Source organism: Enterococcus sp. DIV1368d (assembly GCF_050542975.1).
Lineage (GTDB): Bacteria > Bacillota > Bacilli > Lactobacillales > Enterococcaceae > Enterococcus_D > Enterococcus_D casseliflavus.
Genome location: NZ_CP172939.1, coordinates 1,440,684 through 1,498,354 on the forward strand (window position 1 = coordinate 1,440,684; position 57,671 = coordinate 1,498,354).

A 57,671-nucleotide genomic window follows, 5' to 3' on the forward strand; every position below is an offset into this window, starting at 1 on the left:
AGCTTGTCAAAGAAGGGCGCGTCGAAAAAAGCGACTCGCGGCCTGTTCGCTACTGGGCGGCAGGGGTCGATCCCAGCAGTAGGGAAAAGTATGTGCCAAGCTACAAAGAAAGTCGCCCGCAAAGAGAAAAAGCCTTCCCTCAACGGGTACAAGGAAAACCCTCTGACCGAGATATTTTTGCGACGATCATCGGTGCCAACGGAAGTATGAAAAATGCCGTTGAGCAGGCGAAAGCAGCGATCTTGTATCCGCCAAAAGGGCTAAACTGCTTGATCACAGGGCCTACTGGTTCTGGGAAAACCTACTTTGCCCATGCAATGTTTCAGTTTGCCAAAAGCAATCAAGTAATTGCCGATGACAAAGAATTGATCGTCTTTAACTGTGCAGACTATGCAAATAACCCAGAGCTTTTGATGAGCCATTTGTTTGGTTATGTACGGGGGGCCTTTACGGGTGCCGATCAAGAGAAGATCGGTATTATTGATCAAGCGGATGAGAGTATGTTGTTTCTCGATGAGATCCATCGATTACCGCCAGAAGGGCAAGAAATGATTTTTTACTTTATGGACCATGGAACGTTTAGTCGTTTAGGGGAAACGGGCAAAAATCATCAAGCGAATGTCCGAATCGTTGGAGCGACTACCGAAGACCCCAACTCAACGCTATTAGATACCTTTACCCGACGCATTCCTATCAATATTCAACTGCCCTTCTTTGAGAAACGACCCGCATCAGAAAAAGTCGATCTCGTTCGGGTGTTAGTCGGGCAAGAGGCGTCCCGTATTCAGCGGACGATCACCTTGACAGAAGATGTAGTCAAAGCGTTGATCGGCAGTGTCAGTTTTGGGAATATCGGTCAATTGAAATCCAATGTCCAGCTCGTCTGTGCTCGGGGCTTTTTGAATCATATGCAACAAGATGAGATTGAGATCGATTTGATCGATTTGCCAGAAGGAATTCGTTCGGGATTGATCGTTTTGGGGAATCGCCGCAATGAGCTGGCGGAGCTTTCTAAAATCCTTGAACCGAAGATCAGCATTCAACCGAATCAAAACTTAAACAATATTCAATCAGATTCCTATGAATTGCCTTACAATCTCTACGACATCATCGGGGATAAAGCAGCCTTATTAAAAGCAGATGGTTTGGATCAAGAAGCAATCAATCATTTTATTTCAACCGATATCAATGTTCATTTGAAATCTTTTTATAAAGATCACGGCTTCTCTTTTAATTCTGTCAATAAACTAAGTGAATTTGTCGATCAGAAAGTGATCAGTGTAACAAATCAAATTTATGAGATGGTTCGGAAACGGTTAAATTACGATTTCCAGCAAAACTTTATTTACGCGATGAGTTTGCATATCAGTTCTTTTTTGAAAAAGATCCATTTGGGAGAAGAACGGCAAACCAACGACAACATTCGTCAAATGGTGGCGGATTACCCCCAAGAGTTCGAAGTTGCCAAAGAAGTCCGCGACTTCATCGGCGACAGCTTTCACGTGGCGATTCCTGAAAGTGAATCCTATTACTTGGCAGTTCTATTGGTTTCACTGCGTACGACACATTCCTCTGGGAAAATTGGTGTCGTTGTGGCAGCTCACGGCAACAGTACGGCTAGTAGTATGGTACAAGTAGTCAAGCAGCTGTTGGAAGTCGATCAAGTGACAGCGGTGGACATGCCATTAGATATGCCACCGGCTGTGGCGTTGAAAAAAATCGTGGATAGTGTACGAGCAGTCAATGACGGCAGTGGGGTGATCCTCTTAGTCGATATGGGGTCCTTAGCGACCTTTAATAATGAAATCCAGCGAGAAACGGGTGTGGCTGTTCGAACAGTCGATATGGTGACTACCTCCATCGTCCTTGAGACGGTCCGTAAAGCATCAGTGATCGGCACAGACCTCGATCAGCTCTATGATTCATTACGGAAGTTCCGCGGATACGGAGCGGTCACTGTGGAAGAACCAGTGACACAAAACCACCACCCTAAAGCGATTCTAGCGGTCTGCGCTTCGGGAAAAGGGACAGCGGAGCGCATCAAAGAATTGATCCAAAGCTCATTGTCAAAACGCCAAAATCAAAATGTTGACGTAGTGACCTTATCGGTGGCGGATCTGAGAACGGACTTGGATCAGATTCAACAGCGCTACCGGCTGATTGCTGCAACGGGGATCATTGATCCGCATATCGATGCACCGTTTATTTCATTAGAACGTTTTATCGACCAAGATGTTGATCTTTTGTTGGATGATATCTTATTGGAAAACGATTTGAGTTTTGAAGATGAAGTGCAGCTAGATGATCGGCAGGCAAAGGAAATCTGTGTTCGGTATTTAGAGGAAAACTTTACCTATATCAATGCGAAAAAAGTGGTAGAGCCGTTGTGGAAATTTGGCGAAGAGATCATTCACGATTTGGATTTGGTAGGGGCGCAGCAAGGCTTTCAGATCAATTTTGTGATGCATGGCGCAGGTATGCTAGAGCGGATCTTACTGCGGCAGCCATTGACTGTTTCTGAAATTGATTTAGCAGCGATGGAGGAGAATCCTCTTTACGGCCAATTGCATGTGCATGTCCAATCGTTTTCGCGCTTGATGAATATCGAAGTGCCTAAGACAGAAGAGTATTACCTGCTGGAGCTGATCAAAAACCATCACGAAAAAGAAATGTATTTTTAAATCCTGCAAATAATACAGATACACTAAAAAAGATACAGTATTTTTTAGTGTATCTTTTTTAGTGTATTGTCCGAATGCTGATTCTTAAGGTTTTTTCAAGAATAGTGTATCGAAAAAACTTGGCACGCTTCTTGCTTCTATATAAGTGGATACAGGAGGTGATTGAAAAAAGAACAGATCCTCAATATGAAAAGCGGATCGATGGATGTAGGAGGCTTGCACAATGGGAATGGATATACGTCTTGCCCGAATCGACGATCGGTTGATTCATGGTCAGGTCGCCACAGCTTGGTCGAAAATGACTGGTATCAATCGAATCATCGTGGTCAGTGATGAGGTCGCAAATGACCAATTACGGAAGTTTCTCTTGAAAGAAGCTGCTCCACCAGGAATCAAATCCAATGTGGTGACAGTAGCAAAAATGCTTGAGGTGGCGCATAACACATTATTTAATACGCAAAAAGTCATGTTATTATTTACCAACCCTCAAGATGTCGTGACTCTGGTCAAAGGAGGCATTGACATTCGTTCCGTCAATATCGGCGGCATGAGCTTTTCAATGGGAAAACGGATGATCACTAATTTCGTGTCAGTCAATGATCAAGATCTTGCTTCGCTGCTTTATTTGCAAAATCAAGGCATAGAAGTAGAGATACGCAAAGTTCCAGCTGATCGTAAAATCTTTTTGAAGGATATTTTGGAAAAAGAAGGTAGTCACCCTTAATTTTTTCGATGTTGTTTTTTCTTTCGTATTCGTGTCACATTTTTCAATTTTGATATAGGAGGTAAAAAGATGGTAGGAATTATCCTAGCAAGTCATGGAGAATTTGCTAACGGCATTTTGCAATCTGGTTCAATGATCTTCGGCGAACAAGAAAATGTTAAAGCTGTTACATTGATGCCAAGTGAAGGTCCAGATGACATCAAGGCAAAAATGCAAGAAGCAATTGCTACATTTGACGATCAAGAAGAAGTATTATTCTTAGTTGATCTTTGGGGTGGTACTCCTTTCAACCAAGCAAACAGCTTGTTTGAAGATCACAAAGACAAATGGGCAATCGTTGCTGGTATGAATTTACCAATGGTGATCGAAGCCTATGCTTCACGTTTTTCAATGAACACTGCGCATGAAATCGCTGCGCACATCGTTGAAACAGCTAAAGAAGGGGTTAAGGTCAAACCAGAAGAGCTTGAACCAGAAGAAGCGACAGCACCAAAAGCTGTGCAAGACGATCAACCTAAAGGATCACTTCCTCCGGGAACTGTTCTAGGCGATGGCAAAATCAAAATCGTGCTTGCGCGTGTGGATTCTCGTTTGCTACATGGTCAAGTCGCTACAGCTTGGACAAAATCAGTCAATCCATCTCGGATCATCGTTGTTTCTGATGCAGTGGCAAAAGATGATTTGCGTAAAAAACTGATCGAACAAGCAGCTCCTCCAGGAGTAAAAGCGAACGTCATTCCAGTGGACAAAATGATCGAAGTTTCTAAAGACCCTCGTTTCGGGAATACGAAAGCTTTACTATTATTTGAAAACCCACAAGATGTATTGCGTGCAGTTGAAGGCGGCGTTGACATCACTGAAGTGAACGTTGGTTCAATGGCTCACTCTGTTGGGAAAGTTGTTGTAAGTAAAGTATTGTCGATGGGTACGGACGATGTGAAGACATTTGAAGATCTAAAAGGACGCGGCATCAAATTTGATGTGCGTAAAGTGCCAAATGACTCTCGAGACAACATGGACGAAATCTTACGCAAAGCCAAAAATGAATTGGCGAATAAATAGAAACGTATTCAACTAAATAGGAGGTCTATCATGACTATTATATCTATGGTATTAGTAGTACTCGTTGCCTTTTTAGCTGGTATGGAAGGAATCTTGGATGAATTCCAATTCCATCAACCGCTAGTCGCGTGTACTTTGATCGGTTTAGTGACCGGTAATTTGGAAGCATGTATCATTTTGGGCGGATCATTACAAATGATCGCACTTGGATGGGCAAATATCGGTGCCGCTGTTGCACCTGATGCTGCATTGGCGTCTGTTGCATCTGCAATTATTTTAGTTTTAGGTGGACAAGGAACTGCTGGTGTTGATACAGCGATTGCCGTTGCGATCCCTCTAGCTGTTGCTGGTTTGTTCTTGACAATGATCGTTCGTACATTGGCTGTGCCAATCGTTCACTTTATGGATGCGGCTGCTGAAGAAGGCAACATTCGTAAAATCGAAATGTGGCATGTGATCGCTGTATGTATGCAAGGGGTTCGTATTGCGATTCCTGCAGCTGCATTGTTGGCAATTCCTGCTGCAACTGTTCAAAACTTCTTAGAATCAATGCCTGCATGGTTAACTGATGGTATGGCTATCGGTGGTGGTATGGTCGTTGCCGTTGGTTATGCAATGGTTATCAACATGATGGCAACTCGCGAAGTATGGCCATTCTTCATTATCGGTTTCGTTATCGCAGCTATTTCTCAATTGACATTGATCGCTATCGGTGCTTTGGCAGTAGCAATCGCATTGATCTACTTGAACCTAACTAAAATGGGCGGATCATCAAATGGAGGCGGCGGCAGCAACACTGGCGACCCTCTAGGCGATATCTTGAATGACTATTAGAATCGAAGGAGGAGAAAAAAATGGCAGAAAAAATTCAATTAAATAAAAAAGATCGTTTAGCCGTAGCATGGCGCTCTACCTTCATTCAAGGTTCATGGAACTATGAACGTATGCAAAATGGTGGTTGGGCATTCTCAATGATTCCAGCAATCAAAAAATTATACAAAACAAAAGAAGACCGTGCCGCTGCATTGAAGCGTCACTTAGAATTCTTTAACACTCACCCATATATCGCATCGCCAATCTTAGGGGTAACTTTAGCGCTAGAAGAAGAACGTGCCAATGGCGCGCCTGTCGATGACGTAGCGATCCAAGGGGTAAAAGTTGGGATGATGGGTCCTTTAGCCGGTGTCGGTGACCCTGTGTTCTGGTTTACTGTACGTCCGATGTTAGGTGCTCTAGGTGCTTCTCTTGCTTTAGCTGGAAACATCTTAGGTCCAATCATCTTCTTCGTTGCATGGAACATCATCCGTTGGGCATTTATGTGGTACACACAAGAATTCGGCTACCGTGCTGGTTCAAAAATCACTGATGACCTTTCAGGCGGATTGTTGCAAGATGTAACAAAAGGTGCTTCAATTTTAGGGATGTTCGTATTAGGGTCACTCGTTCAGCGTTGGGTATCGATCTCATTTGCGCCAGTTGTCTCAAGCGTACCGCTTGATGAAGGTGCTTATGTCGATTGGGCGAACTTGCCTTCTGGCTCTGCTGGTTTGCAACAAGCCTTCCAACAAGTTGCTGAAGGCCGTGCGTTGACTGATACAAAAGTAACAACATTGCAAAACAACTTGGATCAATTGATTCCTGGTCTAGCTGCACTATTGCTTACTTTATTATGTATGTGGTTATTGAAGAAAAAAGTTTCTCCAATCATCATTATTATCGGTCTATTCTTAGTCGGTATCGGTGGACACTTGATCGGATTGTTATAATCTTTTCAACGAAAGGTGCTTGGGGCAACCCAAGTACCTTTTTATTTATTCGCCAAACCTGCTGCAAAGACGTATAATAAGATAATAAGACGATATAGAATGGAGTAAGCGCAAATGGTACAATCTCTTAATACAAAAGTGGATTTGACGATCGATGCTACGTCTTTTTTAGGGATCAATGAGTACGGCAAAATCATGATCGGCGATAAAGCCTTTGAGTTTTACAATGACCGTGACAAACGCAAGTTTATTCAGATCCCATGGGAAGATGTCGACTATGTGATCGCTTCGGTCATGTTCAAAGGACGTTGGATACCACGCTATGCGATCCGCACCAAAAAGAATGGCACGTATACCTTCTCCTCAAAAGAACCAAAAAAAGTCTTGCGAGCGATTCGTGAATACGTCGATCCAGACCATATGGTGCATTCATTAGGCTTTTTTGATGTATTAAAACGAGCCTTCACTCGCAGAAAATAACAAGAGAGCATATATTTTTCCAATTGATTCTCAATATGGTACCCTTTTTATAAGAAAGTTTAGGAGGGGTTAGTATGCACTTTTTATGGACATTGATCGTTGGAGCGGTCATCGGTTCAATCGGTGGTGCCATTGCAGGCGAAAAACGCGGTTGTATTTTTGATATCGTTGCAGGACTTGTAGGCGCATCGATTGGTCAAGGACTTTTTGGCACTTGGGGACCGCAAGTAGCAGGAATGGCTATTGTGCCAGCGATTATCGGCGCGGTCATTTTCGTGGCAGTCGTATCGTTCTTTTTGGGACGTAAAAGATAATCTAGTAAAACGGAGTAAAAATGATCTAAATATACTCCAAATTGCATGAAAGACTAAACCTGATTTCAACCAGTCATACATTGGTATGTCTGCTGCTTGAAATCAGTTTTTTTTGTTGTCCAAATTTTCTTAATTACAGGAGAATGATTATTTGTAAACATCTATGCGACTGTATATTAACTTTTTGAAATCTTCAAATGATTGACAATTACGAACTTCCTGAATTGTAGGCTGGTCGTTAAAAAGCGCAATCAGCGATTCATATAATTCACGAAACGTTTGTTTGTCTGCTTTATTGATCGCAATTAACAAAACTAAATAAACCGTGTGTTTCCCCCAGCGGATTCCTGTCTTGGAAATAGTAACAGCGATACTAGTTTTTATTGCATCCATCTGTACTGAATGAGGAATGGCAATATTTTGAAAAGCAGTCGCAGCAGCTTCTTCTCTTCGATAGACTTGTTTTTCAAAAGCAGGATCGACATATCCCTTTTCTTCCAAACGTCTGCAAAGAAGTGAAAGAACTTGATTTTTGTTTTTCATGCTTGATTTTGCCACAAATAAATCGCTCTCGAAAAACTCGTCAAAATGTTCTCTTAATTTCTGGTTTTTATAATTATTTTGGTTTTTTAGAATGGCTTCTTGAATCAGATCATACTGTTCATGAAGGTTAAATGGAGAGATATGAACGATGGTATCGCTTTTGATCCTGGTGACTGGAATCGTACTGATGATCATATAGTGTCGACAGTCGGATACCTCTGATTTAAGTGATTGCAAAGCTTCCTCAGATTGAATACTGTGGACGATGTTTATTTGGTTGCCAAAATCAAGTAATAACGTATTCAAAAGATTAGTACGCAATGAATGATAATCAGGGCACAGCAAAATAACCGGGATCTTCGATTTGTTTTTATTTTGGCGTTCGATTTCAGCACCGATATGCATAGCGATAAAAGCAGTTTCGTCTTCATTGATAATTACTTCGTAGGATTCCATTAAATCCAAGCTAATATATATAGCCATGTCAAAAATTATCGGGCTATTCAACTTGATATAGTCAGCCATTGGATTGTTGGTGAAACGCTGATTTCTTGATCGAAAAAGCAGTCCTTTGATATGGAGTGAAAACGGTATGGTGAAATCTTCACTTGAAAGATCGATCATATACATTGTGTTGATATCTTGCACATAGCGATTAGTCAAAGAAAGAATTTCCGTTCCAATCAGCTCAGTCACTTCTTGTTTTGTCGTGGACAATGAATAATTGGCGTTTGCTCGAAATAAAATTGACAGTTCTGCTAATTCATAAGGATTTAAATGAATATCAAATTTTTTTTCTATAGAAAGATATAAATCATCCAGTAAGTTTTGTTCTTGTTCAGTTATTGTTGGCAGTAAATATTCATTAGAGCGTAATGGGTTACCTTGATATTTCCGAGTAATCATGATCACAAGATGGAATAGCAGATTTGAGAGAGCAAAATCGTTTAAATAGTAATTATGATTTTTAAAGACATCTTTAATAATACTGTATAAAGCATCGGTATCAAAGTCAGGAAAACAATGTTTAATTTGTGTAATGTCCGTAAAACTGTTGCCTGATTCTTCGCTTATGACATAGCGAATAAGTTTTCGTTTGTCCTTTTCATCGCCAATAATCTGTAAACAATCATTGTTAGATGTAAATTTAACATTGTAGGTTTTGTACATTGTGTTCATTTTTGTCAGTAATGATTTAAGTGTCGAATAGCTGATGCAAAGTGATTCACATAAATCAAATAAATGTAGTTCAGTTGAGGAATGAAAAATTAGCTGCTTAATTATATAAAAGGATCGATCTTCATTGGATTGGGGAATCTGTTGATTAGTTTGCGCTAATAAACTTGGAATAAGCGAATGATTGCTGAGTAGATAACCGTTTCTTGAAGAGATGATAATTTTACTTTCAAAGAGTGTATTTAGTTGAGATACATAATTTTTAATTGATCTTGTTGAAATATTTAGAGCATTTGCTAACTCAATACTGGTTACAATTCGGTTTTCATTGCTGAGGTATTTCAGCAATTCTTGCTGTTTTTCATTAATCATGATGCTCCCGTTCCTTTCTTCATTTAATTCTAACTATAGTTAGAATTGGAAAGCTGCGTCAAGCGTACTTTTGCCCCTTAATGGGAAAATGCTTAGAAGATTCCTTGCCCTTTAAAGTGAAAAAGTTCGGTTGAAGGTCGTAGTACATATTTCCTATAGTGGAGCTATCAAGAAGGAGGAAAAAATATGACTAATTTAAAAATACTTCTATGTTGTGGAGCTGGAATGTCGAGCGGATTTCTTGCTAGTAACGCCCGTAAGACTGCAAAGAAAAGAAAATTATCCTTAAATGTAGAGGCAAGGAGTTATACAGAAGTGAATGATTATTTATCATCTATTGACATTTTGATGATTGGCCCGCATTACGCAAGTGAATTATCAAAATATGAAGCATTGGCATCCCCCTACAATGTTCCTGTTGTGGTAATCCCGCAAGATGTATACGCGCAGTTAAATGGAGAAAAACTTCTGGATATTGCTCTTCATAAAATCAATGAGCGCAAGAGTTGATCGTTTCTAAAAGGCAAAATATCTGTTTTTACTGAAACTAAAAAAGGAAGTTATGAATATGAAAAAATTTATGAATTGGCTGACGAATTCGTTTGCCCCAACCATGAACACTTTTTTCTCAAAGCCTTGGCTGGCTGCTCTTTCAAGCAGTATGCAAAAAATCATTCCATTTATTTTAACCGGGTCACTTATCTATTTTTATAATGTGTTTGTATCGTTTTTTCCAGCATTACCTGATCTTTCTCCGATTTTGAATTTTAGCTTTGGACTGATTTCATTAATTGTCGCTTTCATGATGGCAAATCAGTGTATGGAGAAACTTAACCATCCGTTTTATATTACCAATGCGGGCATTACTTCAGTCTGCGTATTATTGATGGCGGTCATTCCACAAGAAGAAAATACAGATAGTTTATCTGCCTTTCTGGGAAACTTGGGACCATCTGGAATTGCTGTTGGGATGGTTATCGGTCTTTTTGTATCGCTCGTGTTCCATTTATGGGCTAAGGTTCGTTTCATGGAAGGGAGCAGTGTACCCGACTTTGTGACTGGTTGGATAAACACCATTGTGCCGAACGTTATTGCTCTAGGAATTACAATGGTTTTGGTGAATGTTCTTCATGTGAATCTCTTTGAAGTGATATTAGCTGCTTTTCAACCAGTTGCCTCAATAGGACAAACCTTACCTGGGTTTATATTAATCTGTTTTGTTCCGGCATTCTTCTATACGATGGGGATTTCAAGTTGGCTTTTTGGTGCAGTTACCACACCAATTTTTCTAGCAGGTATCCAAGAAAACATCGAGGCTGCTGCTGCAGGAGGAGTGGCTCAAAATATTGCAACAAGTGAAGCGGTTTTTACGCTAGCGTTTATCACAATGGGTGGTATGTGTGCAACATTAGGTCTGAATATCTTGATGTGCTTCTCAAAATCCAAGCAGCTGAGAACTTTAGGTCGTGTCTTTCTTGCCCCGTCAATTTTCAATATTAACGAACCAGTTATGTTTGGGGCTCCAGTGGTATTCAATCCGCTGTTGATGCTTCCAGCTTGGATAAACTCTATTGTCGGAGCGTTGTATGTTTGGTTTCTGATGAGCACTGGCTTACTCAACATCCCTTCTAAAATGATCCAAGTCGGACAAGTGCCTGCGCCGATCTCAAGTGTGATGGTAACAGAAGATTTACGAGCTGTGTTGTGGTGGGTACTCTTATTTATTTTATATTTGGTTATCTGGTATCCATTTTTTAAAGCTTATGAAAAAGAAAAGCTCATAGAAGAATCACAAGCAGTAGAACTAGAAATTTAGGGATTGGAGACGAGCAAGTTTATGGAAGAGCAATACGAAAATGAACTAATACCAATAGCTATGCAAATCATTATTCATGCCGGAGATGCTAGAAATCTATTAGTTGATGCAATGAAAATGGCAAAAATATTTGATTTTTCTGCTGCAGAAAAAAAGCTTTTTGAAGCTGAAAAAAAAATCGTGTTAGCACATAAAGCACAAACAGAAGTTATTCAAAAAGAAGCCAACGGACACTATTATGAGATATTTTTGCTGTTTGTTCATGCACAGGACACCTTAATGACAATTAATTCCGAAGTTAAGATGACAAAAGAGATGATTGATATTTTGAGAATAGTTGAAAGAGGGCAAAAAGAATGAAACAATTTCCAAATAATTTTTTATGGGGCGCAGCCACGAGTGCTTATCAAGTGGAAGGCGCGGCATTGTTAGATGGCAAAAAAGCATCTCAGCAAGATGTGATCAATGAAAAAAGCTTTGAAGAAAAGGGGTTTGCTTCTGCAGAGATCGCGAGTGATCATTATCATCATTACAAAGAAGATGTTGCATTGATGGCAGAAATGGGGTTTTCAACCTACCGATTTTCAATTTCTTGGTCTCGAGTTTTTCCTGATGGTGTTGGCGAAGTAAACGAAAAAGGAATTGAGTTTTATCGAAAATTGATTGATGAGCTTTTAACTTATGGAATAGAACCAATCGTTACACTGTATCACTATGATTTACCATGGGCTCTTTTCGAAAAGTATCAAGGGTGGCTGGATAGACGAATTGTTGCAGATTTTGAATATTATGCGAAGTTTGTTATCAACGAGTTTAAAGATAAAGTTAAGTATTGGACGACTATTAATGAGCAGAGCATTATCGTCCAGTATTGGACACAAAAATGTTATATCCCGAAAGAGCTTCAGTCACAAAATCAGTTGCGTTATCAAATCAACCATCATATGAACCTTGCACATGCGACGGCCTGTAAATTGGTGCATGATTTAGTGCCCGACGGATTAGTAGGAGCTGCTTTAGGGTATGCACCGATTTATCCTCTTACATCTAAACCAGAAGACGTATTGGCTGCTTTAAATGCCCATGACTTAAGAAATGCTTTCTACTTAGATATTTATTTCAAAGGCATTTATACAGAGTCGGCAATGACTTATCTCCAAGAAAATCACTTGGCACCAATTGTTGAGCCAGGGGATATGGACTTAATTAGAGAAGGATATTCAGATTTTCTTGCATTAAACTATTATGCAAGTGAATGTGCAAAAGCTTGTCCTAAGGAGTCAGGGAAAGCAATACGATACAGCGGCGTTAATCTTTCTGGAAAAAAAGGCGAGATTTCTGGTTTTGAAACACATCCTGGTTTTTACGAAATGTGTAAAAATCCCCATCTTGATACAACTGATTGGGATTGGGCGATTGATCCATTTGGATTAGAATATGCGTTCAGAGATATTTATACTCGTTATAATAAACCCTTGATGATTACAGAAAATGGCTTAGGAGCATTCGATGAACTTACTCCAGAAGGAAAAGTGCATGATGAGTACCGCATCTCCTATTTAAGAGACCATGTTAAAGCGATAAAGAGAGCAATGGAAAAAGGGGTTGAGGTCTGGGCTTACTGCCCTTGGTCAGCGTTGGATTTACTGTCCACAAGTAACGGAGTCAAAAAACGTTACGGTTTTATCTATGTTGATCGGACTGATGATGATCCGAAAGATTGCGCTCGTATCAAGAAAGACTCTTTTTATTGGTATCAAAAGGTTATCCAGTCTAATGGAGAAAATTTATGATTGTGAATCATTTAGGAGGAGAAGAATGACAAAAAAAAGTTTTCCAAAAAATTTTTTATGGGGCGGAGCAGTTGCAGCTTGCCAAATTGAAGGTGCTTTTGACAAAGATGGACGCGGTTTATCAACTTCTGATATTCATGCGTTTGATCCTGAATTAAATAGAAGCAACATAAAAAAAGAAGGCGGCGGGACATTAGCTGAGATAAAGTTTGCTGTAACAGATTGTACCAACTATTACCCTAAACGGTTGGGAATTGATTTTTACCACACGTATAAAAAAGATCTTGCCTTGTTGAAAGAGCTGGGATTAAAAGCATTTCGAACAAGTATCTCTTGGTCAAGAATTTTCCCTAATGGCGATGAAATGCGGCCAAATGAAGCTGGGTTAAAATTTTATGATGATCTGATAGCCGAAATTATCAGTTGCGGTATGGAACCAATTATAACAATGAGCCATTATGATATGCCGCTTCATCTGGTGACAGAATATGGTGGTTTTGCAAATCGTAAAGTAATCGATTTTTTCGTACGCTACGCAAAAGTATTACTAAGTCGATACAAAGGAAAAGTTAAATATTGGATTATCTGTAATCAAATCAATTTGGTACCAACCGTTCAGTTTGGTAGTTTAGGTATTTATGATGACCAATCTGATAATATGGAACAACTGATGTATCAGGCGGTACATCATCAGTTTGTAGCTGGAGCCAAAGTTATCGAATTAGGGCGAGAAATTGATCCAGATGCTAAACTAGGAACAATGGTCGCAGATGCAACATTTTATCCGGCTAGCTGCAAACCAGAGGATATAGTCTTAACGATGAAAAAAAACCGTATGCAGTACTATTTTACTGATGTCCAATTGCGAGGAACATATCCAGAATTTGCGTTGCGCTATTTTAAAGATCAAGGGTTTTCTATCGAGATGCATCCGGCAGATCTGCCATTACTAAAAGAGAATACGATGGATTTTCTAGCGATTTCTTACTATTATTCACGTATCGTCGACGCATCCAAAAATACGATGGCACCATTTGATGGTGAACAAAATCCATATTTGAAGCCCACTGCATGGGAATGGCGAGCAGATCCTTTAGGTTTTTACAATTGCTTATCTCAATACTGGGACCGCTATCAAGTTCCTCTCATGATTGCCGAAAACGGCTTAGGTGCAATCGATACAATCGAACAAGGCGGAACCATTCGAGATCAATATCGTATTGAGTATTTGAAACAACATATTGTACAACTAAAAGAATGTATCAAGGACGGTGTTGATATTCTTGCTTATTTGAGCTGGGGCCCTATAGATTTAGTCAGCTCTTCCACTGCAGAAATGAGCAAACGTTATGGGTATATTTATGTTGATTTAGATGATTATGGTAAAGGAACCAGGGAACGCATCAAAAAGAGCTCCTTTTATTGGTATCAAAAAGTAATTGAAAGCAATGGAGAAGAATTGTAGAGCAAAGACCGTCTAGTTTTCTAGATGGTCTTTTTGATAACTTGAGGTCCCAAGTTTCTGAAGGTTCATTTTTTAGAAAACTTTTCGCTTGCTTTCCGCTTTTTCTGGAAGTTTGTTATAATACTATCGTATAGAACAAGAAAGTAGGGAACGATACATGTTAAGAGTTGAAAAATTACGTGAAGCAATGAGAAAAGATTCGATTGATGGGTTCTTGATCACCAGCCCATACAATTTGCGTTACTTGACAAACTTTACTGGGACAACTGGTTTAGCAGTCATTACGTTGGACAAAGCTTTTTTTGTAACAGATTTCCGATATACAGAGCAAGCAGCGGCCCAAGCCCAAGGATTTGAGATCGTAAAAAATAGTGGACCGATTTTTGAAGAAGTTGCAACTATCTGCCAAAAGGAAGAAATCAATGTCTTAGCTTTTGAAGAAAGTTTCGTCAGCTTTGCCGAATACTCCGTCTTAGAAGACTTGATCGAGGAATCATCCCTTGCCCCTGTATCGGGTATGATCGAGGCTTTGCGGGAAGTCAAAGATGAGGAAGAGATCGCATTGATCCAACAAGCCTGCCATATCGCTGATCAAGGATTCGAACATATTTTGAAAATGGTCCGCCCAGGAATGACAGAAATCGAAGTGGCGAATCAGTTAGATTTCTTTATGCGTTCATTAGGTGCCACAAGCGTATCTTTTGAAACGATCGTTGCTAGTGGTCTGCGTTCAGCAATGCCCCATGGGGTTGCCAGTGAAAAAGTGATCGAACAAGGCGATCTGATCACGTTAGACTTTGGCTGTTACTATCAAGGCTATGTGTCTGATATGACTAGAACCTTTGCAGTAGGAGATCCTGGCGATAAATTGAAGGAAATCTATCAAATCGTACTTGAAGCGCAAGAAAAAGTCTTGGCCGCAGCAAAACCTGGAATGACCGGAATTGAACTAGATGCGATCGCTCGGGATCACATTGCTTCCTTTGGCTACGGAGATGCCTTTGGTCATTCAACAGGTCATGGGATTGGTTTAGAGATCCACGAAGGACCAAATGTATCCTTCCGCGCTGATAAAGCATTTGTTGTCGGAAACGTCATTACAGATGAACCAGGGATCTATCTTCCAGGAATTGGCGGCGTTCGTATCGAAGATGATCTTTTGATCACCGAAACTGGTAATAAAGTGTTGACACATTCACCGAAAGAATTGATCATTCTCTGATTCATCGACCTTGTTTTTCAGAAAATTCATTGAGAATAGTGGGTTATTATAGATTCTCAGTGCAGAAAATGATAAACTTAGAGCGAGAAGAAACACTGTGCCATGGATGTTATTGATTGAATCAAGCGTTGGTTTGCTTCAAACGGAAAAAACGAGCGGTTTTTTTACAAACAATACGGTACAGCTGTTTAGAATGGAGGCAAAAACGTATGAATGAAGATAAAAACCTTGTATTAAATGCAAGTCCTGAATTAGGCGAGATCGTCATCGCACCAGAAGTGATCGAGATCATTATTGGGATCGCTGCTTCTAAAGTGGAAGGTGTCTATGGGATGCGAGGAACACTGGCAAACAGTGTCACTGAATTATTAGGTCGCGCAGCTCATGGCAAAGGGGTCTACTTAACGATCGATGAAACAGGGATCAAAGTGGATATCTACTGCTATATTACTTATGGGATGTCAGTGCCTAAAGTGGCAATGGAGATCCAAGAACGGGTCAAACAGCAAGTCTTATTTATGACAGATGTGCAACTGGCTGAAGTAAATGTTCATGTTGTGGCAGTCGTGCCAGAAAAAGTAGATTTACCTGACATCGAAGAATTATTTGGAAACGACGAGGAAGAAAATGAGTAAAGAATTATCACGGCATGAAATACGGAAAATGGCGTTACAAGCTTTATTTCCACTAGACTTTAATAAAGATTTAACGAAACAAGATGCCATCATGCATGCCATCGAGTTGGAACACCATGAATTGATCGATGAAGAACAAGAGCATTTTGTGCCTGTTTATTTAGATCAATTAGTGGCAGGTGTCTGTCATTACAAAGAAGCCTTGGATGAAGTCATTCAAAATCATTTAAAAGCTGGTTGGAAAATCCAGCGTTTATCAAAAATGGACGTGACGATTTTACGAATTGCTTTGTATGAAATGATCTATGTGGATAATGTGCCGAATCGTGTGGCTTTGAATGAAGCGATCGAGTTAGCGAAAACTTTTAGTGATGATCAGTCCAGAAAGTTTGTCAACGGTATTTTATCGACAGTCAATCAAGAGCTAGAAACAAAAACCAACCAGGTAAGTGAGTAATTTTCAGCCCTAACACGATCGATCAAAAGAGATCAGCTTTTTTTCGATCGAGTCAGAAACCGAACGATTTATGAGCAACCGCCTTGTTTTGACGGTCCTGCTTGATCGTTCGGTTTTTTTGCACGCACTTTGTCGGTTTACCCTCGTTTTTTCCGAAAAAAGGGAGCCTTAGACGGTGTTTTTCTTTTCAGAAAATGCTATGATAGAAAACATGAAGAAGCATATCGACAAACGATTGGTGCGTTTCTTTTTACAAAATAAGTCCGTATAATCAGGTTGGAGGAGTTGTCAGAATGGGTACATTAATCAATGGAAAAGAATTGGCTGAAAAAATGCAAGCAGCGTTTCTTTCAGAGACAGCAACACTAAAAGAGCAGGGTGTGACACCGGGATTAGTTGTTTTGCTTGTTGGAGAAGACAAAGCAAGTCAGACTTATGTGAAAAATAAAGAACTAGCTGCGGCGAAAATCGGCATCAATTCCCGTGTTGCCCGCTACCCTGAATCCATTACTGAGGCAGAATTATTAGCAGAAATCGAACAGTTCAATAACGATGATGCCTTTCATGGAATTTTGGTTCAACTTCCTTTGCCAAAACATATCAATGAAGAAAAAGTACTGTTAGCCATCAAACCGGAAAAAGATGTCGACGGCTTTCATCCAATCAATTTAGGAAAATTATTCGCAGGTGTACCTGACCGAATTCCTTGTACCCCTTATGGCATCATGAAAATGTTTGCTGCGTATGGGATCGAATTGGAAGGGAAAAATGCCTTAGTGATCGGTCGCAGCAACATTGTCGGAAAACCAATGGCGCACTTACTCTTGGGGGCAAATGCCACCGTGACTATTGCTCATTCAAAAACCAAAAATCTGCCCGAGTTGGCAAAACAAGCGGACATTTTAGTCGTGGCGATCGGCCGCGGTCATTTTGTCACAAAAGACTTCGTAAAAGAAGGGGCTGTGGTGATTGATGTTGGGATGAATCGTGATGCCAACGGCAAGTTGATCGGCGATGTGAAATTTGATGAAGTCGAACCGATCGCTAGCTATATCACACCGGTACCTAGAGGTGTAGGTCCAATGACGATCACGATGTTGATGGCCCAAACGATCGAGGCAGCAAAGGAGACAATGAAAAACTAAATGGCGCAAGAATATTTAACGGTAACCGCATTAACAAAATATATCAAGCGTAAGTTTGACGTCGATCCGTATCTAGAGCGGGTTTATTTGACGGGGGAGATCTCCAATTTTCGTCGTCGCCCCAATCACCAATACTTTAGTTTGAAGGATGATGGTGCAAAAATTTCGACCGTCATGTTCAAAGGCGCTTTTGACAAGTTGCGCTTTCAACCAGAAGAGGGCATGAAAGTCATGGCGGTTGGGCGTATCACTCTGTATGAGGCAAGCGGAAATTACCAGATGGTGATCGATCATATGGAACCAGACGGTGTCGGCGCTCTTTATCAAGCCTATGAACAATTAAAGCAGAAATTGGCAGCAGAAGGTTTATTTTCTGCACCGAAGCAGTCCTTGCCGAAATACCCGAAACGCATCGCAGTTTTGACCAGTCCTAGTGGGGCGGTGATCAGAGATATCATCACGACGACACAGCGGCGTTACCCCATTGCTCAGATCGTTTTGTATCCAACCGTGGTACAAGGCAATAAAGCTGCGGATGATGTGGTGAAAAATATCCAACGAGTCGAAGCCGATGGGACCTTTGATACTATGATCATCGGACGTGGGGGTGGATCGATCGAGGACCTCTGGCCTTTCAATGAAGAACGAGTGGCAAGAGCCATTTTTGATGCAAAAACCCCCATTATTTCTTCAGTGGGGCATGAAACCGATACGACGATTGCCGATTTAGTGGCGGATGTACGGGCGGCAACTCCGACCGCCGCTGCCGAATTAGCGGTGCCAGTGCTGTCGGAGGAGATTTTGCGGATCGAAGAAAGACAAGCCCGATTAGAGCAAGCATTTATGCACCAGATCCAGTACAAACAAGAACGCTATCAGCGAGTGATTGGATCGTATGTTTTTCGACAACCAGAGCGCTTGTATGAGGCACAGTCCATCAAACTCGATCAGTTGCAGCAGCGGATGCAGCAAGGCTTGCAAACCTTGCTTTATGACAAGGATCGCCAGGCACAGCAATTGATTTCACGGTTGGCCCAGCAACAACCAAAAGCGCGATTACAAGCCAGCAATCAAGAGGTCAGCTATCTTTCTCAACGCTTAACGAAAGCCATGAAAGATATTTATGCGGCAAAAGAAAATCAATTTGCAAATGCAGTCCAATCCCTTGATTTGTTAAGCCCACTAAAAATCATGGGACGCGGCTACAGCTATACCACGAAAAATGAGCAGGTGATCAAATCGATTGATGCGATCGAGCCAGAAGATCAGCTGACGATTCATTACCAAGATGGCCAAGCGCTTGTTGAAGTTATTAGTACAGAAGGAGTTAATCATGGCAAATCCAACATTTGAAGAATCATTACAAGAATTAGAACAAATCGTAACCCGTTTGGAACAAGGTGATGTTCCATTGGAAGAAGCGTTAGATGCTTTTCAAAAAGGCATGGTTTTGAGCAAGCAATGCAAGGACACCTTGAGTAAAGCGGAAAAATCCTTAACAAAAATGATGACTGAATCCAATGAAGAAGTCCCCTTTGAAGAGGAAAGCCAATGAGTGCTTTGAAGGAATTTACGAAAGAACACGCCCCATTGATCGAAGAAGTTATGGAACGTTTTGTCAAAGAACACACTTCTGATCAACGACTATTTGAAAGCATGCAGTATTCGATCCAAGCTGGCGGCAAACGCATTCGCCCGCTTTTATTGGCAGCAACAGTCGCCGCTTTTCACAAACCCATCAATACCGCGGTGTACCAGTGTGCAGCAGCCCTAGAAATGGTGCATACGTATTCGCTGATCCATGATGATCTGCCTGCTATGGACAACGATGATCTGCGCCGAGGCAAACCCACCAACCATAAGGTTTTTGGTGAAGCTTTAGCGATTTTAGCTGGAGATGGTCTTTTGACGGCTGCGTTTCAATTAGTCGCTATGGCGGAAATCGAAGCCAATCAAAAAGTCTTGCTGCTGCAGCAGTTGAGTAAAGCAGCGGGCACGCAAGGGATGGTCGCCGGCCAAGCAGCTGATATTCAAGGGGAGAACCAAGCCCTTCGTCTTGAGGAGCTGATGTCGATCCATGAACGAAAGACTGGAGAATTGATCCGCTTTGCGGTGATTGCTGGTGGTGTCTTAGCCGACCAGACGGAAGAGGTTCTGCATGAATTGGATCGCTTTGCCCAGCATATTGGGTTAGCCTTTCAAATTCGCGACGATCTGTTAGATGCCACTAGTACGACCGAAGAGCTAGGCAAAGTTGTCCGCCGAGATGACGAGTTGGCGAAAAGTACCTACCCTGCTTTACTTGGCTTAGCAGGCGCGCAGCAAGCCTTGACTGAAGAATTGAGCAAAGCCAAAGAAATTCTGGCACAGTTAAGCCGATACGGTCAATTTACGCCAGATGTTTTGTTGGCATTTGTGGAACGATTTGAGATTCGAGGGAACGCATGAAGAAAGAACGAGTAGATGTTTTAGCAGTCCAGCAAGGCCTCTTTGAGACCCGCGAGCAAGCCAAACGAGGAGTGATGGCTGGATTGGTGTACAAAGAAAAAAACAATGAGCGCCTAGATAAGCCTGGAGAAAAAATTGCCGCAGATACACTGCTGCAGATCAAAGGGAAGAAGCTGCCTTATGTTTCTCGTGGTGGTCTCAAGTTAGAAAAAGCACTCAAAGTTTTTGATTTTGACGTAACCGATAAAATCATGTTAGATATCGGCGCTTCCACCGGTGGCTTTACTGATGCGGCGTTGCAAAATGGCGCCAAAAAAAGCTATGCACTGGATGTCGGTTACAATCAGTTAGCATGGAAGCTGCGGCAAGATGAGCGAGTGATCGTAATGGAACGGGTCAACTTCCGTTATGCAAAACCAACAGACTTCCTGGATGGTCTTCCTGAAGCCGCTACGATCGATGTTTCTTTTATTTCACTTAAACTGATCTTACCTCCCCTTTATGATATTTTGGTAGCGGATGGCGAAGTGATGGCGCTGATCAAACCACAATTTGAAGCGGGCAAAGAAGCGGTCGGAAAAAATGGGATCGTTCGTGACCCCAAAACCCATGAACGAGTGTTGGAGGAAGTACTGGCATTCGCTAAGAAAACAAACTTCGATGTATTAAACCTAAGTTTTTCACCAATCACTGGTGGCGAAGGGAATATCGAGTTTATCGTACATTTAAAGAAAAGCCTGCAAGAAGGCACCGCAGCAGGGATCGACATCCCGAAAGTTGTTGCATCAGCACATGAGACCTTTCATCAACCAAAATAAAGAATGGAAGAGAGTGGACATTTTACTTGTCGGCTCTCTTTCTTTCTTGCGCAAAATAGGATAAAATTAGTAGGAATTCATTCAGGAGGAACAAGAGATGAGAAAAAAAGAACGGCATCGCTTGATTACACGTTTGTTAAGTGAACAAGATATTCAGAAACAAGAAGATTTTGTCGAGTTGTTAAAAGATCGCGGCGTCTCAGTCACACAAGCAACCATATCAAGGGATATCAAGGAATTGAAGTTAGTGAAAGTTCCTTCCCAAAAAGGCGGCTATCGCTATAGTATTCCACAAGAGACAACGGAAGACGTGAGTGGTAAACTAGATAAAATCCTAAAAACGGCGTTTGTTTCTGTCGATCGAATGGACAAATTTGTGATCCTGCGCACACTGCCTGGCAATGCTTCGGCTTTGGCGAATTTGATCGATAAGCGTTATGCCAAAGAATTATTTGGCACGCTAAACGATGATGACAACGTCTTGATGATCACCAGAACAGAAGCAGATACCGAGAACCTATTCAAGGATTTCCAACGTTACGTATAAAAGAGGAGGCAAGGGATGCTTTTAGAATTGTCGATCCAAAATTTTGCGATTATCTCCAATCTGCACCTGTCTTTTCATGAGGGGATGACGGCTCTAACAGGTGAAACAGGTGCTGGGAAATCAATCATTATCGATGCGATGGGCTTACTAGCAGGTGGCAGAGGATCCAGTGACTATTTGCGTCAAGGCGCAGAAAAATGCCGTTTGGAAGGGATTTTTGAATGGCCGAATCAGCAGGAGTTCAAAGAGCTGACCGCGGATCTGGGTATTGATGAAGAGGAAGTTTTGATCGTACAACGAGATATCTCTCAATCGGGGAAAAATATTTGTCGTGTCAATGGTCGAACCGTTACCTTGTCGGTTTTGCGTCAAATTGGTTTATTCTTAGTCGATATCCAAGGACAAAATGAGCATCAGGAGCTACTGCAGCCAGAAAAACATTTGGCGTTGATGGATGGTTTTGGAGATGATGCCTTTAAAGCGGAACTTGCAAGTTACCGTCAAGCCTATCAAGCCTACCGCTCCTTAGAAAAGCATGTGCGGACCATCCAAGAAAATGAGCAGCTCTATGTCCAGCGAATGGACATGCTGCGTTTTCAACAAGAAGAGATCGCCCAAGCGGAATTGATGGAAAATGAAGAAGAGCAGCTGATCGATGAACGAGAAAAACTGACCAATTATCAAAAAATCGTGGATGCTCTAGGGCAAAGCTATGGCGCTCTATCCGCCGAAGAAGTAAATAGCCTAGATGGAGTCAGTGTGGCATTATCAGAGATCCAGTCGATCGCCCATCTTGATCCTGCGTATGAAAAAATCAGTGAAGCGATCCAAAGTGCGTATTACTTGTTGCAAGATGCAGCCACTGATATTTCGCGGCAAGTCGACAACCTTGAATTAGATGAAGGCCGACTGGAAGAAGTCATTTCACGACTAGAAACGATTCGTCAATTGAAGCGCAAATACGGGGAATCGATTCCTGTGATCCTTGCTTATTATGACGAGATCAGCAAAGAAATCAGCGAATCTGCCTATACAGAAGGTCAGTTGGAGCAATTAAAAGAAGAGCTTGCCCAAAAAGCTGAAGCAGTTTGGCAGCTGGCGGAAGCCTTGCACGTCAAACGACGTGAATTGGCTCATCGTTTAGAAAAAGAAATCGTTCAAGAGTTAAAAGAGCTGTATATGGAGCACGCGCAATTTGAAGTACGGTTTGCATCTGGCTCAAAACAATTAAGCAGCAGCGGCTTTGATACCGTGGAGTTTTATTTGACAACCAACCCCGGTGAAGGCATGAAACCGTTAGTACGAGTTGCTTCTGGAGGAGAGCTTTCCCGGATCTTATTAGCGCTTAAATCGATTTTCTCCCGTAAGCAAGGAATCACTAGTATTGTCTTTGATGAGGTGGATACTGGGGTCAGTGGCCGAGTAGCTCAGGCGATCGCCGAAAAAATCGCCAAGATCGCTGCGAATTCGCAAGTCTTGTGTATCACCCACTTGCCGCAAGTAGCGGCTGTGGCGGACAATCAATATTTTATCGAAAAAGCAATACAAGAAGGTCGGACAGAAACCCATGTCCGTAAATTATCAGAAGAAGAACGAGTGGCTGAGATCGCCCGTATGCTCTCAGGTGCAGAAATCACCGATTTAACAATCGAACATGCACGAGAACTATTGGCGCTGGCTCACCGATAAAAATTGGAAACACTTATAAAAAGATTCAGGAGATGATGGACCCGCAAGTTTCGTCTGCCATCCTTTCCTGATCTTCTTTTTTGCAGGAGGATATGATGAGAAAAAGAACAAAAGTTTTGATCGGTGTATTGATCACCGTTGTTATTTTAACTATTGCCGGTTGGGTCGGTTGGCAACAACTGCATTACCCAGCAGTGGATGCTGCAGTTACAGCTGCGAAGGAGGCAGATGAGGAGGGGAATGTCCTTTATTTTGCTGGAGATGAAGAAAAGCCATTGGTTATTTTCTATCCTGGTGCTCTTGTCGATGCGGAAAGCTATAGTGTATGGGCAGCAGGTTTAGCTGAAAAAGGCTATCCTGTCGCGATCGTTAAAATGCCCTTTAACATGGCTGTTTTAGCAGGCAATCGTGCAGAAGCGGTTTTGAAAGAAATTCCCCATGACTCCTATGTGATAGGTGGTCATTCATTAGGTGGCGTCATGGCAAGCCGTTTTGCAGCGAATCAGTTGGCCGCAAATGACAAGGATTTAAAAGGGGTCTTTTTCTTTGCAAGTTATCCCGATGAAAAAGGTTCGTTAGCTGGTCAATCGATTTCTGTGTTGTCACTATCAGGTAGTCAAGATCAAGTAGTAAATCAAGAAAATTGGCAAGCCGCCCGCAGCTTCCTACCAGATTCGACCATCTTCGAAACAATTGAAGGCGGCAATCATGCTGGCTTTGGTACCTATGGGTTACAAAAAGGAGAAGCAGCAGCGGATCTACCAAATGAAGCACAGCAAGAAGCCATCATTGAGCAGATGGCGGCATGGTTAAGTGAATTAGAATAAAAAAAAGACGGCAGAAGATGCATAGGAATGCTTCTTTCTGCCGTTTCGATTCAACAGACATTTTGGGGAAATGTTGATGAAATCGTGAAAACGCTGAACATAACAACATATTGTACTTGATTGGGGAAGCAAGATTAATAATTATGTTCTTTTTAAAATACGTTTCCTCTCACAGTATAGCACAGCATACCTTCTGGATGCACGTAATTTAATTAAGAAATCTTGTCATTTTATTTACAAAATAGTTATTTTGTAAAAGAAAAAAAGCGTTTTAAATAAAGGGACAGACTCAGCTCAAGAAAAAAAAGCAAATAATAATTTTCATTGATTTCAACTAATGGTAAAATGAAAATAATTGATTTTTATAATCAATGACTTTCGAAAGTACAAGGAGCGTTATGATGAAAAAATTAAAACTTCTAAGTCCTATCATCGGATTGGTTATTTTACTCTCAGGATGTGCCAGCTGGGCAGATCGAGGAGAATCGATCACAGCAGTCGGGTCTTCTGCCTTGCAGCCACTCGTAGAAACAGTTGCGGAAGAATTTCAAAACTCAAATCCGGGACGATTTATCAATGTCCAAGGAGGCGGGAGCGGCACTGGGTTAAGTCAAGTCCAAGCAGGTGCAGTCGATATTGGGAATTCTGATTTGTTTGCAGAAGAAAAACCGGGGATCGATGCCGATGCACTCGTTGACCATCGGGTGGCAACGGTGGGTATCACACCGATCGTCAACAAAGGCGTTGGGATCACGGATATTTCAACAGAGGACTTAAAAAATATCTTCTTAGGAAATATTACAAATTGGCGTGAAGTTGGCGGAAATGATCTGCCCATCGTTTTGTTGAATCGGGCGACTGGAAGCGGCACGAGAAGTACGTTTGAAAAATGGATCATGGATGGTGAAACAGCGATTCCTTCCCAAGAGCAAGATTCTAGTGGGATGGTCCGTTCGATCGTTTCAGATACACCAGGCGCCATCAGTTATGTTGCATTTTCTTATGTAACGGATGAAGTCAACGTCCTTTCGATCGATGGGGTTCAACCAACGATTGAAAATGTAACGACCAATGATTGGAAAGTTTGGGCTTACGAGCATATGTATACAAAAGGAGAACCAACGGGATTAACCGCTGAATTTCTAGAATACATGCTTTCTGATGAAGTACAAGAGCATATCGTCGGGGATCTGGGTTATATTCCAATTTCCATCATGCAGGTGGAAAGAGATTGGGAAGGCAACATCGTCGAGTAATCTTTACACAAAATTTACACAAGCTTTAACAGAAATTGATGTTGAACCGATAAACTAATGGTTATGAGTTTAGTTTGATTTTTGAGGAGGAACCCTCGTGGAAAATGTAAAAGAAGTGTTAACAAAAAAATCCAAGCGCGCAAGAATGGAACAAAGAGGAAAGCTGGTTAGCTTTCTATGTATTGCGTTGATTGTATTGGTTGTGATCTCCATTTTTTATTTCGTTGCTAGCCGTGGATTAGCGACATTCTTTGTAGACAAAGTCAATGTTTTCGACTTTTTGTTTGGTACGCAATGGAACCCAAGTGCTGTTGGTCCTGATGGCCAACCATTAGTAGGTGCTTTACCGATGATCCTTGGTTCGTTCTTTGTAACCTTCCTATCAGCGATCGTCGCAACACCTTTTGCGATCGGTGCAGCCGTCTTTATGGTGGAGATCTCCCCTCGTAACGGAGAGAAGATTTTACAGCCCGTCATCGAACTATTAGTCGGTATTCCTTCTGTAGTTTATGGTTTTATCGGTTTGTCTGTCATTGTACCAGCAGTCCGTTCTGTTTTTGGCGGTACGGGGTTTGGGATCTTGGCGGGGACCTTTGTCCTATTTATCATGATTTTGCCGACAGTGACCACGATGACTGTCGATGCGTTACGGGCAGTCCCTCGGCACTATCGTGAGGCATCCTTGGCTTTAGGTGCAACGCGCTGGCAAACGATCTATAAAGTTGTTTTACGAGCAGCTGTCCCAGGGATTTTAACGGCGGTTGTTTTCGGAATGGCTCGCGCATTTGGGGAAGCATTGGCGATCCAAATGGTTATCGGTAATGCGGCATTGATGCCGACGAGCTTAGTGACACCTGCATCAACATTGACATCGATCTTAACCATGGGTATTGGGAATACGATCATGGGAACAGTCCAAAACAACGTTCTATGGTCATTAGCATTGATTCTCTTATTGATGTCCTTACTATTTAACATTGTCATTCGCTTTATTGGGAAGAAAGGAGCATTGAAATAATGAATGCAAAACGTTCAGATAAAATTGCTACCGGCGTCTTGTATGCTGTTGCTGGAGTCATTGTTTTGATTTTGGCTTCCTTACTATTGTACATTTTGGTACGTGGTATTCCCCATATCAATTGGGAGTTTCTGACTTCTTCTTCAAAAGCGTATCAAGAAGGTGGCGGGATCGGCATCCAATTGTTCAATTCCCTATACTTGCTTTTAGTGACAATGATCATTAGTTTTCCGATTTCTTTAGGAGCGGGGATCTACTTATCAGAATATGCGAAGAAAAACTGGTTGACGGATATCATTCGGACATCGATCGAAATCTTGAGTTCACTGCCTTCTGTGGTTGTCGGTCTTTTTGGTTTCTTGGTCTTTGTTATCCAGTTTGGTTATGGCTTTTCGATCATTTCAGGTGCCTTGGCATTGACTTTCTTCAATTTGCCACTATTGACTAGAAATGTGGAAGAATCTCTACAAGCGATTCATTACACACAGCGTGAAGCGGGCTTGTCTTTAGGCTTATCCCGTTGGGAAACTGTTACACGCATCATTGTTCCAGAAGCAACACCAGGGATTTTGACTGGGGTCATTCTAAGTTCTGGTCGGATTTTTGGTGAAGCGGCAGCGCTGATCTATACTGCAGGACAAAGTGCACCGGCCCTTGATTTTACCAACTGGAATCCATTGAGTGTTTCCAGCCCAATCGGTCTTTTCCGACAAGCGGAGACGCTGGCAGTCCATATTTGGAAAATCAATACAGAAGGTACGATGCCTGATGGCGCTCAAGTTTCAGCCGGGGCTTCGGCGGTATTGATCATTGCCGTCTTGCTATTTAACTTTGGCGCCCGTGCAGCTGGCAAACGGTTGTACAAGAAAATGACGTCAGCATAAGGAGAATGACAGTATGAACGATTACAATTGGGACGATCGAAATATCATTACCTTCGATAAACCAGAAGATGTGGCGCTTTATACCACTGACTTGCATGTATGGTATGGATCAAATGAAGCCATCAAAGGCATTGATCTACAATTTGAAAAAAATAAAATCACCGCATTGATCGGACCTTCCGGTTGCGGAAAATCAACGTATCTGCGTTCTTTGAATCGAATGAATGACGGGATCGCAAACACGAGAGTCACAGGAAACATCATGTATAAAGGAGTCGACGTCAATACCAAAGAAGTCGATGTCTTCGAAATGCGTAAGCGTATCGGCATGGTTTTCCAACGACCAAATCCTTTCAGTAAATCGATCTATGACAATATCGCCTTTGCTTTGCGACGTCATGGAGAAAGAAACAAAAAGAAATTGGATGAAGCAGTCGAAACCAGCTTGAAACAAGCCGCACTTTGGGATCAAGTAAAGGACAGCTTAGATAAAAGTGCTTTGGCATTGTCCGGTGGACAGCAGCAACGTCTGTGTATCGCTCGAGCAATTGCGATGAAACCAGATATCTTGCTTCTAGATGAACCAGCTAGTGCCCTTGATCCAATCTCAACAGGGACAGTGGAAGAAACTCTTATCAACTTGAAAAACGACTATTCAATCATCATCGTGACCCATAATATGCAGCAAGCTGCTCGGATCAGCGATTATACTGCCTTTTTCTACTTAGGAAATGCGATCGAGTACGATGAGACCCGTAAGATATTTACTCGTCCAAAAATTAAAGCAACAGAAGATTACGTATCCGGTCATTTTGGCTGAGCCGATTCGATCAGTAAACGGAGGCAAAACAATGGCAGAAGAAATTATTACATCGAAAGATCTGCATTTATACTACGGAAAAAAAGAAGCATTGAAAGGGATCGACCTTTCCATCAAAAAAGGCGAGATCACTGCAATGATCGGACCTTCAGGTTGTGGGAAATCGACCTACTTGCGTTCTCTTAATCGAATGAATGATTTGATCCCTGGTGTGACAATTACAGGAAGTGTTGTCTATAAAGGGAAAGACATTTATAGTCCAAAGCAAGACATCGTTGATTTGCGCAAAGAAATCGGGATGGTTTTTCAACAACCGAATCCTTTTCCCTTTTCAATTTACGAAAATGTGATTTATGGGTTAAAATTAAAAGGAGTCACGGACAAGGCGATTCTTGATAAGACGGTAGAAGAAAGCCTGAAAGCAGCTTCTGTCTGGGAAGATGTCAAAGACAAACTTCACCAAAGTGCGCTTTCTTTATCAGGTGGACAACAGCAGCGGGTTTGTATCGCTCGGGTATTGGCTGTCGATCCAGAAATCATTTTGCTGGATGAACCAACCAGTGCGTTAGACCCCATTTCATCAGGGAAAATCGAGAATACCCTTCTAGCACTGAAAGAACGCTACACCATGATCATCGTGACCCACAACATGTCACAAGCTTCAAGAATCTCAGATAAAACCGCGTTCTTTTTGGACGGCAACTTGATCGAGTTCAATGACACGAAAAAAGTGTTCCTAAGTCCAAGCAAAAAAGAAACAGAAGATTATATCTCAGGAAGATTTGGTTAGGAGGAAAAGGGATGTTGCGTACACAATTTGAAGAAGAATTATTAAATTTACACAATCAATTTTATGAAATGGGGATGCTAGTCAGCAGTGCCATTCATAAATCTGTGCGAGCATATGTCAGACATGACAAAGAAATTGCGCAGGAAGTAATTGAAAATGATTTGGCGATCAACAATATGGAAGTTCGTTTAGAAAAAAAGAGCTTTGAGATGATTGCTTTGCAACAACCAGTAACGACCGATCTACGAATGATCATTACCGTGATGAAAGCCAGCTCTGACTTGGAGCGGATGGGGGATCATGCGGTATCCATCGCGAAGTCAACGATTCGGGTCAAAGGCGAAACGCGGATCGCCGAAATCGAAAAAGAAATCTCAGATATGTCGGATTACGTCAAAAAAATGGTTGATAATGTCTTAGTGGCGTATGTAAAAACCGATCAAGATGATGCCCGCATGATCGCTCAAATGGACGATCGGGTCAATGAATATTACAAAGACATTTATTACAAAACGATCGAGAGTATGAAAGAAAATCCAGAAACAGTTGTCAGCGGGACCGATTATTTATCCGTTGCTCAGTACCTAGAACGTATCGGTGACTACGTAACGAATATTTGTGAATGGATCGTGTATCTTGCTACTGGGAAAATCAGTGAATTGAATACAAACCGTACGGAAATGATTTAAGAAACCAGCTTGGGTTCTTGATCACATATCTCTTTTAAAAGAGATGGGACGGACCGTCGAAAGAAGTTGTCCTTTAAGGAGTAACTTCTCTCGGCGGTCTTTTTGATTTGGAAGAATCGCTTCAATCGATGACGTGAACAGGATAGGCAAATTAGAAAATGGCTCCTCCATAAAGATGGCCAATGGAAATCGATTCTATCGTCCCTGAAATTTACTAGTTGAGCCGTCTATGCTTTTCGTCGCCGACCTGCAGTGAAAGGAGCAATCACTCATTTACTCTAGCAGGCCTATTCCTTAAGAATTCTACTAGCTGAAACTTTTGTTTCTATTGGTTTTTCGTGGTACTGTTAATAATAGGAAGATCGTTTTGAGCCTAGTGTAATGAAGAAAAAGTGTCGGTTTTGCTTGCCAATCTGCAGATTGAGAAAAACTTGGTACTTAAGACCTATGACACTTTTGTAAAAACAAGGCATAATAGGTTCGTAAGCTAAACTTGCAATCACACATTTGCTGAAGGAGGCAATTTCCATGAACGAAAGAGAACGTATATTGGATCTAGTAAAAAAAGGTGTGCTTTCTACAGAAGAAGCCTTGGATTTACTAGAAGGTATGGCAAAAGCCAAAGACGAAAAACAAATTAACAAAGCTGCTGCTGAGGTAACCGCGGATAAGAATGCGACAAGCCCATTTGATGATACTGAAAACGACGATGAGATGTTCACGTTTGACAGCGAAGAAAAACTTCGTCAAAACGAAGCGCAAGACAAAGAAAATCTTGAAAAGATTCTCGATGGTTTAGCAACGGAAGCCAACCAAGCATCTGCTGAGTTGGACGAAATCAATGCTGAAATTCTTGGCGTCAAAGAAGAATTAAAAGAAGCACAAGAAACACTGATGCAATTGAACACCAAAGAAGAGTTGGATCAATTGTCAGAAGATGAATTGGCTACGCGTCACGAAACAGAAGCGACTATTACTGCCTTGGAAGAAACCTTAGATGGTTTATCTGAAGAAAAAGCAGAATTGGAAGCAAAATTAAAAAATATTCGCAAAGACCAATGGTCTCAAACAAAAGAAAAAATTTCTCAAAAATTAGATATTCCAGAGGATTGGAAAGAGCAAGCGACTGACACCTTCAACCAAGTAAGTGAAAAAATGGTCGATGCCAGCACACACTTCGGACACTTCTTGAAGAAAACGGTTCGGGCAGTGACAGAGTCAGTCAATGACAACATGGAATGGAAAGACATCAACTTGAAAGTTCCTGGTGTTGCAGCGACAAAATTTGAGCACACATTTAGCTATGATGAAACGGCAGCGACATTGATCGATGTGAAATTGGCAAACGGCAATGTTTCCTTCCAATTATGGGATGAACCAGGTGTCAAAGTAGATGCCAAAATCAAACTATATGGTAAAATGGATGCGGCGGAGCCTTTCGATGCTTTTGAAGCAAGAAGCCAAATCAATGTCGATGATGAACGCATCTCTTTCCAAATTCCCAACAAACGCATTCGTGCCGATCTCGTTTTCTACTTGCCAAAACGTACCTATGATCATGTGGCAGTGAAATTGTTGAACGGCAATGTTACATTCAATGAATTGGATGCGAAAGATGTCTATACAAAATCAACAAACGGCAATATCGATTTCCGCAAAGTAAACGCATCGATGTTAGAGATTGAAGGCGTGAATGGAACGATCACTGTTCAAGAGGGTGAGATTTTAGATGCCATTATTGAAACGGTGAACGGCGACGTTACGTTGACAGCAACGCCACAAAATACCGGTATTTCTTTAGTTAACGGCAACATCCGTGTGACCTACAAAGAAGAAACGGTCCAAAAATTAAACGCCAGCTCTGTAAATGGGAATGTCAAAGTAGCATTACCGACAGGAATCGGTTTTGAAGGGATCGCAAAAACAAGTTTAGGTAGCATCAACAATCGTTTAAGCGAGATGGAAGTTGTGCGTGAGAAAAAAGAACGCCTAAACCAACTATTGCAATTCCGTCGGGTTGCCGATAAAGTCGCTCAAATTGATCTATCTACAACAACAGGAAATGTCTTTATCAAAGATACAGACAAATAAGAATCGCTGGGTTTACACTCATTAAAGAAAAGAAGGAAGGTGTAGATAAATGAACAAAAAATTAACAAAATCAGCCAATAACGTTGTCATTACAGGTACTCTAGGGGGTCTGGCAGAATACTTGCGAATCGATCCAACCATCGTTCGCGTGATCTATGTCTTTCTATCTTTAGTGACTGCTGGGTTCCCTGGAATCACTTTATATATCATCATGGCGGTCTTGATTCCTTCAGGACGCAAGAGCACCTCAGGATATGGTCACGACAATCACTACTACAAACAAAACAAATACAATGAAGCAAATCGTCCCCGTAAAGAAGCGGAAAAGGTGGAGGATGAGGACTGGAGTGACTTCTAGTGTCTTATTTTCAACGGCTTATCATGAATACACTGACGTTTGTCACATTGGCGGTTCTATTACCAAATATGATCCACGTTCAAAGCATTATGACTGCAGTGATCGCCAGTTTCGTACTGTCGATCCTGAATGCTTTGATTAAACCAATTTTGATCGTCATTTCATTTCCATTGACTTTACTGACGCTTGGGTTTTTCACCTTTGTGATCAATGCGCTCATGCTGAATTTGACTTCATATTTTGTTGGGTCAGCCAACTTCGGCTTTTCCTCGTTTGGGGCTGCTTTATTAGTGGCACTGATCATGTCAGTGATCAATATGATCGTGACCGAACACCATATCGAAAAATATTCACGTTAAAAAGACGTTTCACGTTTTCTCCCACTAGCTATCAAGCTAGTGGAGAAACGGAAACGTCTTTTTTAGTTTAACTGTTCTTCTTTGATAGCAGCAAGGTACGTATCTACTGCCTGTAACGTCTCATCAAGCGCCCCTTTTTCAAAAGGTGAACGCAAATGAGCAAGAGACAGGATCTCAAGGAATGTTTTCGTGCCGCCGACTTCGCAGATGGCCAAATAATCTTGCCAAGCGGTTTCGTCTTTTGCCACGATGAATCGATACCAAAATTGGAACGCACACACTTGCGCCAATGTATAATCGATATAATAGAAAGGTGATTCAAAAATATGCCCTTGTCTAAACCAATACAAGCCACGATCAAGGTCTGGATATTCTGAATAATCCCGTTCTGGGCAATATTGGCGCTCTAATTCCCGCCAACGGGCTTTGCGCTGTGCTGGTGACCATTCGGGATGCTCATAAACATCTTGTTGGAAGTGATCCACTAAAACGCCATAAGGCAGAAATTGCAGGCTACTAGCAAGATGCGCAAATTTGTATTTTTCTGTTTCTTCTTCAAAAAAAGCATCCATCCATGGCCAGGCGATAAACTCCATCGACATTGAATGGATCTCGCAAGACTCATAATTGGGAAAGAGAATTTCCGGTTCTTTGATCCAACGAGAGCGAAAGGCTTGAAACGCGTGGCCAGCTTCGTGGGTCAAAACATCGACATCGCCAGAAGTGCCGTTAAAGTTGGCAAAGATAAATGGCGATTGATAGTCTTGGATAAACGTACAATAGCCGCCAGATTGTTTGCCTTTTTTGCTTAGTAGATCAAGTAGGTCATGCTCGACCATAAAATCAAAAAATTCGCCAGTTTCAGGGGATAGTTCCTGATACATCACACGGGCTTTTTCTACTAGTTCTTCAGGAGTTCCTTTAGGCTCTGCGTTACCACTAGGATAAACAAGCGGCAGGTCGGTAAAGGTTGCCTGAGTTAATTGATTACGCTGCGCCTGTCTTTGGTACAGTTTTTGGGTAATTGGGACGACTTTTTCTAAAATTTCCCGACGATAGGTCTCGATCATTGAACGATCATAGTCCCAACGATTCATTTGGGTATCCGCAAAGGCAACATAATTTTCAAAGCCGAGCTTGTGGGCGATCTCGGTACGAACCTTGACCATCTCGTCATAAATTTGATCAAAACGGTCTTCATTTTCCGTGAAGAAAGCCGTTTGTTTTTCAAACGCTTCTTTTCGAACACCGCGATCTTTGTTTTCGGTAAATGGTCGCAGTTGTGCGAGGGTATAGGTTTCTCCTTGGAAGTCGATTTGGGCAGAAGCGACCAATTTGCTGTAATCGGAAGCCAATTGGTTTTCTTTTTGAAATAATTCGATCAAGGCCTCATCAAAAAGCTTCACACGGCTTTCGGCAAATAAAAAAAGTGTTTCTGGATATTCGGCTTTTAATTCATCTAAGACAGGTGAAGCCAGGAGTGCTTGATAGAATTGAAAATCCAGAGCTTCAAAATGAGGCTGGTATTCATTCCAAAAAGTGTCTTCTGCTTCATAAAAGGCATCGTTGGTATCGATCGAATAGCGGATCGAAGCCAAGTTCATTGCAGTATCGATCGTTCCTCTTAGTTCGTTCAAAGCATCAAGGGCTTGCTTCGCCTCCGAGAAGGTATCGGCTGACTGAAGGTTTGCTAATGCTTTTTTGAATGTTTCTTGATAGACTGGAAAATCAGGGCGTTGATACTTGTATGCTGAAAATTTCATTAAAAATCCCTCCTTAGTAAAATAATAACACAAACGAAAAAGAATGAGGACTTCTATTGGCGAAGGTAGTAACTTTACTGATAGAATGATAAAATAGAACCAGAGTGTCGTTTAAAAGAAGCAGCGGCAAGAATCATTGAGAAAAGAGGGAAAACCTATGGCAGAAACCGTCAAAGTCAGCGAGCTGGCGGAGGCTTTAAATTTAGAGATAGTTGAAGGAACTGAAAACAGTTTAGAAAGAGAAATCATTACCGGCGATATTTCCCGACCTGGTTTGGAATTGACGGGTTATTTTAATTACTATTCCCATGATCGTCTGCAATTATTCGGCAGCAAAGAGATCACCTTTGCAGAACGAATGATGCCAGAAGAACGCTTGATGGTGATGCGCAAAATGTGTGCTGAGGATACCCCAGGGTTTATCGTTTCTCGCGGCTTGGAAGTACCAGCAGAAATGATTCAAGCCTGCAAAGAACACGAGATTACGATTCTACGTTCACCCATCTCAACGTCACGTCTGCAAGGAGAGCTGTCTAGTTTTCTCGATGGGCGTTTAGCAACAAGAACCAGTGTCCATGGGGTATTAGTGGATGTCTATGGTTTGGGCGTTTTGATCCAAGGCGATAGCGGAATTGGGAAAAGCGAAACAGCCTTAGAGTTGATCAAACGTGGGCATCGGTTGATCGCTGACGACCGTGTGGATGTGTATAAGCAAGATGAGTTGACTTTGGTAGGGGAACCGCCGAAAATCTTGCAGCACTTGATCGAGATCCGCGGGATCGGGATCATCGATGTCATGAATCTTTTTGGTGCCAGTGCCGTACGAGGGTATATGCAGGTTCAAGTAGCAGTGTATTTAGAAGCTTGGGCGAAAGACAAAAAGTATGACCGACTAGGAACCGATGATACGACGGTTGAAATTGGTGGCGTCGATGTACCACAAATCAAGATCCCCGTAAAAACTGGTCGAAATGTTGCGATCATTATCGAAGTCGCTGCCATGAATTTCCGAGCGAAAACGATGGGCTACGATGCAACGAAGACCTTTGAAAATCGATTGACGCAATTGATCGAAGAAAATTCTGGAAACTAGAGAGGATAAGATAGATGTTAGGTTTAGTAAATCGAGTCGCATTTGAACTATTTGGTTTGCCGATTTATTGGTATGCGATCATTATCGTATCAGGCGTGATCATTGCTATGTGGTTAAGCACGAGAGAGGCGGTTCGTGTCGGGCTCAAGCCAGATGATGTGACTGATTTTATGTTGATTGGATTGCCAGTATCGATCATTGGTGCGCGGCTTTATTATATTCTGTTTGACTTGCAATACTACATTGATGACCCAAGTCAAATTTTCAATATTCGCTCTGGTGGGATCGCCATCTACGGCGCATTGATCGCTGGGGGGATCTGGCTGTACTTTTTCTGTCAACGAAATTTTATTTCTCCCTGGACCTTCTTAGACATCGCCGCACCAAGTGTCTTATTGGCTCAAGGCATCGGGCGTTGGGGCAACTTTATGAACCATGAAGCATTTGGAGCAGAAGTCAGCCGCTCTTTTTTAGAAAGTTTGTATATACCGAAATTTATTATCGATAATATGTATATCGATGAAGCGTTTCGGCAGCCGACCTTTCTTTATGAATCGGTTTGGAACGTGATTGGATTTGTCGTTTTGATCTTCTTGCGTAAGAAAGCTGGGTTATTAAAAGAAGGCGAAGTCTTCTTAAGCTACTTGATTTGGTATGGATTCGGGCGCTTCTTTATTGAAGGAATGCGTACCGATAGTTTATACTTATTTGGTGGAATCCGTGTGTCACAGGCACTTTCCGCTTTATTGTTCTTTGGAGCGATCGCTTTAATGATCTGGCGCAGGAAAAAACAAGCGTTAAAGGATTACAACCGCAGCTTTGGTAAGAACCAAGCGATTATCTAAACAGTTATTTTATCGAAATTATGGTAAAATGATGAAGTGCATGAATTTGCGAAAAGGATAGAGGAGGTTTCCATAGTGAAACAGAAAATCGCCGTCTTAGGTCCCGGATCATGGGGGACTGCTTTGGCACAAGTCTTGTCTGAAAATGGACATGAAGTGACTATTTGGGGGAACAATCCCGCCCAAATCGATGAAATAAATACGTATCATACGAATCGGCATTATTTGCCAGATCTGAAGCTTCCTGAAAATATTCTAGGCTGTAAAGATTTAGAAGAGGCGATCCAAGGGGCAGATGCCGTCTTGTTTGTCGTACCAACTAAAGCGATTCGTGCCGTGGCACAAGAATTCACTAAGAAAACAACTGGCAAGCCAGTCATTATCCATGCCTCAAAAGGGTTAGAACAAGGCAGTCATAAACGAATCTCAGAAGTACTTGCCGAAGAGATCCAAGCTGATAAACGGCAAGAAATCGTTGTTTTGTCAGGACCATCTCATGCTGAAGAAGTCGCTGTCCATGATATCACGACGATCACGGCAGCTTCAGAAAATGAAGCGGCTGCTAAGTATGTACAAGAGCTATTTATGAATGATTACTTTAGAATCTACACGAATAACGATGTGATCGGTGTCGAAACTGGCGCCGCTTTGAAAAACATCATCGCCATTGGTGCCGGTGCTATCGCAGGACTTGGCTTTGGGGATGATGCGAAGGCAGCGATCATGACCCGTGGGTTAGCAGAAATCAGTCGTCTTGGTGTGGCAATGGGTGCCAATCCTTTAACCTTTATCGGATTGAGTGGGGTTGGCGATTTGATCGTCACTTGTACCAGTGTCCATTCACGGAATTGGCGTGCAGGAAACCTATTAGGAAAAGGCCATAGCTTAGATGAAGTATTAGACAATATGGGGATGATCGTTGAAGGAGTTTCAACCACAAAAGCTGCCCGCGAATTAGCAGAAGCTTTGTCGGTGGAAATGCCAATCACAGAAACGATTTATTCGGTCTTGTATGAAGGCAAAGACATCAAGCAAGCAGCGAAAGATATTATGCTGCGAGACGGCAAAGAAGAAAACGAATTTTCGGTAGATCAATCATTATGATTAAAGGAGCGAGTCACATGAATGTTAAAAAAGCAGTTATCCCAGCAGCTGGTCTAGGTACCCGATTTTTACCAGCTACAAAGGCAATGGCAAAAGAAATGTTGCCGATTGTTGACAAACCAACGATCCAGTTTATCGTGGAAGAAGCTTTACAATCGGGGATCGAAGATATTTTGATCGTAACAGGGAAAGCAAAGCGTCCAATCGAAGACCATTTCGATGCCAATTTAGAATTAGAGATGAATCTAAAAGAAAAAGGCAAGACGGAGCTTTTGAAATTAGTGGAAGAAACAACTGACGTAAATCTTCACTTCATTCGCCAATCTCATCCGAAAGGATTAGGCCATGCCGTATTACAGGCTCGGGCATTTGTCGGAAATGAACCGTTTGTAGTTATGCTAGGTGATGACTTGATGGAAGATCAAGTACCATTGACGAAACAGTTGATCGATAATTATGAAAAAACGCATGCATCAACGATCGCTGTCATGGATGTTCCTCATGAAGATACATCAAAATACGGGATCATTGATCCTGGTATGGAAGTTGAAAAAGGCTTGTTCAATGTCAAAAACTTTGTTGAAAAACCAGCGCCAGAAAATGCGCCAAGTGATTTAGCAATTATTGGTCGCTACTTGCTGACCCCTGAAATTTTTGATATTTTAGCCAATCAAGAACCAGGTGCTGGTGGCGAGATCCAATTGACGGATGCCATCGACACATTAAATAAAACCCAACGCGTGTTTGCTCATCAATTTAATGGCAAGCGTTACGATGTTGGAGACAAATTCGGTTTCTTAAAAACAAGTATCGAGTATGGTCTAGTGCACCCTGAAGTCAAAGACAGCTTGAAAGAGTATTTGATCGAGTTAGGAAAAGAACTAGCTCCGGCTCAAAAAGAAGTCAAAGAAGCACCGAAAGCGTCAAAAAAATAACAAAAACTCCTAAACAAGGCGATTTCTGATGAAATTGCTTTGTTTTTTTATTATTTCCTGTTGAAAGCGGATAATTTTCTTAAAAATGCAGTCTTTTATTTGTAGAAAGTGCAGTGAAATGCTATTCTTAATATAAGTAAATGGGGAAAGGAGCCATTCTATGTCAGGAGGAGAACTAGCTGCATTGATTGCTGCGATTGCATTTGTCGTATTGGTCATTTTCGTCGTTCGTTTGTTGATGCAAGTCAGCAAGACAATGACCAAAGTAGACAAAACGGTCGAAGAGGCAAACACAACCATCCGTGTCATTACCAAAGACGTTGATATTCTTTCAAAAGAGGTTGAAGGTCTTTTGGTAAAAACGAATGAGCTTTTACAAGATGTGAACGGAAAAGTCGCAACCATCGATCCTTTGTTCACAGCAGTTGCAGATCTAAGTACCAGTGTTTCAGAACTAAATGTTTCTGGAAAAAATTTAATTACGCGCGTGGGTAGTCTTGGCCGGACCACTGCCAAAGCAACGGTAGCTGGAAAAGTCGGTCAAACAGCCATGAAATTTTTCAAAGACAAAAATAACCAAAAATAAAAGGAGGACTTTCAATGAGTAAAAAAGGCGGATTTTTATTAGGAGCAATCATCGGAGGAACAGCGGCAGCAGCAGCAGCACTTTTGTTGGCGCCAGAATCTGGTAAAACATTAAGAAATAAATTAGCAAAACAAGCAGACGATTTATTAGATAAAGCATCTGATTATGGTGATTTAGCCAAAGAAAGAAGTACGGATCTTGTCGATATCGCTAAAGACAAAGCGGCAAAACTAAGCGAGCAAGCATCTGACTTCACCGGTTCTTTAACAGCGAAAGTCGATGACTTAAAAGAAACAGCAGCTGGTTCATCAGAAGAAACCGTTGAAGAGTTAAAGAAACAAGCAGGTGATCTATCAGAACGCTTCAAAAAATCAGCGAACGAGGTCAAAGAATCAGCGAAAGATGCCAAAGTAGACGCTGATGACACGGTGCAAGATATCATCATTGATGCAAAATCTTCTGCAGCGGATATGAAACAAACCGTCAAAGAAGGGGCACAAGAAGCAAAACCTGTCGTTGAAGAAGCCAAAAAAGACGGTCAAGCAGCCGCAGCTGAATTGAAAAAAGAAGCTGGAAAAGCAGCAGATGATGCCAAAAAAACAGCGAAAGCAGAAACAAAAGATGCCAAAGCTGACTTAGAAGATGCGAAAGAAGAATTAAAAGATACATTAGAAAAAAACAATCCTGAAGCATAAGTAAGGATACAAAAATTTGATTACTTCAAAAGATAAAAACGTTCGCCAGTTAAATCGGCGAACGTTTTTTGTGATTTTGGTAGTTATTCGTTTGATGCTTGGGCGATTTCCCAATCGCAAAGTTGATAGAGCCAATCCTGCAGTTGACTGAATGAAAAACCAATTTCCTCAGCGAGCTCCACATTGATCGAATAAGCAGGTGTACCATTATAAGGGCCTTGATCGCCTGTTTCTGAAAAGAGCGGGGAAAGACCAGTTTTTTTCGTTACGTATTGCAGCACTTCTTCTAAGGAAACTGTACCTTTTGACGCACCATTGATGGGTCCTGTGAACGAGCTAGTACCTAGAAACGCTAAAAATTTACCAGCTTCTTGGGCATCCACAAAGCCCATTTGATGCGTTAGATTATCGACAGCCATTGGCTTTTGCTTTATCAGATGGTCAATGTAAAAGGTAAAACGTTTTGTGTAATCATCTGCACCGATCACATAAGGAAAGCGGACAAAAACGGACGGGATCTGACTGTATTTTTGGGTCAGGATCTCTTCCACGGTTCGCTTGCCTTGTGCATAATCGACCTCCTCAGAGCTGACCAGTCTGAAGGGTTCTTTAGCAGGGTCAAAATCCGCTTCAATCAAATCGAAGTGTAATTCATGGTACGCAGACATTGAGCTAGTAACGATGTAGCGCTTCGGTGTGACATGACGCAGTAGAATCTCAATGTCGTTGGAAGTATAAGCAATATTGTCAAAAATGACCTCATAGGTTTCTTTTGTTAATGCCGTTTTGATACTTTCTTCGTCCGTGCGATCGAAGATGATTCTGTTGACTTGATCGCCAAAGGAATCTTTTGTGTTCCCTCGGGTAGCGATCGTCACGTCCAATCCTTGATCAATTAGTGATTGGACCAAATATTTACCGAAAAAACGCGTACCGCCTAAAACCAACACTTTTTTACTCATAAGAACACTCCTTTTCATGTAATGCCAACATGTTGCACCGTTTCATTAGGAAAATCAAGATAAGATCAATAATTCTTTTGCTGTCTTGGTAAAAGGTACACAGCCATCTGCTGTGACATACACACAGTCTTCAATGCGGACACCGACCTGATCTGGTAAATAAATGCCCGGTTCGATAGAGAAGCACATGCCTTCTTCGATCACTAAATCATTGCCAGTGATCAAAGAGGGGAACTCATGAACCGTGGTCCCGATGCCGTGACCTAGACGATGGTTGAAGTAGTCGCCATAGCCATAGCCAGTAATCACATCACGAGCAATCTTGTCTAATTCTCCAGCGGTAATCCCAGGTTTGACCGCTGCTTGCGCTGCTAGTTCTGCTTCAAGAACGATGTCATAAATTTTTCTTTGTAATGCAGTCGGTTCTTTATAGGCAACCGTTCTGGTTGCATCACTGCAATATCCTTTCCAAACGACCCCTAGGTCAAACAAGACGAGTTCATTGGCAGTCACTTTGCGGTCACCAGGTACGCCATGAGGACTTGCTGCATTGGCACCAGCTAACACCGTTGTATCGAAGGACATATGGGAAACCCCACGCTTTTTCAACTCGTACTCAATTTCTGCCACGATTGCCATTTCGCTGACGCCTTCTTTGATGGCAGCAAACCCAATCTCAAAAGCAACATCTGCCCAGTTGCCAGCTTCTAGCAAGGTGTCGATCTCAGCAGCCGTTTTAGTTAACTGCATTTTTTGAATGACCGGAGTCACATCTAAAGAAAAATCGGTCTGTGGCAAAAACCGTTTCAATGCTTCATAGCGCTCGACGGAAAGGTCATTTTTTTCTAGTGCCAAGGAAGAAACTTGGTAACGAGAGGTCAATTCCTGACAGATTTTCGCCCAAGGGTCTTCGCTATCGAGATAACCGATAATGTCAAAAGGCCAGCCGCTATTTTTTGCTTCTTCTACTTCCAGAGCTGGTGTGAAAAGAAAGGGATCTTTTCCAGGTGCGACAAACAAAGCAAGGACCCGTTCATGAGGTTCACTTTTAAAACCTGAAAAATAAGCGATTGTTGCTGGATTAGAAATATAGGCAACATCTGCGCCATTGGTTTTCAACCAGCCATTTAACTCATTGATTTTTTTATCATTCATTTGAAAAAACCTTCTTTCAAGTATTCTTTTTCTATTTTATCATGCTTTCGAAGAGAATAGGGGCGGGGAAAGTAGGAAATTGCTAAGTTTTCATGAAAACAAAATTAAAACGGTTGCAAATACGGAAAAAATTTGCTATCCTAACAAAGAAATGTAAATAAGATTTTCTGAAAATAGAATAAGGGAGATATATCATGGAAAAACAAACAATTACGATTTATGATGTTGCACGGGAAGCGAATGTATCGATGGCAACTGTTTCACGGGTAGTCAACGGAAATCCAAATGTAAAACCAGCAACTCGTAAGAAAGTGCTGGAAGTGATCGACCGCTTGGATTATCGTCCAAACGCAGTTGCTCGAGGGTTGGCAAGTAAAAAGACCACGACTGTTGGTGTCATCATTCCTGATGTCAGCAATATGTTCTTCTCATCACTTGCTCGTGGGATCGATGATGTAGCGACCATGTATAAATACAATATCATCTTAGCCAACTCTGATGGCGATACAATGAAAGAAGTCAACGTTTTGAACAACTTGTTAGCAAAACAAGTGGACGGCGTTATCTTCATGGGTCATCGCATCACGGATGAAATTCGCGGAGAATTCTCTCGCTCAAAAACACCAGTCGTTTTAGCTGGTTCGATCGATCCTGATGAACAAGTAGGAAGCGTCAATATCGATTACACAGCAGCTGCCAAAGATGCTGTTTCATTATTGGCGAAAAACAATCAAAAAATCGCTTTTGTCAGCGGTGCTTTGATCGATCCAATCAATGGCCAAAACCGCTTGAAAGGCTATAAAGAAGCCTTGAAAGAAAACAACCTTGACTATTCTGAAGGGTTGATCTTCGAATCACCATACAGCTTTAAAGAAGGCTTAGCCTTAGTTGATCGCATCATCAACAGTGGTGCAACAGCAGCTTATGTCACAGACGATGAGTTAGCCATCGGCGTCTTAGATGGTTTGTTAGACAAAGGTGTTAAAGTTCCTGAAGATTTCGAGATCATCACCAGCAACAATTCATTATTGGCTGAAGCAGCTCGTCCACGCTTATCAAGTGTGACGCAACCATTGTATGATATGGGTGCCGTTGCGATGCGTCTATTGACAAAAATGATGAACAAAGAAGATGTAGAACAAAAAACGATCGTCTTGCCTTACGGTATTTCAGAAAAAAGCTCTACGAAATAAGCAACGATTTGATCAAACGATAAGTGGAACAACGCCTTGTTGTTCCACTTTTTGCTTCAACGATCGTTCGTGTGAGGAGAAAATCTATGGATTTTCTCCTCACACTTTTTTTTTGCATAAAAAAACTGATCAGCACAAGGCTGATCAGTCATCATCATTGTTAGTATTTTGTTGATTATTGTCTTGCTGTTCCTCATCGTCATCCTCATCATTTGCCGTAGGTGTAACATTGTTGGATCCGTTATTCGATGATGTATTCGACGAACGATTGGTTGAACGGCTAGAAGATGCTTTTTTCCAATAGTCAGCATAGTTTGCATCTGAACCACCGAGTCCAAATTTGAAATCGACCGTATCTGGTCCGCCAGTGGCCCAATACGAAGTAACGGTACTGCTTGGATTGGTATAGGTTCGATTATCGACTCGCACGGTTCCTCCTGGTTGGGTACCAGTAAACTTGGAAACTTGAGCTTTTTTGACATCACTAGAAAGTTCAAACTTCTGATTCACACCAAAGACTTCTTGGTTTGTTTGATAAATACGATTGATCAAGTAAGCCATATAGTTGGCTGTCCGAGTTCCTGCAGCGCTATCGGTCCCTTTATTGTCATCTCGACCTGACCAGCTGCTGATGGTGATCGATGGGGTGGAGACGACTAGCCAAGAGTCCGACCAGTTGTTGGTGGAACCAGTTTTTCCGACCCAATCGGCATTTCCGAGGTTCCAATCCAATCCGCTGATAACCGATTTAAAGGAACTGGTTTTTTGCTCATCGATGACACTACGCATCATGTCGGTCATGATGGAAGCCGTCGCTTCTGAAAAGACTTGGACAGGTTTGGCTTCATGCTGGTAAAGCACTTCGCCTTCATTGTCTTTGATTGATTCGATGATATAGCCTTGCTGATAAACACCATTATTGGCAAATGTTTGGAAGCCATTCGTTTGATTCAAGACTGTGACATCTGTAACCCCTAACGGCGCTGATTCATACGCCCAGCTATTATCTTCGGGATAGCCCATTTTGCTTAAATAATTTGTGTAGGCATAAAAATGATCGCCTTCTTTTTCCCAAAGATCTTGGAAAATATTTGTCGCTGCGATATTACTGGAAACCTCCAATGATTCACGAATCGACATAAAAGTATTGGTTCCACGGTTTGTGGCATTGACGATCGGCTCACCGGCGTTTTCTCCTGTCCGCCATTTTGCGGCATAGTCAGAAACCATCGATTCAGAGCCCATTAAGCCACTTTCGATCGCCGGTCCGTAAACCAGCATGGGTTTGATACTTGAACCTGCTTGGCGTTTGGCATCAAAGGCATGGTTGAATTGATTGTCAGCATAGTTACGACCGCCAATAAAGCCTAGTACTTTCCCAGTGGCGTTGTCCATCATGACATTGCCGACTTCGATGGTGGAGTCACCCCAGTTGTCTAGCATATAGCCGTATTTGTCGACGGCATCTTGCATCGCATTATAAATATCTTTATCGATCGTTGATGTGACGGTATAGCCGCCATTAACAAGTTTTTGCTGCGCCAATTCGAAGTATTTTTGATAGGTTTCCTCTTTGGCGTATTCTTCGTCACTGACATCATCTTCATCTGCCAGCTGTTTGGCAATAATGTCTTTTGCTTCATTTAACACAGTGTAATAAAGGAAGCTTTGATCCGTTTGTTCAATGGCTTCTTGTTTTTTGAAGTCTTGTTTCAAGTCATAATTAAGCGCCTCTTCGTATTCTTCTTTCGTGATATCGTGGTTACGATACATACTGAAGAGCACGAAGTCTTTTCGTTCTAAGCCAGCGGTCAAGTTTTCCTTGATCTCACCCGTATTTGTATAAGGGCTGTAGACGATCGGGCTTTGTGGCAGACCCGCAATAAAGGCTGCTTGCGGTAAAGACAGGTCAGCTGCGTTGACGCCAAAAATTCCTTGCGCCGCTTCTTGCACACCTGCGATATTTTGCCCTTTATTGTTTCGACCAAAAGGGGAGATGTTTAAATACATAGTGACGATCTCATCTTTATCGAAAAATTTTTCCACTTCCATGGCTAATAAAATCTCATTGGCTTTGCGTTTAAAGGTCGTTTCACTGGAAAGGATTTGTTGTTTTACCAGCTGCTGGGTCAAAGTGGAACCCCCGCTGCCGCCAAAGCCTGTCGCTTCTGATAATAATGCCCGCACGACTGCTTTTGGTACGACCCCATTATGAATATTAAAATATTCATCCTCTGTTGCGATGATCGCTTTTTTCAAATAATCTGAAATTTGATCGGAATTAACCGACGTTCGCATTAGATCCGAGCGAATCGTTGCGATTTTGCTGCCATCAGCGTATGCGAGTTGAGAAGTCTCTGTGATGTCGGTCAATTCTTTTTGTAACTCATCTTTAGAAGGAGCTGCGGTATCTTCCACAAGAAAAGCAAAGTAGCCGGCACCGATCCCTAAGGCTAAAGAACCGCCTAGAACCAGCAAAGAAATAGCAACTAAGAACAAGGCATGTAAAACCCTAAGACTGATGTTGAAATAGAACCAGCCTCTATTTTTGTTTTCTGTATTCTTTTGATTTTTCGTTTTCTGGGACAAAAAGAGTCACCTCAATAAATTAGAATAGATTCCGTGTAATTATAGCAAAAAACAAGGCGCTTGGGTAGCACCCTATCTGTTATCGAAAGAAGTGTGCGAGAAAATGCCAGTTGGTGTTTGTATTGAACCAGCGATAATAAAGGAAAATGAACGGATTTGCCTAAAAGTTTCTTTTTTGGTAAAGGACTTTGAGAGAAAGACTTTTCATTGACCTCTTTTTCAGTTAAGATGAACAATGAAGCAATTATTAGGAGGAGAAAGAATGAGTACAGACTTTTTTGAAGAGCTAAAGCAACGCGGATTAGTTCATCAGACCACAGACGAAGCAGCCTTGACCAAACAATTAAATGAAGAGTCTGTGAAACTATATATCGGCTTTGATCCTACCGCAGATAGCCTGCATATTGGTCATTTATTGCCTATTTTGATGTTGCGCCGTTTCCAACAAAACGGACATGTGCCGATCGCATTAGTAGGCGGTGGTACAGGAATGATCGGTGACCCATCCTTTAAAGATCAAGAACGTCAATTAAACACACTAGATACCGTTTTAGAATGGTCACAAAGTATCAAGAGCCAATTATCTCGCTTCATTGATTTTGATGACCAAGAAAATCCTGCCATCATTGCCAATAACTATGAGTGGCTAGGGGAATTGAAACTGATTGATTTCTTGCGCGACACTGGGAAAAACTTTACCATCAATTACATGATGAGCAAAGAAAGTGTCAAACGTCGGATCGAAACTGGGATCTCCTACACGGAATTTGCATACCAGCTATTACAAGCCTATGACTTTTTGAATCTTTACGACAACCACGGTTGCTTGTTGCAATTAGGCGGTAGCGATCAATGGGGCAATATCACCTCTGGGATCGAATTATTACGTCGTGAGCGTGAAGTCCAAGGGTTCGGTTTGACTATGCCATTGATCACAAAAGCAGATGGAACGAAATTTGGGAAAACAGAAGGCAATGCGGTTTGGCTAGATGCCAAGAAAACGACGCCTTACGAGTTCTACCAATTCTGGATCAATACGGATGATCGTGATGCAGTCAAATTCTTGAAATATTTCACCTTCTTATCATTAGAAGAAATCGCTGCGATCGAAGCAGAATTTAACGCTGCACCAGAATCTCGAGCAGCACAAAAAGCCTTGGCAAAAGAAGTCACTACTTTGGTTCATGGGGCAGAGGCTTATGAACAAGCCGTACGTATCTCAGCAAGTTTATTCAGCGGCAATATCAAAGAATTGAACGCTGAAGAGATCGAACAAGGCTTCAAAGGGGTGCCAAGCCATCAGGTAACAGCAGATGATTCTTTGAACATCGTTGAAGTGTTGACGACTGCTAAAATCGAACCATCAAAACGTCAAGCAAGAGAAGACGTTCAAAATGGTGCCATCTACATCAATGGGGAACGCGTCCAAGACCTAACGTACGAGCTCCAAGCAAGTGATCGGATCGGTGGAAAATACGTCGTGATTCGTCGTGGCAAGAAAAAATATTTCTTATTAACATTTTAATCGCAAAAAGCGAACCGCCTTGTTGGTTCGCTTTTTTCAAATTTTTGTAGAGGAAGGGTTTTTGTTGGAATGGGAAATATAGTGTTGAATGCCACCGGTTTATTTGCCATGATCTTCTTAGGGTATTTTCTTAAGCGGCTAAATGTCCTTTCAAAAGCGGATGGCTCGATCTTATCCAAAATTATTTTGAATGTGACGTTACCGGCAGCAATCATTTTGAATTTAGCTTCAATGCAAGTACAAGTCAGTGCGCTTAGTTTGATTGTGATCGCGTTGATCATTACGATCGTTCAGATCCTCTTCGCATTTTTCTTGACCAAAAAAGAATCGAACACGCTGCAGCAGTTTGCGATGTACTGCGGTTCAGGCTTTAATATCGGCAATTTTGCGATTCCTTTTGCCCAAAGCTTTTATCCTTTAGGGATTCCGTTGATTTCGCTGTTTGATATGGGGAACAGTATCATGTTGGCAGGGGGAACGACGATTTTCATCGAATTCTTGATTGGAAAGCGGACGACGTTTGAACCAGGGAAAATCTTTTTGAATCTCCTGCGTTCGCCAACGTTTACTATTTATCTAGTGATGCTGATTATCCGCAGTGCGGATTGGAGGATTCCCGAAGCGGCATTGGCGCTTGTCCAACCAATCGGGATCGCAAATACGTTTTTGTCCATGTTTATGATTGGCTTATTTTTGGATTTCCGCTTACCGAAGCACACCACCCAAACCGTGATCAAAATTTTAAGCTTGCGGTACGGACTGGCATTCGTGCTGTTCGCAGCTTTCTATGTTTTACCAATCCCAGTTTTATTAAAGCCAGTTCTTTGTTTGTTAGTGTTTGCTCCAATTCCTTTATTCGGTGTCATTAATTCCGTGATTGCTGGAATGGAGGAAGAAGCGGTGGGGTTCGTTTCTTCCATTAGCTTTTTGATAAGTATGCCGCTAATGACGGGTGTTCTGATGTTATTTGGACTCGCTTGATAAAAAAAATACGGCAATGAGCAAAATAATCGCTTTACAAGGCGCTTTTATCGATAATAGAGAAGACTAGATTTAGGAGGAAAAGAAAAATGTTGATTGGTTCACACGTTTCAATGAGCGGCAAAAAAATGCTTTTAGGAGCAGCAGAAGAGGCAGCTAGCTATCAAGCTACTACGTTTATGATCTATACCGGAGCTCCGCAAAACACGCGGCGCAAACCGATCGAAGAGATGCAGATCGCAGCTGGACAAGATTTTATGACGGAAAAAGGAATTTCGAATATCGTCGTCCATGCCCCGTACATCATTAATTTAGGCAATACCATCAAACCAGAAAACTTTGGCTTTGCTGTTTCGTTCTTACAAGAAGAAATCCAACGAGCCCAAGCTTTAGGTGCAACTCAAATCACATTGCACCCCGGTGCCCATGTCGGTGCAGGACCAGAAGCTGGGATCAAGCAGATCATTAAAGGCTTGAACGAGGTCCTTGAAAAAAATCAAACTGCCCAGATCGCATTAGAAACAATGGCAGGTAAAGGCACCGAGATTGGTCGCAGCTTTGAAGAATTGGCAGCAATTATCGATGGTGTCACCTTAAATGAAAAATTATCCGTTACACTAGATACTTGTCACACGAACGATGCTGGCTACAATGTCAAAGAAGACTTTGACGGCGTGTTAAACGAGTTTGACAAAATCATCGGGTTGGATCGCTTGAAGGTCATCCATGTCAATGATTCAAAAAATCCACAGGGCAGCCACAAAGACCGACATGCGAATATTGGTTTTGGCACGATCGGCTTTGAAGCCTTGAATAAGATCGTTCATCATGAGCAATTATCAGCGTTACCGAAAATTTTGGAAACACCCTATGTTGGCGAAGACAAAAAGAATAAAAAAGCCCCTTATGGCTATGAAATCGCGATGCTGCGGGAAAAGACCTTTGATCCTGAGCTATTGACGAAAATCATGGCGGGTGCTTAAACGGTTCATTTAACCATGAGCCAGCTTATTATTGGAGGAAGAAAAATGGACTTTCAGTTGCTGATCGATGCCGCGAAGCAAAAACTGGGATTCAGACAGCTCTCTCAATTTGTAGAAGCAGGGAGTGTCGCGGCAGCTCTGGCTACTGCAGATGGACAGATTTATACAGGGATCTGTATCGATACCAGCTGTTCTATGGGTTTTTGCGCCGAACAGGCTGCGGCTGCGCAAATGATCACTGATGGTCAGCAGCGGGTGTTACAGATGGTTGCAATCAATTCGGTAGGTGAGCCGATCCCACCTTGTGGTCGTTGCCGTGAATTCATCAGCCAGCTGGATCCTGCCAACCATAACACGCAGGTCATGATCGCAGCAGGAAAAATCATGACGCTAGAAGAGCTGTTGCCTGTTGATTGGAAAGCATCAAAATAAAAAGAGTCCCCTTAGTGAAGCGACCCCCAAAAGTTAGACCAAAAAATCTAACTTTTGGGGGTCGTTATTTGTATGGCAAAATATCCTTTTGAATTAAAACTAAAAATCGTTAAAGAATATCTTAGTGGCGTGGGCGGATATCGGTATCTTGCCAACAAATACGGTATTTCAAGCAAGTCTCAAGTAAGTAATTGGGTGAATGCCTATCGTGAATACGGAGAGGAAGGTCTATTGAGAAAGCATCAAAATCAGAAATATTCTGTTCAATTTAAGTTAAATGCGCTAGAGTTATATCAAACAAGTGAGATGTCCTATCGAGAAGTTGCTAGCACTTTAGAAATGAACAACCCTGCGCTTATTGCCAATTGGATGCGTAATTTCAGAGAAGCAGGTATTGAGGGGCTCTCAAAAGAGAAAGGGCGACCACTTACTTTGACTAGAAAAAAAGAAAACAAAAAAGAAAATACAACAACTGAAGAACGCGAGCGTATCAAGGCATTAGAAAAGCAAGTCCGATCCCTTCAAATTGAGAATGCCTTTTTAAAAGAGTTGAGGAAGCTGCGAAAACAGGAAGCCCAGCAAAGACGCAAGAATCAATCGCACGAATCATCGCCAGCCTCCGAGGATCATTCAAACTAGTTGAGCTTCTTGAAACATTGAAATTTCCTAAAGCAACCTATATGTATTGGCAGAAACGGTTTGACAGACCAAACCCAGACCAAGAAATTGAAGAAAAAATGCTTGAAATTCGCAAAGAGCATAAAGACTATGGCTGTCTGCGACTAAAAAAAGAATTAGAGAATCAAGGGATTCATGTCAATAAAAAGAAGATTCAACGTCTGATAAAAAAACTAGGTATCGAAGTAAAGTCTTACACTAGAAAATCTCGACGGTACAATTCTTATCGTGGGAAGGTTGGTACTGTCGCCAAAAATCGTATTCATCGTCGGTTTTATACAAATATCTGTCACCAAAAAATTACAACTGATACCACAGAGTTTAAGTATTATGAAGTAGACACCACAGGTGTCGTTCGTCAGAAAAAGCTGTATTTAGATCCTTTCATGGATTTCTACAATAGTGAAATTCTATCTTATCGGATTTCTGAAAAACCAAACGCACTAGCCATAATGGAAGGATTAGAAGAAGCAATCCAGATGACAAATGATTGTCCATTTCGTAGAACCTTCCATTCAGATCAAGGATGGGCCTATCAAATGAATGCTTATAAGAATAAATTGAAGCAACATAAAATCTTCCAGAGTATGTCTCGTAAAGGGAATTGTTTAGATAACTCACCTATGGAAAACTTCTTTGGTTTATTAAAGCAAGAGATTTTTCATGGAGAAGTCTATCGGAGTTTAGATGAATTGAAAACAAAAATTGACCAATATATCTATTATTACAACCATAAACGCATCAAAAAGAAATTAAATTGGCGAAGTCCGGTTCAGTTTCGAGAAGCTGTAAAAACAGCTGTCTAACAGTTAATCTTATCGTACAAAAAAGGAGTGAATTTCTCCACTCCATAAAAGTCTAACTTTTTGGGGTCACTACATAGACCGCTGTGTTCTAAGGGGCTTCTTTATTTTATCGATCCCATGGACGAGCTACGTTTTTGGATAAAAAAACTCCTCAACAAGCAATAGCGCTTTGTTGAGGAGTTGATTGATAGCAATGATTAGAATTTTTTCGCAGCAGCTGCTACGCGTTCTAAACCTTCAGCAATGATTTCTGCTGTTTTAGAAGGATCTGCATTGTGGCCTTCAATGATTACTTCTTCTGTGATGTTCATGCCGAACATACCACCGAAAACTTTTTCCATAAAGGTTACAGCGTTTTCCATTGCGCTCATTTCGCCTGAGTAAACACCACCACGGGCATTCAATAGAACGATTTCTTTGTCTTTCAATAATTGGTTCATTGAACCATCTTCGTTATAAGAAAAAGTAAAGCCAGCTTGGAAGATATAGTCGATGAATGTGTGCAAGGCAGCAGGAATCGTTAAGTTCCACATTGGGAAAGCGAAAACGATGGTATCCGCTGCTGCGAATTTGTTCATCACGTCTTGACGGACAGTCATCAATTCTTGTTCTTCTTGGTTTAATTCTTGTTCTTGTGAAAGTTTGCCAAATGCTTCAAATAACGTTTGACCGATATAAGGCATTGGTTGTGCGTACACATCAAAGGTTACAACGTCCACATTGTTGGTATCAAGATTTTCAACGAACGTATCAAACATTTTTGCAGATACTCCATCAGGACGGTTATTGGCTTTAACAACTAAAATATTTTTCATTTTTTTCCACCTTTACTTTAAGTAAGTTTTAATCACAAAACGTAGTATACTATAAAATAATTTTGCTTACAATAAATAAGTACACTTTTTTTAAAAAAGCTGGAATTTTGCAGTTTTTTTCACGCAGTTTTGGTAAACTTTAGAGAAAACAGGAGGATTTCTATGAAAATATTCGTGGTCGAAGATGATAAATCGTTAGTCAAAATGATGGAAAATCAATTATCCCGCTATGCGTATCAAACCTTTGTTCCAGAAAATTTCGCTGCGGTTTTAGATGAATTCTTGATGATCCAACCTGATTTGGTTTTGTTGGATGTCAATCTACCTTATTATGATGGGTTTTATTGGTGCCAAAAAATCAGGGAACGTTCGTTGGTTCCAATTCTCTTCATCTCCGCCCGTGACGGCAATATGGATCAAGTGATGGCTCTAGAATATGGTGCGGATGATTATCTAGTCAAACCTTTTTCTTATGATTTGCTGCTGGCAAAAGTAAAAAGCCACATTCGTAGAGTCTACGGGGATTATGCACAGTCTGATCGGGCGAGAAGTTTGAAAGCTGGCGAATTGATCTACTATCCCGAAGCATTGAAGATGGTCTATCGTGAATCCAGTGAATGGCTGACTGTTCGAGAAGGAGAATTATTGACCCTGTTAATGTCGGCACACCCAGAGATGGTCAAACGGGAACGGATCTTAAATCTATTATGGGATGATGAGCGCTTCGTTGATGACAATACGCTTTCTGTCAATGTCGGCCGTTTGCGAAAAAAACTGGCGGCAATGGGCATCAATGATCCGATCCAAACGATTCGCGGAAAGGGCTACGCCTTATCAGTGATAGGTACGGAAGAATGAAAGCATATGCAAGTGTTCATTTACCTAAACTACTCGTTACGTTCCTAGCCATTTCATTGTTCGTTTTAGTGATTTGGTTGGATGGCTATCGAAATTACCTCGTAATTGGTTATGGTCTGCTTCTATTCGGGCTGTTCATTGTTCTTGTTTATTTGGTAGATTACCTTTCCAATACTGCGTTTTATCAGTATATCAAGCATGGAAGAGCGACACACCGAAGCAATGGCTACCTTTCCAAGCAATGGCGCAAGCAGTTCGATGCCCATGAACAGCAAGAGCAAGAGCGGCTGACAGAATTAGATCAGCACCATCAAAATCATATTCGTTTCATGAATATCTGGGTTCATCAAATGAAAACACCTGTCTCAGTTTTGGCGCTAATGGCTGAAAGTGAAGAAGTCGATAGCTATGATCTTTTGGCTGAAACAGATCGCTTAAAAAGTGGCTTGGCGACTGCGCTGAATTTTGTGCGCTTGGAAGATTTCACGGAGGACTTCGTTATCGAATCAGCCTCATTGTTGGAATTGTTAAAACACAGTATCGGTGACCAGAAGCGAAATTTTATTCGCAGTGAAGTCTATCCGAAGCTGATGAGTGAAGCAGATATCACGGTGACAACAGACAAAAAATGGCTAGGTATTTTGCTCTTTCAACTCATCAGCAACGCCATCAAGTACTCAAAGCCAGACAGTAAAGTCTATTTTGAGATCGATCCTTTTTCTAGAAGCTTAACGATCGCAGATGAAGGCTGCGGGATTGCAGCAGCGGATCTCCCCCGGGTTTTCCGCCCCTTTTATACAGGTCAGAATGGGCGGCAAACAGGAGAGGCAACTGGGATCGGTCTTTATTTAGTTGAAACGATCAGTACGCAATTAGATATCGATGTATCGCTTGCCTCTAAGGAGAATCAAGGCACGACGGTTACCTTAACATTTCGGAGGTGAAGGCTTTCTTACAATTTTGTAAGCTTTCTATCATGAAATCGATAACTGATTGCGGTGTCGCCTGCTAAACTGGTAGCAAAGGAGTGAAGATGATGGCTTTACTAGAATTGAAAAATGTATCGAAAACCTATACAGGGGAAGTGTCTGTTGAGGTTTTACAACAAATCGATCTCAAAGTGCCAGAAGGAGAATTTATCAGCATTATGGGTCCATCTGGCAGTGGCAAGACCACCATGCTGAATTTGGTGGCAACATTGGATAAACCGACTTCAGGTTCGGTGATCCTCAAGGGAGAGCAGCCACTAGAATTATCTAAGCAAAAACTCGCGGAGTTTCGTCGTCGGCAACTAGGCTTTGTTTTTCAAAACTACAATTTACTTTCGCCATTGAGCGTGCTTGAGAATGTGATTTTACCACTGACATTGGATCGGGTGGCAGTTCCTGAGATGAAAGAACGTTCGGAGCAGCTATTACGTGAACTTGGGATCTATGAGAAAAAAGACAAACGTATCTATCAGCTTTCCGGTGGAGAGCAGCAGCGAGTTGCGATTGCTAGAGCTTTGATCCATCAACCAGAATTGCTTTTAGCAGACGAACCGACGGGTAATCTTGATTCCAAGGCAGCACGAGATGTCATGGAAATACTAAGTCAGATGAACAAACAGCGAAAAGTCACCACTATGATGGTCACCCATGATCCGTATTCCGCCAGCTTTTCTGATCGGGTCGTTTTCATCAAAGACGGAAAGCTGTATAACGAAGTCTATCGTGGTGCTGATCAACAGCAATTTTATCAAAAAATTCTTGAAGTCCTAGCACATTTAGGAGGTCGCCGTCATGAATTTCAGACAGTTGATCATTCGTAATCTGCAGGGGAATTTTCGAACCTATGCAGCATACTTCGTCAGCAGCGCCTTTGCGGCGATGGTGTTTTATATCTTTAGTCTTTTGCTCTTTCATCCGCAATTGGAAGAAAACTTATCTAATAGCGATACACTTTCAAGCTTAGCTAAGGTTGGTCTATCCGTCGCACTCGTGGTGATCGCCTTACTGTCGCTGTTGTTTTTATGGTATACATTTGTGGTCTTTTTGAAACGACGCAAACGTGATCTGGCGATCTACTTGATTTTGGGGATCGAAGAAAAAGATCTGCGAAAGATTTTGTTTGTCGAAAATGCCCTTTTAGGAGCCGGCGCCACAGTGACCGGTATTGGGTTGGGGATTTTAGTGACGAAATTGTTGCTGCTGATTGCGCAAAATGTCATGTACTTAACAGAAGGACTGAAATTTATGGTTCCTATGGAAGGTTTAGGATTGACCTTTGGGATCTATGTCTTTATTTTCCTCTTGATCTCCTTTTTCAGTACTCGGGCCTTGCAAGGAGAACAGATCATCTCATTGATCAAGGAAAATGAAAAACCACGTCCTGAGCCAAAAAGTCATTGGGCATTGGCATTTTCAGGAATTGTGCTGTTACTAGTTGGCTATGGATCGGTCTTTTATTTTAGCTACCAAACCTACTCAATGCTGCCACTTATGCTAGGAGTCTTGTTGACTGTTGCAGGCACGATTTTGTCATTCCATCAGTTCAGCGTATTTCTGTTGAAACGATTAAAAAAACGCCCGACCTTCTTACGTGGGACTCGGATGCTGACTATCAGCGAATGGATCTTTCGCATGCGAGACAATGCGGCGATGTATAGTTTGATCGCTATTAGTACCTCCGTGGCATTCGTTGGGATTTCCGTGATGCTGGCGATCGGCAGTTCTTCTTTTTCTTCAATCCAAGGAATCAGTGTAGCCTATGTGTTTCCGTGGTCTGGGCCAGAAGACCTCGATCATTCTGAGGGGAAAATGAATGAAATTAAAACTGCCATAGAAGAAAAAGGGTACTCACCTGTAACGGATAGTGTTTCCTTACTATGGGCCTATGCGAATCTTGATGAATCTGCAGTTATGAATGATTCATTTTATACGACGAATGGCTTTTCAATTATGCGAGAAAGCGACTATCAGAAAATGATGAAACAAATCGGTGAGGAAGCTGATTCCGTTGCAGATAATCAAATAATGACACTTAGTGCTAATTATTCACGTCGAAAACAGCTTCTAGAAGTCCCTGAGAACGAACGCACAAGTATCTATCCACTTGAATTGGGTTCAGAAACCGGTATAAAAAAGGATATTACGATTGTCCACAGCCCCTCAATGCTTTCTCTGGATTACTTTGGATTGTCAGTTGTGACAGATAAGACCTTTGAGGAATGGCAAGCTCTCTTACAAGAATCTAACGATGATATAGAATCTGGTTTTATTTGGTTAGACTATCCAGAATGGGCTGAAACACCTGAATTGGTATCTGATTTCAATGGAAAGTTAGATAAAGAAAATGCCTTGATCGATCAGCAATACGAAGAACTCAGTCGGGAGTTTGAAGCCAAAGGTGACTATACAGATGAAGAGTGGTCAGAAGCGGCAAAAGACATTCCGATGCGTACGTCTTATACCTCGAAATACCAAGTTTTCCAAGAAAATCGTCAAGGAAATGGCATCATTTTAATGATCACGGTATTACTAGGTTCGGTTTTCTTTATTTTCTCCGCTTCGATTATCTATTTCCGTTTATTTGCAGATTTAGATAAAGATGGTGCGTATCATCGTTCCTTGCATATTTTAGGTGTGTCGCCCAAGGAGCGTCACAACGTTCTGAGACGCCAGCTGCAAGTGATGTACTTCTTGCCAACAGTCGTGGCAATGATCCATTTTGCGGTGGCAATGACCGCTTTGCGTATTTTAGTAGAATTGCCTGTTTGGCAATACTATGGTGTGATCGTTAGTCTCTTTTTGATTTTCCAAATCGTTTTTTACTTTGTTTGTCAGTACCGGTACTTCCAGCAAATTGATCGAATCGCCGATCCGACAGAGTGATTTATTTTTTAGCCAAATCCCTTTCAATCAACACGGATTGGGATTTGTTTTTTTTGTTTGCTGCATTGTTATTTTCTTTCACCAATGAAGCGTTTTAATTGTGTAAATCACCGAAAAGCAGATAAAATTAGGTAACACTGATTCTATTAGGCAGTCGCGGATACGCGGCAAGAATGTGGCAACTGGAAGTCTATTTTTCTTACCGTGAAACGAAAAGACAACTGTTAATGAAAATATTCATGTCGAGTACAGTAATTGCTGTGACCGATGGGTTTAGCTAAGCGATCACTTAAGGGAGGAAACCAATGATCAAACGTTTAGGAAAAGCATTTGCTGTCTTGCTGCTGTTGATTCCTGTTTTTGCTGGTATGCGGGTTGTTTATGGGGAAACCGATGTGGGTGCCAAGCTGATCACCAATGTATCGATCGTTAATAGCCACAACGAGGTCATCACAAGTATTGAAAAGGATGATTCCTTTAAAATAGATATGACCTGGAGTTTGGAGGACTTAGGTGATTTAAAAGCAGGTGACAAAGCGACCGTCACCTTGCCAGCTGAGATTGAAGGCGTCAATAATACGTATGCTTTATACGATGAAAATAACAACTTAGTGGTCAATGTTACCCAAGTTGGCAATCAGCTGACCTTTGTTTTCACGGAATTTGTCGAACAAAATACCAATGTACATGGGGACTTTTATTTTTGGACAAAGTTCAGTGATGACGTGATAGAAAACCAGATCAACAACATCAACTTTGAAACGGCAAATGGGACGCAATCGGTGCCTATTTTTATTCAAGCAGTGGATGATTCAGGGGAGGGTGCCTTACTCACCAAACAAGGACTGTATTTAGGTACGCAACAACCCAAACGGATCATTGATTGGCGAGTGTATATCAACTCGTTTGACACGGACCAAGTGAGGATCAAAGATGGAACGTTTATTGACTTTTTAGGTCCTCATCAGACACTAGTCAGTACGAGTGCTCGAGTGGTCTATGGACCCAGCGTTTCCAACCCAACGTATGTCGAGCAAGTACCGATCGTTTTAAATAGTGACGGCTCCTTTGAAATTCCTTTGCGGGATACAGAGGAACGGATCTACATTACCTACAAAACAGAAACGGATGGTTCATTGGAACAATATACCAATCGGGGCATCCTTGATGCTTTGGTCAATGATGTGCCAAGAACAAGCAGTATTACTGGCTATACGCCACGCTATGGTGGCGGTGGTGGCGGAACCGGTGAACCAGGAGAGTCCAGCAGCACGGAACCAAGTAGCGAAAGTAGTACAAGTAGCAGCACGGAACCAAGTAGTGAAAGTAGTACAAGTAGTACAAGTAGCAGCACGGAACCAAGTAGTGAGAGCAGCACCAGCAGTAGTACGGAACCAAGTAGTGAAAGTAGCACCAGCAGTAGCACGGAACCAAGTAGTGAAAGTAGCACCAGCAGTAGCACGGAACCAAGTAGTGAAAGCAGTACAAGTAGTACTACCGAACCAAGTAGTGAAAATAGCACCAGCAGTAGCACGGAACCAAGTAGTGAAAGCAGT

General features: G+C 41.7%; 56 protein-coding genes (2 of these 56 cut by a window edge). 50 read left to right on the plus strand and 6 right to left on the minus strand.

Features of this window, described 5'->3' with window-relative positions; translation table 11 throughout:
* The 7 genes from IGJ44_RS06655 to IGJ44_RS06685 all read left to right on the plus strand — a co-directional run.
* Window positions 1-2,681, plus strand: the 3' portion of a protein-coding gene (locus tag IGJ44_RS06655) for a sigma-54-dependent transcriptional regulator (protein ID WP_074535756.1). The gene continues 94 nt to the left of window position 1, outside the view; 2,681 of the gene's 2,775 nt are visible here — the last part of the coding sequence; its start codon lies off the left edge, out of view; it ends in the stop codon at window positions 2,679-2,681.
* Window positions 2,682-2,910: 229 nt separating this feature from the next.
* A complete protein-coding gene (locus tag IGJ44_RS06660) occupies window positions 2,911-3,405 on the plus strand; it encodes a PTS system mannose/fructose/N-acetylgalactosamine-transporter subunit IIB (RefSeq protein WP_026008065.1) in 495 nt (164 codons plus the stop codon).
* A gap of 69 nt (window positions 3,406-3,474) precedes the next feature.
* Window positions 3,475-4,467 carry a mannose/fructose/sorbose PTS transporter subunit IIA gene (locus IGJ44_RS06665; RefSeq protein WP_005225763.1) on the plus strand — a complete coding sequence of 331 codons (993 nt, stop codon included), beginning with the start codon at window positions 3,475-3,477 and terminating at the stop codon, window positions 4,465-4,467.
* 30 nt (window positions 4,468-4,497) lie between these two features.
* Window positions 4,498-5,301, plus strand: coding sequence for a PTS mannose/fructose/sorbose transporter subunit IIC (locus tag IGJ44_RS06670; protein ID WP_005225764.1), 804 nt, complete (start codon window positions 4,498-4,500; stop codon window positions 5,299-5,301).
* 20 nt (window positions 5,302-5,321) lie between these two features.
* On the plus strand, window positions 5,322-6,233 hold the full coding sequence (locus tag IGJ44_RS06675; RefSeq protein ID WP_005225765.1) for a PTS system mannose/fructose/sorbose family transporter subunit IID: 912 nt from the start codon (window positions 5,322-5,324) through the stop codon (window positions 6,231-6,233).
* 114 nt (window positions 6,234-6,347) lie between these two features.
* Window positions 6,348-6,713: a DUF956 family protein gene (locus tag IGJ44_RS06680; RefSeq protein ID WP_005225766.1), complete on the plus strand. Its 366-nt coding sequence runs from the start codon at window positions 6,348-6,350 to the stop codon at window positions 6,711-6,713.
* Window positions 6,714-6,787: 74 nt separating this feature from the next.
* Entirely contained in the window at window positions 6,788-7,027 is a 240-nt protein-coding gene (locus IGJ44_RS06685; RefSeq protein ID WP_005225767.1) for a GlsB/YeaQ/YmgE family stress response membrane protein, read from the plus strand.
* A 147-nt stretch (window positions 7,028-7,174) separates the two neighbouring features.
* Here the strand turns inward: IGJ44_RS06685 and IGJ44_RS06690 are convergent, their stop codons facing one another.
* Window positions 7,175-9,118 (minus strand): BglG family transcription antiterminator, encoded by a 1,944-nt coding sequence (locus tag IGJ44_RS06690; RefSeq protein WP_081343870.1) that lies wholly within the window; start codon window positions 9,116-9,118, stop codon window positions 7,175-7,177.
* A gap of 186 nt (window positions 9,119-9,304) precedes the next feature.
* Here IGJ44_RS06690 and IGJ44_RS06695 point away from each other — a divergent pair, with 186 nt between their 5' ends.
* The 25 genes from IGJ44_RS06695 to IGJ44_RS06815 all read left to right on the plus strand — a co-directional run bounded on the left by IGJ44_RS06695 (window position 9,305) and on the right by IGJ44_RS06815 (window position 32,245).
* Window positions 9,305-9,628 carry a PTS sugar transporter subunit IIB gene (locus tag IGJ44_RS06695; protein WP_074535685.1) on the plus strand — a complete coding sequence of 108 codons (324 nt, stop codon included), beginning with the start codon at window positions 9,305-9,307 and terminating at the stop codon, window positions 9,626-9,628.
* 58 nt (window positions 9,629-9,686) lie between these two features.
* Entirely contained in the window at window positions 9,687-10,934 is a 1,248-nt protein-coding gene (locus tag IGJ44_RS06700; RefSeq protein ID WP_074535686.1) for a PTS sugar transporter subunit IIC, read from the plus strand.
* 21 nt (window positions 10,935-10,955) lie between these two features.
* Window positions 10,956-11,294, plus strand: a complete 339-nt coding sequence (locus IGJ44_RS06705) for a PTS lactose/cellobiose transporter subunit IIA (RefSeq protein WP_074535687.1) — start codon at window positions 10,956-10,958, stop codon at window positions 11,292-11,294.
* Window positions 11,291-12,727, plus strand: a complete 1,437-nt coding sequence (locus IGJ44_RS06710) for a glycoside hydrolase family 1 protein (protein ID WP_430606470.1) — start codon at window positions 11,291-11,293, stop codon at window positions 12,725-12,727. The genes IGJ44_RS06705 and IGJ44_RS06710 overlap by 4 nt, the downstream gene beginning before the upstream one ends.
* 25 nt (window positions 12,728-12,752) lie before the next feature.
* Entirely contained in the window at window positions 12,753-14,192 is a 1,440-nt protein-coding gene (locus IGJ44_RS06715) for a glycoside hydrolase family 1 protein (protein ID WP_167826709.1), read from the plus strand.
* 157 nt (window positions 14,193-14,349) lie between these two features.
* Entirely contained in the window at window positions 14,350-15,414 is a 1,065-nt protein-coding gene (locus tag IGJ44_RS06720; protein WP_005225769.1) for a M24 family metallopeptidase, read from the plus strand.
* A gap of 209 nt (window positions 15,415-15,623) precedes the next feature.
* A complete protein-coding gene (locus IGJ44_RS06725; RefSeq protein WP_005225770.1) occupies window positions 15,624-16,049 on the plus strand; it encodes an Asp23/Gls24 family envelope stress response protein in 426 nt (141 codons plus the stop codon).
* A complete protein-coding gene (nusB, locus tag IGJ44_RS06730) occupies window positions 16,042-16,506 on the plus strand; it encodes a transcription antitermination factor NusB (protein WP_034858046.1) in 465 nt (154 codons plus the stop codon). Before IGJ44_RS06725 ends, nusB begins: the two co-directional genes overlap by 8 nt.
* 293 nt (window positions 16,507-16,799) lie before the next feature.
* Complete coding sequence (locus IGJ44_RS06735) at window positions 16,800-17,651, plus strand: bifunctional methylenetetrahydrofolate dehydrogenase/methenyltetrahydrofolate cyclohydrolase (protein WP_005235351.1); 852 nt, start codon at window positions 16,800-16,802, stop codon at window positions 17,649-17,651.
* Window positions 17,652-19,004: an exodeoxyribonuclease VII large subunit gene (gene xseA / locus IGJ44_RS06740; RefSeq protein WP_010747995.1), complete on the plus strand. Its 1,353-nt coding sequence runs from the start codon at window positions 17,652-17,654 to the stop codon at window positions 19,002-19,004. It begins immediately after the preceding gene.
* A complete protein-coding gene (locus IGJ44_RS06745) occupies window positions 18,985-19,206 on the plus strand; it encodes an exodeoxyribonuclease VII small subunit (protein WP_005225774.1) in 222 nt (73 codons plus the stop codon). The genes xseA and IGJ44_RS06745 overlap by 20 nt, the downstream gene beginning before the upstream one ends.
* Window positions 19,203-20,099, plus strand: coding sequence for a polyprenyl synthetase family protein (locus tag IGJ44_RS06750; RefSeq protein WP_074535690.1), 897 nt, complete (start codon window positions 19,203-19,205; stop codon window positions 20,097-20,099). Before IGJ44_RS06745 ends, IGJ44_RS06750 begins: the two co-directional genes overlap by 4 nt.
* Window positions 20,096-20,917 carry a TlyA family RNA methyltransferase gene (locus IGJ44_RS06755; RefSeq protein ID WP_074535691.1) on the plus strand — a complete coding sequence of 274 codons (822 nt, stop codon included), beginning with the start codon at window positions 20,096-20,098 and terminating at the stop codon, window positions 20,915-20,917. The genes IGJ44_RS06750 and IGJ44_RS06755 overlap by 4 nt, the downstream gene beginning before the upstream one ends.
* Window positions 20,918-21,014: 97 nt before the next feature.
* Window positions 21,015-21,464 (plus strand): arginine repressor, encoded by a 450-nt coding sequence (argR, locus tag IGJ44_RS06760; RefSeq protein WP_005225777.1) that lies wholly within the window; start codon window positions 21,015-21,017, stop codon window positions 21,462-21,464.
* A 15-nt stretch (window positions 21,465-21,479) separates the two neighbouring features.
* The gene (gene recN / locus IGJ44_RS06765) at window positions 21,480-23,153 is read left to right on the plus strand and encodes a DNA repair protein RecN (protein ID WP_074535692.1); all 1,674 of its coding nucleotides are present in this window, start codon (window positions 21,480-21,482) and stop codon (window positions 23,151-23,153) included.
* Window positions 23,154-23,248: 95 nt separating this feature from the next.
* The gene (locus IGJ44_RS06770; protein ID WP_430606475.1) at window positions 23,249-23,980 is read left to right on the plus strand and encodes an alpha/beta hydrolase; all 732 of its coding nucleotides are present in this window, start codon (window positions 23,249-23,251) and stop codon (window positions 23,978-23,980) included.
* 401 nt (window positions 23,981-24,381) lie between these two features.
* On the plus strand, window positions 24,382-25,236 hold the full coding sequence (locus IGJ44_RS06775) for a phosphate ABC transporter substrate-binding protein PstS (RefSeq protein WP_010748000.1): 855 nt from the start codon (window positions 24,382-24,384) through the stop codon (window positions 25,234-25,236).
* A 97-nt stretch (window positions 25,237-25,333) separates the two neighbouring features.
* On the plus strand, window positions 25,334-26,254 hold the full coding sequence (gene pstC, locus IGJ44_RS06780; protein ID WP_005225781.1) for a phosphate ABC transporter permease subunit PstC: 921 nt from the start codon (window positions 25,334-25,336) through the stop codon (window positions 26,252-26,254).
* On the plus strand, window positions 26,254-27,138 hold the full coding sequence (gene pstA / locus IGJ44_RS06785) for a phosphate ABC transporter permease PstA (RefSeq protein ID WP_005225782.1): 885 nt from the start codon (window positions 26,254-26,256) through the stop codon (window positions 27,136-27,138). Before pstC ends, pstA begins: the two co-directional genes overlap by 1 nt.
* Before the next feature lie 13 nt (window positions 27,139-27,151).
* Window positions 27,152-27,958: a phosphate ABC transporter ATP-binding protein PstB gene (gene pstB / locus IGJ44_RS06790; RefSeq protein ID WP_005225783.1), complete on the plus strand. Its 807-nt coding sequence runs from the start codon at window positions 27,152-27,154 to the stop codon at window positions 27,956-27,958.
* A gap of 31 nt (window positions 27,959-27,989) precedes the next feature.
* Complete coding sequence (gene pstB / locus IGJ44_RS06795; protein WP_005235379.1) at window positions 27,990-28,748, plus strand: phosphate ABC transporter ATP-binding protein PstB; 759 nt, start codon at window positions 27,990-27,992, stop codon at window positions 28,746-28,748.
* Between the two features lie 11 nt (window positions 28,749-28,759).
* The gene (gene phoU / locus IGJ44_RS06800; protein WP_005225785.1) at window positions 28,760-29,437 is read left to right on the plus strand and encodes a phosphate signaling complex protein PhoU; all 678 of its coding nucleotides are present in this window, start codon (window positions 28,760-28,762) and stop codon (window positions 29,435-29,437) included.
* A gap of 528 nt (window positions 29,438-29,965) precedes the next feature.
* Window positions 29,966-31,528 carry a daptomycin-sensing surface protein LiaX gene (gene liaX / locus IGJ44_RS06805; protein ID WP_010748005.1) on the plus strand — a complete coding sequence of 521 codons (1,563 nt, stop codon included), beginning with the start codon at window positions 29,966-29,968 and terminating at the stop codon, window positions 31,526-31,528.
* A gap of 49 nt (window positions 31,529-31,577) precedes the next feature.
* The gene (locus IGJ44_RS06810) at window positions 31,578-31,886 is read left to right on the plus strand and encodes a PspC domain-containing protein (protein ID WP_005225787.1); all 309 of its coding nucleotides are present in this window, start codon (window positions 31,578-31,580) and stop codon (window positions 31,884-31,886) included.
* Window positions 31,886-32,245: a phage holin family protein gene (locus IGJ44_RS06815; protein ID WP_005225788.1), complete on the plus strand. Its 360-nt coding sequence runs from the start codon at window positions 31,886-31,888 to the stop codon at window positions 32,243-32,245. Before IGJ44_RS06810 ends, IGJ44_RS06815 begins: the two co-directional genes overlap by 1 nt.
* A gap of 62 nt (window positions 32,246-32,307) precedes the next feature.
* Here IGJ44_RS06815 and IGJ44_RS06820 read toward each other — a convergent pair whose 3' ends face one another.
* Window positions 32,308-34,008, minus strand: a complete 1,701-nt coding sequence (locus tag IGJ44_RS06820) for a M3 family oligoendopeptidase (protein WP_016610290.1) — start codon at window positions 34,006-34,008, stop codon at window positions 32,308-32,310.
* A 157-nt stretch (window positions 34,009-34,165) separates the two neighbouring features.
* On the opposite strand from IGJ44_RS06820, the gene hprK reads away from it, so the two are divergent.
* From hprK to IGJ44_RS06850, 6 genes are all read left to right on the plus strand, one after another.
* On the plus strand, window positions 34,166-35,101 hold the full coding sequence (gene hprK / locus IGJ44_RS06825; protein WP_005225790.1) for an HPr(Ser) kinase/phosphatase: 936 nt from the start codon (window positions 34,166-34,168) through the stop codon (window positions 35,099-35,101).
* Between the two features lie 14 nt (window positions 35,102-35,115).
* Window positions 35,116-35,946 (plus strand): prolipoprotein diacylglyceryl transferase, encoded by an 831-nt coding sequence (gene lgt / locus IGJ44_RS06830; RefSeq protein WP_074535694.1) that lies wholly within the window; start codon window positions 35,116-35,118, stop codon window positions 35,944-35,946.
* A gap of 75 nt (window positions 35,947-36,021) precedes the next feature.
* Window positions 36,022-37,050: an NAD(P)H-dependent glycerol-3-phosphate dehydrogenase gene (locus IGJ44_RS06835; RefSeq protein ID WP_167826706.1), complete on the plus strand. Its 1,029-nt coding sequence runs from the start codon at window positions 36,022-36,024 to the stop codon at window positions 37,048-37,050.
* A gap of 17 nt (window positions 37,051-37,067) precedes the next feature.
* On the plus strand, window positions 37,068-37,985 hold the full coding sequence (gene galU / locus IGJ44_RS06840) for a UTP--glucose-1-phosphate uridylyltransferase GalU (protein WP_074535696.1): 918 nt from the start codon (window positions 37,068-37,070) through the stop codon (window positions 37,983-37,985).
* Between the two features lie 160 nt (window positions 37,986-38,145).
* Window positions 38,146-38,571, plus strand: a complete 426-nt coding sequence (locus tag IGJ44_RS06845; protein ID WP_005235398.1) for a DUF948 domain-containing protein — start codon at window positions 38,146-38,148, stop codon at window positions 38,569-38,571.
* A 14-nt stretch (window positions 38,572-38,585) separates the two neighbouring features.
* The gene (locus IGJ44_RS06850; RefSeq protein ID WP_074535697.1) at window positions 38,586-39,266 is read left to right on the plus strand and encodes a YtxH domain-containing protein; all 681 of its coding nucleotides are present in this window, start codon (window positions 38,586-38,588) and stop codon (window positions 39,264-39,266) included.
* Between the two features lie 83 nt (window positions 39,267-39,349).
* Here IGJ44_RS06850 and IGJ44_RS06855 read toward each other — a convergent pair whose 3' ends face one another.
* Window positions 39,350-40,228 (minus strand): NAD-dependent epimerase/dehydratase family protein, encoded by an 879-nt coding sequence (locus IGJ44_RS06855; protein ID WP_074535698.1) that lies wholly within the window; start codon window positions 40,226-40,228, stop codon window positions 39,350-39,352.
* A 54-nt stretch (window positions 40,229-40,282) separates the two neighbouring features.
* Window positions 40,283-41,383, minus strand: a complete 1,101-nt coding sequence (locus IGJ44_RS06860; protein ID WP_005225797.1) for a M24 family metallopeptidase — start codon at window positions 41,381-41,383, stop codon at window positions 40,283-40,285.
* 194 nt (window positions 41,384-41,577) lie between these two features.
* On the opposite strand from IGJ44_RS06860, the gene ccpA reads away from it, so the two are divergent.
* Window positions 41,578-42,576, plus strand: coding sequence for a catabolite control protein A (ccpA, locus tag IGJ44_RS06865; protein WP_008378470.1), 999 nt, complete (start codon window positions 41,578-41,580; stop codon window positions 42,574-42,576).
* Window positions 42,577-42,720: 144 nt separating this feature from the next.
* Here ccpA and IGJ44_RS06870 read toward each other — a convergent pair whose 3' ends face one another.
* Window positions 42,721-45,165: a transglycosylase domain-containing protein gene (locus IGJ44_RS06870; protein ID WP_074535699.1), complete on the minus strand. Its 2,445-nt coding sequence runs from the start codon at window positions 45,163-45,165 to the stop codon at window positions 42,721-42,723.
* Between the two features lie 262 nt (window positions 45,166-45,427).
* Here IGJ44_RS06870 and tyrS point away from each other — a divergent pair, with 262 nt between their 5' ends.
* From tyrS to IGJ44_RS06900, 6 genes are all read left to right on the plus strand, one after another.
* The gene (gene tyrS, locus IGJ44_RS06875) at window positions 45,428-46,690 is read left to right on the plus strand and encodes a tyrosine--tRNA ligase (RefSeq protein WP_010748012.1); all 1,263 of its coding nucleotides are present in this window, start codon (window positions 45,428-45,430) and stop codon (window positions 46,688-46,690) included.
* Between the two features lie 69 nt (window positions 46,691-46,759).
* On the plus strand, window positions 46,760-47,671 hold the full coding sequence (locus IGJ44_RS06880; protein WP_074535700.1) for an AEC family transporter: 912 nt from the start codon (window positions 46,760-46,762) through the stop codon (window positions 47,669-47,671).
* Between the two features lie 89 nt (window positions 47,672-47,760).
* A complete protein-coding gene (locus tag IGJ44_RS06885; RefSeq protein WP_005225802.1) occupies window positions 47,761-48,654 on the plus strand; it encodes a deoxyribonuclease IV in 894 nt (297 codons plus the stop codon).
* 45 nt (window positions 48,655-48,699) lie between these two features.
* The gene (locus IGJ44_RS06890) at window positions 48,700-49,086 is read left to right on the plus strand and encodes a cytidine deaminase family protein (protein WP_074535701.1); all 387 of its coding nucleotides are present in this window, start codon (window positions 48,700-48,702) and stop codon (window positions 49,084-49,086) included.
* Window positions 49,087-49,158: 72 nt separating this feature from the next.
* Complete coding sequence (locus IGJ44_RS06895) at window positions 49,159-49,725, plus strand: helix-turn-helix domain-containing protein (protein WP_016249831.1); 567 nt, start codon at window positions 49,159-49,161, stop codon at window positions 49,723-49,725.
* Window positions 49,695-50,570: an IS3 family transposase gene (locus IGJ44_RS06900; RefSeq protein WP_317726542.1), complete on the plus strand. Its 876-nt coding sequence runs from the start codon at window positions 49,695-49,697 to the stop codon at window positions 50,568-50,570. Before IGJ44_RS06895 ends, IGJ44_RS06900 begins: the two co-directional genes overlap by 31 nt.
* A gap of 197 nt (window positions 50,571-50,767) precedes the next feature.
* Here IGJ44_RS06900 and IGJ44_RS06905 read toward each other — a convergent pair whose 3' ends face one another.
* Window positions 50,768-51,385 carry an FMN-dependent NADH-azoreductase gene (locus tag IGJ44_RS06905; RefSeq protein WP_005225804.1) on the minus strand — a complete coding sequence of 206 codons (618 nt, stop codon included), beginning with the start codon at window positions 51,383-51,385 and terminating at the stop codon, window positions 50,768-50,770.
* Between the two features lie 162 nt (window positions 51,386-51,547).
* Here IGJ44_RS06905 and IGJ44_RS06910 point away from each other — a divergent pair, with 162 nt between their 5' ends.
* The 5 genes from IGJ44_RS06910 to IGJ44_RS06930 form a co-directional block, all read left to right on the plus strand.
* Window positions 51,548-52,243, plus strand: coding sequence for a response regulator transcription factor (locus IGJ44_RS06910; protein ID WP_167827428.1), 696 nt, complete (start codon window positions 51,548-51,550; stop codon window positions 52,241-52,243).
* Window positions 52,240-53,187, plus strand: a complete 948-nt coding sequence (locus tag IGJ44_RS06915; protein ID WP_154694402.1) for a sensor histidine kinase — start codon at window positions 52,240-52,242, stop codon at window positions 53,185-53,187. Before IGJ44_RS06910 ends, IGJ44_RS06915 begins: the two co-directional genes overlap by 4 nt.
* Window positions 53,188-53,276: 89 nt before the next feature.
* Window positions 53,277-54,053 carry an ABC transporter ATP-binding protein gene (locus tag IGJ44_RS06920; RefSeq protein ID WP_016610278.1) on the plus strand — a complete coding sequence of 259 codons (777 nt, stop codon included), beginning with the start codon at window positions 53,277-53,279 and terminating at the stop codon, window positions 54,051-54,053.
* The gene (locus tag IGJ44_RS06925) at window positions 54,025-56,115 is read left to right on the plus strand and encodes an ABC transporter permease (RefSeq protein WP_074535704.1); all 2,091 of its coding nucleotides are present in this window, start codon (window positions 54,025-54,027) and stop codon (window positions 56,113-56,115) included. Before IGJ44_RS06920 ends, IGJ44_RS06925 begins: the two co-directional genes overlap by 29 nt.
* 305 nt (window positions 56,116-56,420) lie before the next feature.
* Window positions 56,421-57,671, plus strand: the 5' portion of a protein-coding gene (locus IGJ44_RS06930) for an Ig-like domain-containing protein (RefSeq protein ID WP_430606482.1). Its footprint extends 651 nt past the window's final position; 1,251 of the gene's 1,902 nt are visible here — the first part of the coding sequence; its start codon is at window positions 56,421-56,423; its stop codon lies off the right edge, out of view.

Excerpts from the sequence above, each read along its gene's own strand:
- IGJ44_RS06660 (WP_026008065.1), top strand. The coding sequence starts at position 2,911 with ATGGATATACGTCTTGCCCGAATCGACGATCGGTTGATTCATGGTCAG.
- IGJ44_RS06665 (WP_005225763.1), top strand. The coding sequence starts at position 3,475 with ATGGTAGGAATTATCCTAGCAAGTCATGGAGAATTTGCTAACGGCATT.
- IGJ44_RS06670 (WP_005225764.1), top strand. The coding sequence starts at position 4,498 with ATGACTATTATATCTATGGTATTAGTAGTACTCGTTGCCTTTTTAGCT.
- IGJ44_RS06675 (WP_005225765.1), top strand. The coding sequence starts at position 5,322 with ATGGCAGAAAAAATTCAATTAAATAAAAAAGATCGTTTAGCCGTAGCA.
- IGJ44_RS06680 (WP_005225766.1), top strand. The coding sequence starts at position 6,348 with ATGGTACAATCTCTTAATACAAAAGTGGATTTGACGATCGATGCTACG.
- IGJ44_RS06685 (WP_005225767.1), top strand. The coding sequence starts at position 6,788 with ATGCACTTTTTATGGACATTGATCGTTGGAGCGGTCATCGGTTCAATC.
- IGJ44_RS06690 (WP_081343870.1), bottom strand. The coding sequence starts at position 9,118 with ATGATTAATGAAAAACAGCAAGAATTGCTGAAATACCTCAGCAATGAA.
- IGJ44_RS06695 (WP_074535685.1), top strand. The coding sequence starts at position 9,305 with ATGACTAATTTAAAAATACTTCTATGTTGTGGAGCTGGAATGTCGAGC.
- IGJ44_RS06700 (WP_074535686.1), top strand. The coding sequence starts at position 9,687 with ATGAAAAAATTTATGAATTGGCTGACGAATTCGTTTGCCCCAACCATG.
- IGJ44_RS06705 (WP_074535687.1), top strand. The coding sequence starts at position 10,956 with ATGGAAGAGCAATACGAAAATGAACTAATACCAATAGCTATGCAAATC.
- IGJ44_RS06710 (WP_430606470.1), top strand. The coding sequence starts at position 11,291 with ATGAAACAATTTCCAAATAATTTTTTATGGGGCGCAGCCACGAGTGCT.
- IGJ44_RS06715 (WP_167826709.1), top strand. The coding sequence starts at position 12,753 with ATGACAAAAAAAAGTTTTCCAAAAAATTTTTTATGGGGCGGAGCAGTT.
- IGJ44_RS06720 (WP_005225769.1), top strand. The coding sequence starts at position 14,350 with ATGTTAAGAGTTGAAAAATTACGTGAAGCAATGAGAAAAGATTCGATT.
- IGJ44_RS06725 (WP_005225770.1), top strand. The coding sequence starts at position 15,624 with ATGAATGAAGATAAAAACCTTGTATTAAATGCAAGTCCTGAATTAGGC.
- nusB (WP_034858046.1), top strand. The coding sequence starts at position 16,042 with ATGAGTAAAGAATTATCACGGCATGAAATACGGAAAATGGCGTTACAA.
- IGJ44_RS06735 (WP_005235351.1), top strand. The coding sequence starts at position 16,800 with ATGGGTACATTAATCAATGGAAAAGAATTGGCTGAAAAAATGCAAGCA.
- xseA (WP_010747995.1), top strand. The coding sequence starts at position 17,652 with ATGGCGCAAGAATATTTAACGGTAACCGCATTAACAAAATATATCAAG.
- IGJ44_RS06745 (WP_005225774.1), top strand. The coding sequence starts at position 18,985 with ATGGCAAATCCAACATTTGAAGAATCATTACAAGAATTAGAACAAATC.
- IGJ44_RS06750 (WP_074535690.1), top strand. The coding sequence starts at position 19,203 with ATGAGTGCTTTGAAGGAATTTACGAAAGAACACGCCCCATTGATCGAA.
- IGJ44_RS06755 (WP_074535691.1), top strand. The coding sequence starts at position 20,096 with ATGAAGAAAGAACGAGTAGATGTTTTAGCAGTCCAGCAAGGCCTCTTT.
- argR (WP_005225777.1), top strand. The coding sequence starts at position 21,015 with ATGAGAAAAAAAGAACGGCATCGCTTGATTACACGTTTGTTAAGTGAA.
- recN (WP_074535692.1), top strand. The coding sequence starts at position 21,480 with ATGCTTTTAGAATTGTCGATCCAAAATTTTGCGATTATCTCCAATCTG.
- IGJ44_RS06770 (WP_430606475.1), top strand. The coding sequence starts at position 23,249 with ATGAGAAAAAGAACAAAAGTTTTGATCGGTGTATTGATCACCGTTGTT.
- IGJ44_RS06775 (WP_010748000.1), top strand. The coding sequence starts at position 24,382 with ATGAAAAAATTAAAACTTCTAAGTCCTATCATCGGATTGGTTATTTTA.
- pstA (WP_005225782.1), top strand. The coding sequence starts at position 26,254 with ATGAATGCAAAACGTTCAGATAAAATTGCTACCGGCGTCTTGTATGCT.
- pstB (WP_005225783.1), top strand. The coding sequence starts at position 27,152 with ATGAACGATTACAATTGGGACGATCGAAATATCATTACCTTCGATAAA.
- pstB (WP_005235379.1), top strand. The coding sequence starts at position 27,990 with ATGGCAGAAGAAATTATTACATCGAAAGATCTGCATTTATACTACGGA.
- phoU (WP_005225785.1), top strand. The coding sequence starts at position 28,760 with ATGTTGCGTACACAATTTGAAGAAGAATTATTAAATTTACACAATCAA.
- liaX (WP_010748005.1), top strand. The coding sequence starts at position 29,966 with ATGAACGAAAGAGAACGTATATTGGATCTAGTAAAAAAAGGTGTGCTT.
- IGJ44_RS06810 (WP_005225787.1), top strand. The coding sequence starts at position 31,578 with ATGAACAAAAAATTAACAAAATCAGCCAATAACGTTGTCATTACAGGT.
- IGJ44_RS06820 (WP_016610290.1), bottom strand. The coding sequence starts at position 34,008 with ATGAAATTTTCAGCATACAAGTATCAACGCCCTGATTTTCCAGTCTAT.
- hprK (WP_005225790.1), top strand. The coding sequence starts at position 34,166 with ATGGCAGAAACCGTCAAAGTCAGCGAGCTGGCGGAGGCTTTAAATTTA.
- lgt (WP_074535694.1), top strand. The coding sequence starts at position 35,116 with ATGTTAGGTTTAGTAAATCGAGTCGCATTTGAACTATTTGGTTTGCCG.
- galU (WP_074535696.1), top strand. The coding sequence starts at position 37,068 with ATGAATGTTAAAAAAGCAGTTATCCCAGCAGCTGGTCTAGGTACCCGA.
- IGJ44_RS06845 (WP_005235398.1), top strand. The coding sequence starts at position 38,146 with ATGTCAGGAGGAGAACTAGCTGCATTGATTGCTGCGATTGCATTTGTC.
- IGJ44_RS06850 (WP_074535697.1), top strand. The coding sequence starts at position 38,586 with ATGAGTAAAAAAGGCGGATTTTTATTAGGAGCAATCATCGGAGGAACA.
- IGJ44_RS06855 (WP_074535698.1), bottom strand. The coding sequence starts at position 40,228 with ATGAGTAAAAAAGTGTTGGTTTTAGGCGGTACGCGTTTTTTCGGTAAA.
- IGJ44_RS06860 (WP_005225797.1), bottom strand. The coding sequence starts at position 41,383 with ATGAATGATAAAAAAATCAATGAGTTAAATGGCTGGTTGAAAACCAAT.
- ccpA (WP_008378470.1), top strand. The coding sequence starts at position 41,578 with ATGGAAAAACAAACAATTACGATTTATGATGTTGCACGGGAAGCGAAT.
- tyrS (WP_010748012.1), top strand. The coding sequence starts at position 45,428 with ATGAGTACAGACTTTTTTGAAGAGCTAAAGCAACGCGGATTAGTTCAT.
- IGJ44_RS06880 (WP_074535700.1), top strand. The coding sequence starts at position 46,760 with ATGGGAAATATAGTGTTGAATGCCACCGGTTTATTTGCCATGATCTTC.
- IGJ44_RS06885 (WP_005225802.1), top strand. The coding sequence starts at position 47,761 with ATGTTGATTGGTTCACACGTTTCAATGAGCGGCAAAAAAATGCTTTTA.
- IGJ44_RS06890 (WP_074535701.1), top strand. The coding sequence starts at position 48,700 with ATGGACTTTCAGTTGCTGATCGATGCCGCGAAGCAAAAACTGGGATTC.
- IGJ44_RS06895 (WP_016249831.1), top strand. The coding sequence starts at position 49,159 with ATGGCAAAATATCCTTTTGAATTAAAACTAAAAATCGTTAAAGAATAT.
- IGJ44_RS06905 (WP_005225804.1), bottom strand. The coding sequence starts at position 51,385 with ATGAAAAATATTTTAGTTGTTAAAGCCAATAACCGTCCTGATGGAGTA.
- IGJ44_RS06910 (WP_167827428.1), top strand. The coding sequence starts at position 51,548 with ATGAAAATATTCGTGGTCGAAGATGATAAATCGTTAGTCAAAATGATG.
- IGJ44_RS06915 (WP_154694402.1), top strand. The coding sequence starts at position 52,240 with ATGAAAGCATATGCAAGTGTTCATTTACCTAAACTACTCGTTACGTTC.
- IGJ44_RS06920 (WP_016610278.1), top strand. The coding sequence starts at position 53,277 with ATGATGGCTTTACTAGAATTGAAAAATGTATCGAAAACCTATACAGGG.
- IGJ44_RS06925 (WP_074535704.1), top strand. The coding sequence starts at position 54,025 with ATGAATTTCAGACAGTTGATCATTCGTAATCTGCAGGGGAATTTTCGA.